31 protein-coding genes and 1 pseudogene are annotated in these 41591 nt (G+C 71.7%); 13 read left to right on the forward strand and 19 right to left on the reverse strand.

Annotated elements, in window-relative coordinates; all coding sequences use genetic code 11:
* The 4 genes from ACWCQK_RS37120 to ACWCQK_RS37135 all read right to left on the reverse strand — a co-directional run.
* The coding region (locus ACWCQK_RS37120) for a flavodoxin-dependent (E)-4-hydroxy-3-methylbut-2-enyl-diphosphate synthase (protein WP_451162857.1) at positions 1-190 on the reverse strand (190 nt) is incomplete at its 3' end.
* A gap of 169 nt (positions 191-359) precedes the next feature.
* Positions 360-1652, reverse strand: coding sequence for a M50 family metallopeptidase (locus ACWCQK_RS37125; protein WP_451162912.1), 1293 nt, complete (start codon positions 1650-1652; stop codon positions 360-362).
* A gap of 8 nt (positions 1653-1660) precedes the next feature.
* Positions 1661-2944, reverse strand: coding sequence for a 1-deoxy-D-xylulose-5-phosphate reductoisomerase (dxr, locus tag ACWCQK_RS37130; RefSeq protein ID WP_451162858.1), 1284 nt, complete (start codon positions 2942-2944; stop codon positions 1661-1663).
* A gap of 675 nt (positions 2945-3619) precedes the next feature.
* Positions 3620-5551, reverse strand: a complete 1932-nt coding sequence (locus tag ACWCQK_RS37135) for an acyl-CoA dehydrogenase family protein (RefSeq protein WP_451162860.1) — start codon at positions 5549-5551, stop codon at positions 3620-3622.
* A 399-nt stretch (positions 5552-5950) separates the two neighbouring features.
* Between ACWCQK_RS37135 and ACWCQK_RS37140 the strand changes: the two genes are divergently transcribed.
* Positions 5951-6964, forward strand: a complete 1014-nt coding sequence (locus tag ACWCQK_RS37140; protein WP_451162862.1) for a LacI family DNA-binding transcriptional regulator — start codon at positions 5951-5953, stop codon at positions 6962-6964.
* Between the two features lie 199 nt (positions 6965-7163).
* Complete coding sequence (locus ACWCQK_RS37145; RefSeq protein WP_451162864.1) at positions 7164-9230, forward strand: glycoside hydrolase family 31 protein; 2067 nt, start codon at positions 7164-7166, stop codon at positions 9228-9230.
* A gap of 181 nt (positions 9231-9411) precedes the next feature.
* Here the strand turns inward: ACWCQK_RS37145 and ACWCQK_RS37150 are convergent, their stop codons facing one another.
* The 3 genes from ACWCQK_RS37150 to ACWCQK_RS37160 all read right to left on the reverse strand — a co-directional run bounded on the left by ACWCQK_RS37150 (position 9412) and on the right by ACWCQK_RS37160 (position 15401).
* On the reverse strand, positions 9412-10857 hold the full coding sequence (locus ACWCQK_RS37150; RefSeq protein ID WP_451162866.1) for an aldehyde dehydrogenase family protein: 1446 nt from the start codon (positions 10855-10857) through the stop codon (positions 9412-9414).
* A gap of 271 nt (positions 10858-11128) precedes the next feature.
* On the reverse strand, positions 11129-12808 hold the full coding sequence (locus ACWCQK_RS37155; protein WP_451162868.1) for a PucR family transcriptional regulator: 1680 nt from the start codon (positions 12806-12808) through the stop codon (positions 11129-11131).
* A 142-nt stretch (positions 12809-12950) separates the two neighbouring features.
* Positions 12951-15401 carry an ATP/GTP-binding protein gene (locus ACWCQK_RS37160; RefSeq protein WP_451162870.1) on the reverse strand — a complete coding sequence of 817 codons (2451 nt, stop codon included), beginning with the start codon at positions 15399-15401 and terminating at the stop codon, positions 12951-12953.
* Positions 15402-15669: 268 nt separating this feature from the next.
* On the opposite strand from ACWCQK_RS37160, the gene gabT reads away from it, so the two are divergent.
* Together gabT and ACWCQK_RS37170 are read left to right on the forward strand one after the other, a co-directional pair.
* Complete coding sequence (gabT, locus tag ACWCQK_RS37165; RefSeq protein WP_451162872.1) at positions 15670-17004, forward strand: 4-aminobutyrate--2-oxoglutarate transaminase; 1335 nt, start codon at positions 15670-15672, stop codon at positions 17002-17004.
* Positions 17005-17369: 365 nt separating this feature from the next.
* Positions 17370-18095 (forward strand): phosphatase PAP2 family protein, encoded by a 726-nt coding sequence (locus ACWCQK_RS37170; protein ID WP_451162874.1) that lies wholly within the window; start codon positions 17370-17372, stop codon positions 18093-18095.
* Here ACWCQK_RS37170 and ACWCQK_RS37175 read toward each other — a convergent pair.
* The 8 genes from ACWCQK_RS37175 to ACWCQK_RS37210 form a co-directional block, all read right to left on the reverse strand.
* A complete protein-coding gene (locus tag ACWCQK_RS37175; protein WP_451162876.1) occupies positions 18034-19863 on the reverse strand; it encodes a chitinase in 1830 nt (609 codons plus the stop codon). The genes ACWCQK_RS37170 and ACWCQK_RS37175 overlap by 62 nt on opposite strands.
* A gap of 284 nt (positions 19864-20147) precedes the next feature.
* Positions 20148-20600, reverse strand: coding sequence for a hypothetical protein (locus tag ACWCQK_RS37180; protein WP_451162878.1), 453 nt, complete (start codon positions 20598-20600; stop codon positions 20148-20150).
* Positions 20601-20732: 132 nt separating this feature from the next.
* Complete coding sequence (locus tag ACWCQK_RS37185) at positions 20733-22151, reverse strand: NAD(P)/FAD-dependent oxidoreductase (RefSeq protein WP_451162880.1); 1419 nt, start codon at positions 22149-22151, stop codon at positions 20733-20735.
* Positions 22152-22175: 24 nt separating this feature from the next.
* On the reverse strand, positions 22176-22976 hold the full coding sequence (locus ACWCQK_RS37190) for an ABC transporter permease (protein ID WP_451162882.1): 801 nt from the start codon (positions 22974-22976) through the stop codon (positions 22176-22178).
* Positions 22977-23906, reverse strand: coding sequence for an ABC transporter permease (locus ACWCQK_RS37195; RefSeq protein ID WP_451162884.1), 930 nt, complete (start codon positions 23904-23906; stop codon positions 22977-22979).
* Positions 23906-25084 carry an ABC transporter ATP-binding protein gene (locus tag ACWCQK_RS37200; RefSeq protein ID WP_451162914.1) on the reverse strand — a complete coding sequence of 393 codons (1179 nt, stop codon included), beginning with the start codon at positions 25082-25084 and terminating at the stop codon, positions 23906-23908. Before ACWCQK_RS37200 ends, ACWCQK_RS37195 begins: the two co-directional genes overlap by 1 nt.
* Before the next feature lie 5 nt (positions 25085-25089).
* Positions 25090-26337 (reverse strand): polyamine ABC transporter substrate-binding protein, encoded by a 1248-nt coding sequence (locus tag ACWCQK_RS37205; protein WP_451162886.1) that lies wholly within the window; start codon positions 26335-26337, stop codon positions 25090-25092.
* 90 nt (positions 26338-26427) lie between these two features.
* On the reverse strand, positions 26428-27972 hold the full coding sequence (locus ACWCQK_RS37210) for a gamma-aminobutyraldehyde dehydrogenase (protein ID WP_451162888.1): 1545 nt from the start codon (positions 27970-27972) through the stop codon (positions 26428-26430).
* Between the two features lie 211 nt (positions 27973-28183).
* Here ACWCQK_RS37210 and ACWCQK_RS37215 point away from each other — a divergent pair, with 211 nt between their 5' ends.
* On the forward strand, positions 28184-28747 hold the full coding sequence (locus ACWCQK_RS37215) for an NADAR family protein (RefSeq protein ID WP_451162890.1): 564 nt from the start codon (positions 28184-28186) through the stop codon (positions 28745-28747).
* Positions 28748-28830: 83 nt separating this feature from the next.
* Here ACWCQK_RS37215 and ACWCQK_RS37220 read toward each other — a convergent pair whose 3' ends face one another.
* Positions 28831-29799, reverse strand: a complete 969-nt coding sequence (locus ACWCQK_RS37220; protein WP_451162892.1) for a hypothetical protein — start codon at positions 29797-29799, stop codon at positions 28831-28833.
* A 97-nt stretch (positions 29800-29896) separates the two neighbouring features.
* Between ACWCQK_RS37220 and ACWCQK_RS37225 the strand changes: the two genes are divergently transcribed.
* Together ACWCQK_RS37225 and ACWCQK_RS37230 are read left to right on the forward strand one after the other, a co-directional pair.
* Positions 29897-31027: an adenosine deaminase gene (locus tag ACWCQK_RS37225; protein WP_451162916.1), complete on the forward strand. Its 1131-nt coding sequence runs from the start codon at positions 29897-29899 to the stop codon at positions 31025-31027.
* A gap of 19 nt (positions 31028-31046) precedes the next feature.
* Positions 31047-31739 carry a glycerophosphodiester phosphodiesterase gene (locus ACWCQK_RS37230; protein WP_451162894.1) on the forward strand — a complete coding sequence of 231 codons (693 nt, stop codon included), beginning with the start codon at positions 31047-31049 and terminating at the stop codon, positions 31737-31739.
* Between the two features lie 14 nt (positions 31740-31753).
* Here the strand turns inward: ACWCQK_RS37230 and ACWCQK_RS37235 are convergent, their stop codons facing one another.
* A complete protein-coding gene (locus tag ACWCQK_RS37235; RefSeq protein WP_451162896.1) occupies positions 31754-32257 on the reverse strand; it encodes a hypothetical protein in 504 nt (167 codons plus the stop codon).
* Between the two features lie 185 nt (positions 32258-32442).
* Here ACWCQK_RS37235 and ACWCQK_RS37240 point away from each other — a divergent pair, with 185 nt between their 5' ends.
* Genes ACWCQK_RS37240 through ACWCQK_RS37260 form a run of 5 tightly spaced genes read left to right on the forward strand, consistent with a single transcriptional unit; the run spans position 32443 to position 37916 of the window.
* Positions 32443-33705 (forward strand): exo-beta-N-acetylmuramidase NamZ family protein, encoded by a 1263-nt coding sequence (locus tag ACWCQK_RS37240; RefSeq protein WP_451162898.1) that lies wholly within the window; start codon positions 32443-32445, stop codon positions 33703-33705.
* Entirely contained in the window at positions 33702-34682 is a 981-nt protein-coding gene (locus ACWCQK_RS37245; protein WP_451162900.1) for a GNAT family N-acetyltransferase, read from the forward strand. Before ACWCQK_RS37240 ends, ACWCQK_RS37245 begins: the two co-directional genes overlap by 4 nt.
* The gene (locus ACWCQK_RS37250) at positions 34679-36097 is read left to right on the forward strand and encodes an extracellular solute-binding protein (RefSeq protein ID WP_451162902.1); all 1419 of its coding nucleotides are present in this window, start codon (positions 34679-34681) and stop codon (positions 36095-36097) included. The genes ACWCQK_RS37245 and ACWCQK_RS37250 overlap by 4 nt, the downstream gene beginning before the upstream one ends.
* Positions 36091-37050, forward strand: coding sequence for a carbohydrate ABC transporter permease (locus ACWCQK_RS37255; protein ID WP_451162904.1), 960 nt, complete (start codon positions 36091-36093; stop codon positions 37048-37050). Before ACWCQK_RS37250 ends, ACWCQK_RS37255 begins: the two co-directional genes overlap by 7 nt.
* On the forward strand, positions 37047-37916 hold the full coding sequence (locus tag ACWCQK_RS37260) for a carbohydrate ABC transporter permease (RefSeq protein WP_451162906.1): 870 nt from the start codon (positions 37047-37049) through the stop codon (positions 37914-37916). Before ACWCQK_RS37255 ends, ACWCQK_RS37260 begins: the two co-directional genes overlap by 4 nt.
* A 139-nt stretch (positions 37917-38055) precedes the next feature.
* Here ACWCQK_RS37260 and ACWCQK_RS37265 read toward each other — a convergent pair.
* Positions 38056-39245, reverse strand: a pseudogene (locus ACWCQK_RS37265) (ABC transporter substrate-binding protein).
* A 331-nt stretch (positions 39246-39576) separates the two neighbouring features.
* Positions 39577-41016, reverse strand: a complete 1440-nt coding sequence (locus ACWCQK_RS37270; protein WP_451162908.1) for a gamma-aminobutyraldehyde dehydrogenase — start codon at positions 41014-41016, stop codon at positions 39577-39579.
* A gap of 168 nt (positions 41017-41184) precedes the next feature.
* Between ACWCQK_RS37270 and ACWCQK_RS37275 the strand changes: the two genes are divergently transcribed.
* Positions 41185-41591, forward strand: a 407-nt coding sequence (locus ACWCQK_RS37275) for an Lrp/AsnC family transcriptional regulator (RefSeq protein WP_451162910.1), incomplete at its 3' end; no start/stop codon positions are given.

Raw genomic sequence — 41591 nt, forward strand, 5'->3', positions numbered from 1 at the left:
CCGACGCCGTCAGCTCCGCGATCTGCTGCAACGTCGCACCGATGTCCGACGTACGCGTCGTCGTCATCGACTGCACCGAGACCGGCGCGTCCCCGCCGACCGCGACGGACCCGACCTGGATCTGCCGGCTCTTGCGGCGCTCGGCGAGCCTGGTCGGAACGGACGGCATGCCGAGAGAAATCGCAGTCATCTGCTGTGCAACCCCAAGTCGTGGATCAAGGTCTGGTCCCGTGAGCAGCGGGCTCCGAACTCCGAGATTACGGCACCGGCCTTGACCGGAGCACATCGCGCCGGTCAAACCCACTCAACGGATGACGGCCGGGAACCAAGGGTTCCCGGCCGTCACGAACGCCACATGGCTATGAGATTCGTACGGGGTTAACCACGTCTGCGATCAAGACCAGGATGGTGAAGCAGATGAAGATTCCGGCCACCACGTAGGCCACCGGCATCAGCTTCGCCACGTCGAACGGGCCCGGGTCCGGGCGGCGCAGGAGCTTGGCCGCCCGGCGGCGCAGGGACTCCCACAGGGCGCCCGCGATGTGCCCGCCGTCGAGCGGGAGCAGCGGGAGCATGTTGAAGAGGAACAGGGACAGGTTGAAGCCCGCGACCAGCATCAGCGCCATGGCGAGCTGCTGGGTCGGCGGGATGTCCAGCGTGAAGATCTCGCCGCCGACGCGAGCCGCGCCAACCACGCCCATCGGGGAGTCCGCCGCGCGGGGAGCGCCGTCGAAGGCCGCGTTCCACAGGGCCGGGATCTTGCCGGGCAGGCCCGCGATCGAGTCGACGGCCTCGCCGAGCCGGTCGCCCATCCAGGTCACGGAGTCGCCGAAGTCCTGGCGTACGACGCCGGTGGCGGCGCTGAAGCCGAGGAAGCCGGCGCTGACGTACTGGCCCTGGACGATCTGGCCGCTGGAGTCCTTCTTGGCGACCTGGTTGGTGGCGATCTTCGCGTGCAGGGTGACTTCCTGGCCCTTGCGGTCGACGACGATCGGCACCTCCTTGCCGGGGGTGGCGCGGATCAGGTCGGAGAGCTGGTTCCAGTCGTCCGTCTTCACGCCGTCGAAGGAGACGATCTTGTCGCCGGCCTTGAGGCCCGCCGCCGCGGCCGGGGAGGGCGCGTCGGAGTCCTTGCAGGTGTCGCGGTTCTGGCTCTGCGCGATGACGCACTGCGAGACCGAGCTCACGCTGGTGGTCTGCTGGGAGATGCCGAAGCCCATCAGGACGGTGAGGAACAGCGCCACCGCCAGGATCAGGTTCATGAAGGGGCCCGCGAACATCACGATGACCCGCTTCCACGGCTTGCGCGTGTAGAAGAGGCGGGACTCGTCGCCCGGTTCGAGTTCTTCGAAGGCGGCGGAGCGGGCGTCCTCGATCATGCCGCGCCACGGTGAGGTGGAGCGGGCCGAGATCCGGCCGTCGTCGCCCGGCGGGAACATCCCGATCATGCGGATGTAGCCGCCGAAGGGGACGGCCTTGACGCCGTACTCGGTCTCGCCCTTCTTCCGCGACCAGATGGTCGGGCCGAAGCCGACCATGTACTGCGGCACCCGGATGCCGAAGAGCTTGGCCGTGGAGAGATGCCCCAGCTCGTGCCAGGCGATCGAGACCAGCAGGCCCACCGCGAACACGACTATGCCGAGGATCATCATCAGGGTCGTCATGCACGGGCCTCCGCGGTCGCCGTCGTCTGTGCTGTCAGTTCCCCGGCCCGGGCACGCGCCCAGGCCTCCGCTGCGAGGACGTCCGACACGGTCAGGGAAGTTCCCGAGCGCGGGGTGCCGTGCTCCTCCACCACCCGTGTCACCGTCTCCATGATCGCGTTGAACGGCAGCGCGCCGCTGCGGAACGCCTCGACGCACTCCTCGTTTGCGGCATTGAACACCGCCGGAGCCGTGCCCGCGAGCTGTCCGACGTGCCGGGCGAGCCCGACGGAGGGGAAGGCCTCGTTGTCGAGCGGGAAGAACTCCCACGTCGAGGCCTTGCTCCAGTCGAAGGCGGGCGCCGCGTCCGGGACGCGTTCGGGCCAGCCCAGGCCGATGGCGATCGGCCCCCGCATGTCGGGGGGCGTCGCCTGGGCGAGAGTGGATCCGTCCGTGAACTCAACCATCGAGTGAACATACGACTGGGGATGCACGACGACCTCAATGCGGTCGAAGGGAATGTCGTACAGCAGGTGCGCCTCGATGACTTCGAGTCCCTTGTTGACGAGGGTCGCGGAGTTGATCGTGATCACCGGGCCCATGGCCCAGGTGGGGTGCGCGAGGGCGTCCTCGACGGTGACGTTCGCCAGTTCCGCCTTGGTCCGGCCGCGGAAGGGGCCCCCGGAGGCGGTGACGACCAGTTTACGGACGTCGGCCCGGGTGCCGGCCGCCAGCGCCTGGAAGAGGGCGGCGTGCTCGGAGTCCACGGGGATGATCTGTCCGGGCTTGGCGAGCGCCTTGACCAGCGGGCCGCCGACGATAAGCGACTCCTTGTTGGCCAGCGCGAGGGTGCGGCCCGCTTCGAGGGCGGCGAGTGTGGGGGCGAGGCCGATGGAGCCGGTGATGCCGTTGAGGACGGTGTGGCAGGCGGAGGCGGCGACCTGGGTGGCCGCCTCCGGTCCGGCGAGGATCTCGGGAAGCGGCTCCCCCGCCCCGTACTGCGCGGCGAGTGCCTCGCGCAGTGCCGGTACGACGTCCTCGCGGGCCACGGCGACCGTGCGCACCCGCAGCCGGTAGGCCTGCTCGGCCAGCAGTCCGACCCGGCCGCCCGCGGCGGACAGGGCGGTGACGCGGAAGCGGTCCGGGTTGCGCAGGACGAGGTCGATGGCCTGGGTGCCGATCGAGCCGGTGGACCCGAGGATCACCACGTCCTTGGGGCCGTCCCCCGCGACGGGGTCGAAGACGAGGTGCGGGTCGGCGAGCGGTGCCGGGCTGACGCGGCCGGCGGGGCGTTCGGTCATTCCCCCATTGTGGCGCGACCGGAGGCCGCCGCCGACAACGCGTCCGCGGGCGGGATGGTCCACGGTGTCGGTTCGTCCCTCCTGTCCCGGAGGTCGCGGCCAGATCGCGCCCAGGTCGCGGCCTCCGAGCCGCCTGCGCCGCACCCGGCCGTCGGGGCGGGGTGGGACAGGTTCTGGCGGTGGTCGGGCATGGGCCCTGGTGGTGGTCGGGCATGGGTTCTGGTGCTGTTCGGGCACGGGTTATGGCGGTGGTCGGGCACGGCCGACGGTACGGATTCGACGGCAGCCGGGGGCACCGGCGTTCCGGAGGAAGCGGCACGGGTGTCCGGCCGGGAGTGTCAGCGCTCCGGAAGTCAACGGATGGCGGGGGCGTCAGTCCTCGGGAAGCCAACAGTTGGTTGGGTGGCGGCGGCGGTCGGTCGGTCCGAGACCTTCAGCGGCCCGGGGATGCGGCCCCCGGGTCCATCAGCGGCCCGGACCCTCAGCGGTCCGGACCGCCAGTGGTCCGGACCCTCAGCGGTTCCAGGCCGTCAGCGACCCAGGCCGTCAGCGGTCAGGTCCGCCCGCTGACCGGACCGGGCGGCGGACGGGCCGGTCGATGGCGGGGCCGTCGGCGGGCCGGGCCGGTCAGCGGGCGTGATCGTGAGCGGATGAGGTCGTCAGCGGGGCGGGTCGTCAGCGGATGGGGCGGTGGACGTTGTCCCGCTTGCTCGGTCCGGGTGTCGCGTCGGCGATCCACGGTCCGTCGCCCGAGGGGTCGACGATGCCCTGTTCGAGCCACTCGTAGGTGCCCGCGAGGACGCCCTTGACGACCTTGCGGTCGAGGTCGTCGGTGTTGGACCACAGGCGGCCGAAGAGTTCCTCGACGCGGATGCGGGACTGGCGGCAGAACGCGTCGGCCAGTTGGTAGGCCTCGCGCCCGTGGTCGCCCTGGCTGCGCAGCAGTTCGGCGCGGACGCAGGCCGCGCTCATCGCGAACAGCTCCGCGCCGATGTCGACGACGCGGCCCAGGAAGCCCTGCTTGGTCTCCATGCGGCCCTGCCAGCGGGACATGGCGTAGAACGTGGAGCGGGCGAGCTTGCGGGCGTGTCGCTCGACGTAGCGCAGGTGTACGGAGAGGTCGACCTCGCGCTTGAACTCCGTGTAGGAGGTGGGGAGTTGGCCAGCCCCGGCGACCAGTTTCGGGAGCCACCTGGCGTAGAAGACACCGGCGTTGGCGCCCGCCTTGGCCTTGTCGGAGAGGGACTTCTCGGGGTCGATGAGGTCGCCCGCCACCGAGAGGTGGGCGTCGACGGCCTCGCGTGCGATCAGCAGGTGCATGATCTCCGTCGAGCCCTCGAAGATGCGGTTGATCCGCAGGTCGCGCAGGATCTGCTCGGCGGGCACGGCCCGCTCGCCGCGGGCCGCGAGGGAAGCGGCCGTCTCGAATCCGCGGCCGCCGCGGATCTGGACCAGTTCGTCGGCCATGAGGCAGGCCATCTCCGAGCCGTAGAGCTTGGCGAGGGCGGCCTCGATGCGGATGTCGTTACGGTCCTCGTCGGCCATCTGGGAGGAGAGGTCGACCACGGCTTCCAGCGCGAAGGTCGTGGCGGCGATGAAGCTGATCTTCGAGCCGACGGCCTCGTGCAGCGCGACCGGCTTGCCCCACTGCTCACGTACGCCCGTCCACTCACGGGCGATCTTCAGGCACCACTTGCCGGCGCCCACGCACATGGCGGGCAGGGACAGCCGTCCGGTGTTCAGCGTGGTCAGCGCGATCTTGAGACCCGCGCCCTCGGGGCCGATGCGGTTCGCGGCCGGGACGCGCACCTGGTGGAAGCGGGTGACGCCGTTCTCCAGGCCGCGCAGGCCCATGAAGGCGTTGCGGTTCTCGACGGTGACGCCGTCGGAGGCGGACTCCACGACGAAGGCGGTGATGCCGCCCTTGTGGCCCTCGGACTTCGGCACCCGGGCCATGACCACGAGGAGATCGGCGACGACCCCGTTGGTGGTCCACAGCTTGACCCCGTCGAGGACGTAGTCGTCGCCGTCCGGGACCGCGGTCGTCGCCAGCCGGGCCGGGTCCGAGCCGACGTCCGGTTCGGTCAGCAGGAAGGCGGAGATGTCGGTCCGGGCGCAGCGCGGCAGGAAGGTGTCCTTCTGCTCCTGGGTGCCGAAGAGCTTCAGCGGCTGCGGTACGCCGATCGACTGATGGGCGGAGAGCAGCGCGCCGATCGCCGGGTTCGCGGAGCCGACCAGGGCGAGGGCCTTGTTGTAGTAGACCTGGGTGAGGCCGAGGCCGCCGTACTTGGTGTCGATCTTCATGCCGAGGGCGCCGAGCTCCTTGAGCCCGTCGATCACCTCGTCCGGGATCTGCGCCTCGCGCTCGATGCGGGCCGAGTCGATCCGCGTCTCGCAGAAGTCGCGCAGTTTGGCGAGGAACTCCTCGCCGCGCTGGGCGTGCTCGTCGGTGGGCAGGGGGTGGGGGTGGATGAGGTCGAGCCGGAAGCGGCCGAGGAACAGTTCCTTGGCGAAGCTGGGCTTGCGCCAGTCCTGTTCCCGGGCCGCTTCCGCCACCTGACGTGCCTCACGCTCAGTGACGGTTGGTTTGTTGGTTGGTGCGGGCATGAGGCTCACCTCGCCGCGAATAGGGATCTTGGGGGCTTTCGTTACCGACCGGTGCTACTGGATCGTTCGTACCCGAATCCGGACGCGGCCACCAGTCCCCGTGCGCCGTTCAGATGACGTCGGGCCGGAACCGGGTCCGTGGAGTTGCGCCGGGGGCGCTTGCGGGGGACGGTTCGCCCTGCCCGCTCCCGGCGGCCGGCCCCGGAGGCGCGTACCGGGATACCTGCGACCGGCCCCGAACCCTGGAGTCCCGTACCGGGATCCGACGGTCGAAGCGCTTCGACAATCTATGGACACCCACCTCCACTGCGGCTACCGTCGAACCACCCCCACCCCCCTTCGCCCGCCCTCGTTCGCCCTGCGCACTGTCGAAGCGCTTCACACCACTGGGAGAGCTGGATGGTCACCCTCGCCGAGGTCGCCCAGCACGCCGGAGTCTCGGCGAGCACGGTGAGCTATGTCCTCAGCGGCAAGCGGTCCATCTCCGCGACCACCCGGCAGCGGGTCGAGCAGAGCATCCGGGATCTCGGCTACCACCCCAACGCCGGTGCCCGCGCCCTGGCCAGCAGCAGGTCGAACATCATCGCGCTGATGGTCCCGCTGCGCACGGACATGTACGTGCCGGTGATGATGGAGATCGCCATCGCGGTGGCCACCACGGCCCGCACGCACGGGTACGACGTCCTGCTGCTCACCGGCGAGGAGGGGCCCGACGCCGTCCGCCGCGTCACCGGCAGCGGTCTCGCCGACGCGATGATCCTGATGGACGTCCAACTCGACGACGAGCGACTGCCGTTGCTGCGCGGCACCGGCCAGCCGTCCGTCCTGATCGGTCTGCCCGCCGACGCCTCCGGACTGACCTGCGTCGACCTGGACTGGAGCGCGACCGGCGCGCTGTGCGTGGAGCATCTGGCGAAGCTGGGACACCACGACCTCGCCGTCATCGGTGAGGCGCCCGCGGTCTACGAACGCCACACCGGCTTCGCCGAGCGCACCCTCGACGGACTGCGCTCCCGGGCCCGGGAGTTGGACCTGCGGCTGCTGCACCGGCCGTGCGAGGGCGGGTACGACGCGCTGGCCGTGACGCTGGCCCGGATCCTCGACGAACGCCCGGGGACCACGGGGTTCGTCGTACAGAACGAGTCGGCGGTCGAACCGCTGCTGGCCCTGCTGCGCCAGCAGGGCCGCGCCGTGCCGGAGGACGTCTCGGTGGTCGCGATCTGCCCGGACCAAGTGGCCGTCCAGGCCTCGGTGCGGCTGACCTCCGTCGCCATCCCCGCGCAGGAGATGGGCCGGAGTGCCGTGGAGCACCTGGTCGCCAAGCTGGCCGGCCGAGGTGGCGAGGAAGTGGTGCTGCTCGCGCCGGAGTTGACGGTCAGGGCGAGCTCGGGACCGGTACCCGCCGCGTCCTGAACCCCCACCCACCCGCTGCCCGGCAAGGCCTGTACCCCGCCGGGGCACCCGCCCGCCCCACCTCTCCGCGCGCCCTCCTCCGCCCCCCCCACCTTCCTGACCGCCCCTCACCGCCCCTCCCCTCAGCTTCCTCATCGCTCGTCCCCTCCCCCGCACTCCTCGCTGTCCGCACTCCTCCAGGAGCACAGGAGCACGCCACGTGAATCAGCCTGCCGAAATCCAGCCCGAGGCCGTGACACAGCCCCAGGTCGGCCTCGCGCGGTCCGCCCCCACCGTCGGCACGTTCCGGGAGCGGGACGGGGCGCTGGAGTGGAGCGGCCGCCAGGAGACCGTGCGCGTCGAGCCGTGGGGGCCGGACGCCGTCCGGGTGCGCGCCCGGCTCGGCGGTCCGGTGCTGGAGGGTCTGCCGGGGGCGCTGCTCGACGAGCCGCCGGGCACCGGGAGCACGATCAAGATCGCTGACGGGGAGGCCCGCCTGACGGTCGGCTCGCTGACGGTGGAGGTCGACGCCGAGGGCCTGGTCCGCTTCCTGCGCACCGACGACTGCACCGAGCTTCTCGCCGAGGCGCGCGCCCACTTCTGGTGGCCGGGCCCGCGTCTCTACACCCCCGTGGGCAACGGCCACCACCGCCTGGAACAGCGTTTCGCCGCCTACGACGACGAGAAGCTCTACGGCCTGGGGCAGCACCAGCACGGCCGGCTGGACCAGAAGGGCCTGGTCCTGGACTTGGTCCAGCGCAATGCCGAGGTCGCCGTCCCGGTGCTCACCTCCAGCCGCGGCTACACGCTGTTGTGGAACAACCCGGCGATCGGCCGCGTGGAGCTGGCCGGCAACGGCACCCGCTGGGTGGCGGACTCCGCCCGTCAGATCGACTACTGGATCACCGCGGGCGACCCGGCCGACGCCCAGCGCCGCTACAGCGCGGTGAGCGGCCGTACGCCGATGCTGCCCGAGTGGGCGGCGGGCTTCTGGCAGTGCAAGCTGCGCTACCGCGACCAGGCCGAACTCCTCGCCGTGGCGCGGGAGTACAAGCGACGCGGGCTGCCCGTCTCGGCGATCGTCTGCGACTTCTTCCACTGGACGCACCTGGGCGAGTGGAAGTTCGACCCGGCGCAGTGGCCGGACCCGGGGGCCATGGTGCGCGAGCTGCGGGAGCTCGGCATCGAGCTGGTGGTGAGTGTCTGGCCGTCGGTCTCGCCGCTCTCCGAGAACCACCCGCTCATGGAACAGCGCGGCTACTTCATCGGCACCCAGTACGGTCCGATGGCGCACGCCGACTGGCCGGACAAGGGGGTCGACTCCACCGTCCAGGTCGCCTTCTACGACGCCACGAACCCCGAGGCCCGGGAGTTCGTCTGGTCGCGGGTGCGGGAGAACTACCTCGACCCGTACGGCATCACGGCGTTCTGGCTGGACGCCTGCGAGCCGGAACTGAAGCCGGGTTTCCCGGAGAACCTGCGCTACTGGGCGGGCCCCGGCCTGGAGGTCGGCAACAGCTATCCGGCCGAGAACTCCCGCACCTTCTACGAGGGCCTGCGGGCGTGCGGTGCCGGTGACGACGAGATCATCACCCTCAACCGCTCGGCGTGGGCGGGCAGTCAGCGCTACGGCGCCGCCCTGTGGTCCGGCGACATCGGCACCGACTTCCCGACCCTGCGCCGGCAGATCGCGGCCGGTCTCAACACCGGGCTGTCGGGCCTGCCGTGGTGGAACACCGACATCGGCGGCTTCCACGGCGGCGACCCGGACGACCCGGCGTACCGGGAGGTGATGGTCCGCTGGTTCCAGTTCGGCGCGCTGTCCCCGCTGATGCGTCTGCACGGCTTCCGCGACCCGGGCATGGCGCTGGGCCCGGACATGACGGGCGGCCCGAACGAGGTGTGGTCGTACGGCGTGGAGGCGGGCGCGATCCTGGAGAAGTACCTGCGGCTGCGCGAGCGTCTGAAGCCGTACGTTCTCTCGGTCATGCGGGAGGCCCACGAGGAGGGTCTGCCGGTGCTGCGGCCGTTGTTCCTGGAGTTCCCGAGGGACCGGGCGGCCTGGTCGGTGGACGACGCCTACCTGTTCGGCCGGGACCTGCTCGTCGCCCCGGTGCTGACCGCGGGCACGACGGCGCGTACGGCGTACCTGCCGGCGGGAGCGGACTGGACGGACGCGTGGACGGGTGAGACGTACCGGGGTGGTACGTCCGTGACGGTCGACGCGCCGCTGGACCGGATTCCGCTGTTCCTGCGGGACGGGGCGAAGCTCCCGGTCGTGGAGTGAGCGCGGCGGCGGCGCGGTCGCCGGGCCTGCCACGCCGTGGCGGCGGCAGCGGGGGCGGCCCGGTGCGGCTCGTGCGGGTCGGCTTCTCCGGCTGAGGGTCCGGACGGGGCCGGCCACGGAGAAGGGGCCCGGCACCTGGGTGATCGGCGCCGGGCCCCTTCGGGGTGCGGGGTGGGACGGCTCAGAGGGCGAGGCCCGTGAGCACCAGCACACGCTCGTACGTGTAGTCGTCCATCGCGAACTTCACGCCCTCGCGGCCCACACCGGACTGCTTGGCACCGCCGTACGGCATCTGGTCGGCGCGGTAGGAGGGCACGTCGCCGATGACGACTCCGCCGACCTCCAGGGCGCGGTGGGCGCGGAAGGCGGCCTGGAGGTCGTGCGTGAACACGCCCGCCTGGAGCCCGTACTTGGAGGAGTTGACCGCGGCGAACGCCTCGGCCTCGCCGTCCACCTTCTGCACGGTCAGGACCGGTCCGAAGACCTCCTCGCGGGCGAGGGTGGCGTCGGAGGGCACGCCGGTGAGGACGGTCGGCGCGTACGAGGCGCCGTCCCGCTTGCCGCCGGCCAGCAGAGCGGCGCCCGCGGCGACGGCCTCGTCGACCCAGGACTCGACGCGCTGCGCGGCGGCCTCGCTGACCAGCGGGCCGACGTCCGTGCCGTCGTCGTCCGGGTCGCCGGTGACCTGGGCCTCGACGGCCGCGACGATGCGCGGCAGCAGCCGGTCGTACACGGAGGCGTCCGCGATGACCCGCTGCACCGAGATGCAGGACTGGCCGCCCTGGTAGTTGGAGAAGGTGGCGATGCGGGTCGCGGCCCAGTCGAGGTCCGCGTCGCTCGCGAAGTCGCCGAGGACGACGGCCGCGCCGTTGCCGCCCAGCTCCAGGGTGCAGTGCTTGCGCGGCACCGAGTCCATGATCGCGTAGCCGACCGTCTCGGAACCGGTGAAGGAGATCACCGGCAGGCGCTCGTCCTGGACGAGGGTGGGCATGCGCTCGTTGGAGACCGTGAGGATGCTCCAGGAGCCGGCCGGCAGCTCGGTCTCGGCCAGCAGGTCGCCGAGGATCAGGCCGGACAGCGGGGTGGCGGGCGCCGGCTTGAGGATGATGGGCACCCCGGCCGCGATCGCCGGGGCGATCTTGTGGGCGCACAGGTTCAGCGGGAAGTTGAAGGGCGCGATACCGAGGACGACGCCCTTGGGGAAGCGGCGGGTCAGCGCCAGGCGGCCCTGGCCGCCGGCGTCGGTGTCGAGGCGCTGGGCCTCGCCGCCGTTGAAGCGGCGGGCCTCCTCGGCGGCGAAGCGGAACACGGAGACGGCCCGGCCGACCTCGCCGCGGGCCCACTTGATCGGCTTGCCGTTCTCCGCGGAGATGAGCCGCGCGATCTCCTCGGTGCGCTCGGCCAGGCGCCGGCTGACGTGGTCGAGGGCGGCGGCGCGCACATGGGCCGGGGTGGCGGCGAACTCGTCCCGTACGGCGTACGCGGCGGCGACGGCCTCCTCGACCTGGGCGTCCGTCGGCACGCCGACCTTGCCGACGACCCGGCCGTCCCACGGGGAGGTGACGTCGAAGCTGTCCTCGCCGGTGACCTGGCGGCCTGCGAGCCAGAAGGCGTGGGTGGAAGTCATGTGCGAGTCCCGGCCCTTCCGCGTAGGAGATGTTCTTGGCTTTCGTCGTCCACGGTAGGGCCGGGACCACGGCGGGACGTTTGTCCGGCGCGGAGTGGTGGGAGGCCGGGATGCTCCGATTCGGCACAGTCCCGTCATCGGGGACGCGTCCCGGCCGGTCTCAGCCCGGTCCGGCGTTCGAGGGCGAGGCCGTCACGGCCGAAGCGGGGCCGGGGAACACTGCCCCCTGGGGGACGGGCGTGGCCCGGGGAGCACTACCCGGGGATGGGCCTCACTCGGCCGTTCCCGCCGCCACCTTCAGCGCCAGCCACAGTTCCATCCGGGCGTCCGGGTCGTCCAGCGAGCGGCCGAGGATCTCCTCCACCCGCCGCATCCGGTAGCGCAGCGTGTGCCGGTGCACCCCCAGGTCCGCCGCCGCCGCGTCCCACTGTCCGTGCCGGGACAGCCACGCCCGCAGCGAGGCGACGAGGTCCCCCCGCCCGGTGGCGTCGTGCTCGTACAGCGGCCGCAGCAGTCCGTCGGCGAACGCCTTCACCGCGTCGTCGGCGAGCAGCGGGACCATGGACCCGGCGGCCAGCTGCTCGTGCTCGACGAACACCCGTCCGCGTCGCCGGGCCACGGACAGCGCCTGCTCGGCCTGCTTGTAAGCGGCCGCGGCCGCGATCGGGCCGGCCGGCGCCGACAGACCCACGACGAGCTCGTCCTCCTCGCCGCCCGCCGGCTGCTCCCGGGTGCCCGCGGCCCGCGCCGCCTCCAGCGCCGTCGCGTACTCCCCGCACGCCGCCACGGCCGCGCCCCCGTCCACGGCCAGGACGACCAGCCGCTCCCCCTCCGGGACGATCAGCACGGCCTCCCCGGACCGCGCCGCGGCGGACTCGACGGTCTCGGCCAGCCCGCCGAGCGGATCACCGCCCGCCTCGGCGGCGAGCAGCGCGGCCGCGGACGGCTTGGCGGCGGTCACGGGCGCGGGCGCGTCGGCGTGCGTGCGCGCGGCCGCGGCGGACGCGGACGCCGACTCGGCGACGACGACCCGGAAGGGCGCGTCGAGCAGCCCGCCGTAGAGGTCCCCGGCGACGGTCCGGGCGTGGTCCGGTTCCCCGGCGAGGAGCATGCGCAGCACGGCGGCGCCCACGCGCTGCTCGGCCGCGTGCAGCGAGCGGGACCGTTCCGTGGTCAGGGTGAGCAGCGCGATGGCCGAGTGGACGGCGTAGCGCTCGGCGGTGCCGAGGGCGGCCGCCGTGCCCACGGCGAGCGCCGCCCGCGGGCGCCTGCCGGTGCCGAGGGAGTGGAGTTCGACCCGGTCCTCGTTGCCGGGGCCGCCGACGACCGACGAGGCCGGGGCGGGCCGCTCGCGCAGCCGCTCCACGTCCGCCGTGAGCCGGGCGGCCCGGCGCAGCGCCCAGTCGGGCGCCGTGGCGACGACGGCGCCCGAGGCGTCGTAGAGCGCGGCCCAGCCGTCGACCTGGGCGGCCAGCGCGGCGAGCAGGCCCTCGGGGCCGGAGTTCAGCGTCTGCCGGGTCAGTTCGCGCTGGGCGGCGAAGCCCGCGGTGACGGCGCGGTACTGGTCGGCGGCGATCGCGGCGGACACGGCCTTGCTGATGGCGAGGAACGGCGTGCGGCGCGGCACCTCGAGCAGCGGAAGCCCCTCCTGCCCCGCGGCGTCGACGAGGGCGGCCGGGATGTCCTCGTAGTTGACGCCGACGGCGAAGCCGAGCCCCACCACGCCCGCGCCCACCAGCCGCTTCACGTACCGCCGCATCGCCTGCGGATCCTCCGCGTCCAGCGTCAGCGCGGTGATCAGCAGCAGTTCCCCGCCCTCCATGTAGGGGACGGGGTCGGCGAGCTCGCTGACGTGCGCCCACCGGACGGGCACGTCCAGGCGGTCCTCCCCCGCCCGCACGGTCAGCTTGAGCGCGGAGTGGTGGACGAGTGAGGCGAGCGTGGGGGGCATGAGGCCTTCAGGTCTGTGTGTTCGGCGTGGTCCGTGTGGTCCGTGTGATCATCGCGATCTTTTGGCCGCTACGTATGAACAACCTATGCCGATTCTGCCTCACCGTACGGTCACCGGGTGACCGTACGGTGACACACGCAGCTCAGCGGTCCCGGGCCGCCCGCCCGTCGCCCAGGTCCACCAGCAGGGGCGGCGTGTGGTCGCCTCCGACCGTGGTCAGCGACAGCACCGCGTGCCCCGGGGGCACCCCGTGCGCGAGCTCGGACGCCGACCAGCGTTCCCGCTCGACCTGGCGCACCGTGACCGCCTCCGTGGTCACCGCCTTGCCCGTGACCAGCTTGCGCAGCGCGTGGATGGCACGGGTCATCGGCTGGTCCGCGAAAACCGTGTGCTCGGCCACGTCCCGGGTCTCCACCCATTCGGTGCCCCAGGCGGCCGCGAACCGGCTGCCGTCCCAGGTCGTGACCCCGGACAGGGCCATGCGGCAGCCGACCGCCCCGTACAGCGGCCCGTGCAGGGCCTCGGGGACGTCGGCGACCGTACGCAGCGCCAGCACCACGCCCGCGTTGCGCGAGCGCAGCCGCTGCGTCCGGCGCACCGACTCGATGGTGACCGTGCCGGTGGCGTCGTCGAGGACGAGCCCGGCGAAGTGTGTCCGGTCACCGTCGCGGACGACGGCGGCGAACTGGGCCAGGACGAGCCGGCTGATCAGCCGCGAGGCTTCCTCGTGGCCCTGCTCGGGGACGTCGATACGGACCCGGAGGGGATGGTGCGCCACCGCGCGCAGCGAGAACGGGCGGCTCGCGGAGGCCGCCGCGCCGCCCGCGCCGCCCGCGCCGCCCGCGCCGAAGAAGTCGGCGAAGGCCGGCCGGTCCAGCAGGGCGAGCCGGTCGGCGAGGGCCGGGGCGGGGTCGGCGGGCGTGCCGGCCTGCCGCGCCCGGGCGTCCAGCTCCCGGCGCATCGGGGCGTGCCCTTCGTGCGCCAGCGCCTCGCGCAGCGCCGCCAGGGCCCCCGCGTCCCCCTCCAGGAGCTCCCGCAGGACGGGCAGCGAGGGGAACGCGCCGTACGCGGCCCGGTACGGGCCGAGCAGCTGGGCGAGCGCCGTCGCGGCCCGCTGGGTGCCCACGGTGTCGAGGTCGCCGGCCAGCGCCTCGGCGAGCAGGGCGGCGGCCTCGTCGGGGTCCTCGGACTCGGCGTAGGGGTCGAGGTCGTGGACGGACCCGGGGTCGCCGACACGCACGACGACGTCGAACGCCGAGTCCGGGCCGAGCGCCGTCCCGGCGGCGCAGACGGCGACGACGGCGCACCGCCCGGTCAGCGCCTGGAGGGCGAGGGACTCGACGACGGGGGCGATCACGTGCCGGGTCTTGCCGGCCCCGGACGGCCCGACGACGAGCAGCGACGTGCCGAGTGTCTCCGGCCCGAGGGCCGCGCCGACCCCGCCGTAGGCGAGCGGCGTACGGTCTACGTCCGCCCAGCGTCCGATGCGCACCTGGCCCGCGAGCAGGTCGTGCCGGGCACGGCGGCCGGGCAGGTCGCGGGCGCCGGAGGGGTGGGTGAGCGCGGCGGCGCCCTGGCGCAGCACGGCGTCGGAGAAGGCGGCGAGTCGCGCCCGGCTCCTGGCCTGCGTCCAGGCGTGCCCGATCCGGGCGCAGTCCACGTCGTTCATCCGGCCGGCGAGCACCTCGGCGGTGAGGAGGTCCGCCGCCTCGTGCTGCCCGGCCTCGCGCAGCTCGGGCCAGCGGGTGCGGGGCTCGTCGGGCGCGGGCTGCGGGGTCCGGTCGGCCGCCGCGGGGCGGCGCGCGGCGCGCCAGGCGCGGGCCAGGGACCACCAGCCGCCGATCCTGGCGAACGGCCACAGGACGAGCAGGGTGATCAGGGCGTAGAGGGCGTCCGTGGTCAGGGCCGAGGTGAAGACGTCGTAGCCGCCGGTGATCAGGACGACGAGGGAGAACAGCGGGTCCACCACGGGCAGGGCGTCCCAGCCGACGCCGGGGAAGGCGCTCGGGAAGACGAGGCTCAGCGTGGCCAGGGCGCCGAGGCCCGCGATCAGGGCACGGGCGGGCTGCGCGCGCCGGGTGACCACGTGCCGGACGATGTCGCCCCAGCTGCCGAGCCGGCCCATGGCGTACACCAGCACCGCGAAGAAGACACCGTCGTAGACCACCCTGGCCTCGGCGCCCTGCATGCCCTTGGGGGACGCCAGGGTCCCGCCCCACCACCAGTCGTCCGGGGTGAACAGGCGCAGCAGGGCCCACTGGTACGGCAGGCTGCCGCGCCGCCACAGGGACCACAGGACCAGCGCGACCACCAGCGGGACGAGCACGCCGACGATCGTGACCGGGGCCAGCCGTTGCGCGGCCCGGGCGGCCTTGGGCAGGCGGTATCCGAAACGCCAGATGCCGGGCCCTGCCTCCGGCCGGGGCGCGTCCAGCCAGTCGGCGACGGCCGGCCGGCTGCGCGCGACCCGCTCCGGGGAGCGCGCGGGCGGCGGCGGGACCTTCGGCCGCGCCGGCACGTTCGGCGGCCCCGCCGGGCGCGGCACAGGATTCGCGTGCGTACCCCGTGCGTCCTGCGTCCCGTCGCTGTCCATCGCCGTCGCCCCCTGACCAGCCGCTCCGTCCACCATCAGCGAGCCAATCTAACGCCCCCGCAAGGGGAGTTCACCGCATACGCGGCCGGGCCCTCGGTGATGCTCCGACGGCCCTCTATGTCCACGGCGGACAACCGCGGTGGCCGAAAACGCCCACATGGAGCATGCCCACCCCTCGCTCCCCGCCCTAGCCTGCGAGAAAAGAAAGCAAGCGTCCGAAAAACGCCGCCCGGATTCTCCGGTTTCGCAAGATCATCAGGGAGCCCCCATGACCGCAGTCCCGCAGGAGCGCCGCGTCGTCACCGCCATCCCCGGCCCGAAGTCGCAGGAGCTGCAGGCCCGCCGGGTCGCCGCGGTCGCGGCCGGCGTGGGGTCCACGCTCCCGGTCTTCACGGCCCGTGCGGGCGGCGGCATCATCGAGGACGTCGACGGCAACCGTCTGATCGACTTCGGCTCCGGCATCGCCGTGACCTCCGTCGGCGCCTCCGCCGAGGCCGTCGTGCGCCGCGCCTCCGCGCAGCTCGCCGACTTCACCCACACCTGTTTCATGGTCACCCCGTACGAGGGCTACGTGGCGGTCGCCGAGGCCCTCGCCGAGCTCACCCCGGGTGACCACGCCAAGAAGTCCGCGCTGTTCAACAGCGGCGCCGAGGCCGTCGAGAACGCCGTCAAGATCGCGCGGGCGTACACCAAGCGCCAGGCGGTCGTCGTGTTCGACCACGGCTACCACGGCCGGACGAACCTCACGATGGCCCTGACGGCGAAGAACATGCCGTACAAGCACGGCTTCGGCCCGTTCGCGCCCGAGGTCTACCGGGTGCCGGTGGCCTACGGCTACCGCTGGCTCACCGGCGCCGAGAACGCCGGCGCCGAGGCCTCCGCCCAGGCCATCGACATCATCAGCAAGCAGATCGGCGCGGACAACGTCGCCGCGATCATCATCGAGCCGGTGCTCGGCGAGGGCGGCTTCATCGAGCCCGCGAAGGGCTTCCTGCCGGCCATCAGCCAGTTCGCCAAGGACAACGGCATCGTCTTCGTCGCGGACGAGATCCAGTCCGGCTTCTGCCGCACCGGCCAGTGGTTCGCGTGCGAGGACGAGGGCATCGTCCCGGACCTGATCACCACCGCCAAGGGCATCGCGGGCGGTCTGCCGCTCGCCGCCGTGACCGGCCGCGCCGAGATCATGGACGCCGCGCACGCGGGCGGCCTGGGCGGCACCTACGGCGGCAACCCGGTGGCCTGCGCCGGCGCGCTCGGCGCGATCGAGACGATGAAGGAGCTCGACCTCAACGCCAAGGCCAGGAACATCGAGGCGATCATGAAGCCGCGCCTCACCGCCATGGCCGAGAAGTTCGACATCATCGGCGACATCCGCGGCCGTGGCGCGATGATCGCCATCGAGCTGGTCAAGGACCGCGCCACCAAGGAGCCGAACCCGGAGGCGACCGCCGCCCTGGCCAAGGCCTGCCACCAGGAGGGCCTGCTGGTCCTGACCTGTGGCACCTACGGCAACGTGCTCCGCTTCCTGCCCCCGCTGGTCATCGGCGAGGACCTCCTCACCGAGGGCCTCGACATCATCGAGCAGGCCTTCGCGCGCATCTGAGCCACCCTCCCGCACGTCTGACGCCGGTGCGGGGGCGGGTGTGAAGAACGTGTGCGGGGTAGGTGGCAGGACTCGATTCCGGCTGCCGAACGGGGATCCCCTGCCGTAGGTTCTCTCCAGATGAGAGATACACCCGCGGGGGACCGCGGGTGACCTCAGGCCGGGGCCTCCCCAAGCTTCGACCTGGTCGTGCCCTCGCGCACACAACCGGGGCCTTCGGCTTCGGATTTCCTCACCGATCGGACAGTCGCCCGCCCCAAACCCCCCGGGGCGCGCGGCGTCCCGATCCGGCCGGCCGCCCCGGAACGCCCCCCCTGTTCCCGGGCGGCCGACCCATGTCCGGCCCGCATGACAGGCTGGCCCCCATGCCGACCCGCCCGGACCCGCCGACCGAGGCGCCTCCCGCGCCGCCGACCGCCGGACGCCCGGTCTCCCCGCCGCTGCTCCTGCCCGGGGTGTCCGCGCTGCTGTTCGCGCTGATCACCTGGCAGGTCGTGGCCGACGGTCCGCTGCTGCGCGTCGACGAACGGCTCAGCGGTCTCCTGGTCCGTCCGGGCCGCCTCTGGGAACTGCTCGCCGACCTGGGCGGTGTCCCGGTCGCGGTGCCCGTCCTGGCCGTCGTCCTCGGCCAGGTGGCCCTGTCCGCCCGCTCGGCCGGACAGGACCGCTGGTGGGTGCCGTCCGCCGCCGCGGCGGTGCTGATGGCGGCCGTGGCGGTGGTGATCGTGCCCCTGAAAGAGCTGGTCGCCCGCCCGGGCCCACCGGTCATGGGCCCGGGAACGGGCTTCTACCCCTCGGGGCACACCGCGACGGCCGCCGTCGCCTACGGCGCGGCGACCCTGCTCCTCCTGCCGCGGCTGCGCACCGCCCGAGCCCGCCGCGGGCTCGTCGCGCTGTGCGTCGCCCTGAACCTCGCGGTCGCCTGCGGCCTGGTCCGCCGCGGGTACCACTGGCCGCTGGACGTGCTGGCGAGCTGGTGCCTGTCCGCGGTGCTGCTCACGGCGCTGGCCCTGTTCCTCGGCCGGGAGGTCAGCCGAAGTAGCCGTCGAAGTTGCGCTGGAACTCCCAGCCCGCGAAGCGGTCCCAGTTGACCGACCACGTCATCAGGCCGCGCAGTGCGGGCCAGGTGCCGTGCGGGGCGTACGAGCCGCAGTTCGTCCTCTTCGTCAGGCAGTCCAGCGCCTTGTTCACCTCCGTCGGGGAGACGTAGCCGTTGCCCGCGTTCGTCGAGGCCGGCATGCCGATGGCGATCTGGTCGGGGCGCAGCGGCGGGAAGACGTTGCCGGTGTCGCCCGCCACCGGGAAGCCGGTCAGCAGCATGTCGGTCATGGCGATGTGGAAGTCCGCCCCGCCCATGGAGTGGTACTGGTTGTCGAGGCCCATGATCGAGCCCGAGTTGTAGTCCTGGACGTGCAGCAGCGTGAGGTCGTCGCGCAGCGCGTGGATCACCGGGAGGTAGGCGCCGGCCCGCGGGTCCTGGCCGCCCCACTTTCCCGTGCCGTAGTACTGGTAGCCGAGCTGGACGAAGAAGGTCTCCGGGGCCATCGTGAGGACGAAGCCGGCGCCGTACCTCGCCTTCAGGGTCTTCAGCGCGGAGATCAGGTTCACGATCACCGGTGTCGTCGGGCTCTTGAAGTTCGTGTCGCTCGCGTCCAGCGAGAGCGAGTGACCCTCGAAGTCGATGTCCAGTCCGTCGAGTCCGTAGGTGTCGATGATCTTCGAGACCGAGGAGACGAAGGTGTCGCGGGCGGCCGCGGTGGTCAGCTGCACCTGGCCGTTCTGGCCGCCGATCGATATCAGCACCTTCTTGCCCGCGGCCTGCTTGGCCTTGATCGCCGCCTTGAAGTCGGCGTCGCTCTCGACCGTGGGGCACTCGGTGACCGGGCAGCGGGTGAAGCGGATGTCGCCGGACGTGGTCGAGGTCGGTTCACCGAAGGCCAGGTCGATGACGTCCCAGCTGTCCGGGACGTCGGCCATCCGGGTGTAGCCGGCGCCGTTGGCGAAGCTCGCGTGGAGGTAGCCCACCAGGGCGTGCGGCGGAAGGCCGCCCGAGCCGCCGGAGCCCGCGGAGGTGGTCGCCGTCACCGTGGCCGACTTCGCCGACTCCCCCGCGTCGTTGGTCGCGGCGACCTGGAAGGCGTACGCCGTCGAGGGCGTGAGTCCGCCCACCGTGGCCGAGGTCCCGGTGGCCGTCTGGACCCTGACGCCGTCGCGGTAGAGCGCGTAACCCGTCGCGCCGGTCACCGCCGACCAGGACAGCGCGACGGTCGAGGAGGTGACCGTGCCGGCCTTCAGCCCGGTGGGGGCGGCCGGGGGCTGGCCCACGTCGACCCCGGGACCGACGAGGGAGAGGTCGTCGGCGTAGTAGGCACCGGTGCCGTACCAGCCGTGGGTGTAGATCGTGACCCTGGTGGTGGACGGGCCGGTGCGGAAGGTCGTGGAGAGCCGCTGCCAGTCGGGCGCGGACGGGGTCCAGGTGGAGACGTCGGTGGTGCCGGTGCCGCTCGCGCCGAGGTAGACGTAGTTGCCCCGGACGTACCCGGCGAGGGTGTACTGCGCGTCGGGTCTCACGGTCACCGTCTGCGAGCACTGCGCGTTGTCGCTGCCGGCCGGGGTCGCCCGCAGCGCCGAGCCGCCGCTTCTCACCGGCGAGTTCACGGCGGCGCCCGCCGTACAGGACCAGCCGTCGAGGCCGGTCTCGAAGCCGCCGTTCCTGACCAGGTCCGCGTCGGCCGCACGGGCGGCCGACGAGAGCGCGGCGAGGCCGGGTACGGCCAGTGCCGTGGCCGTGCAGACGGCCAGCAGCCTGCGCCGGAGCGGGAGTGAGCGGCCGGGGCCCTTGCGTTCGGTGCGTTCCACAACTGCCTCCAGGCATGGGGGAATTCAGGAGGGAGGAGCGCGCCCAACCTGGTCCAGACCAATCCGGTTGTCAAGACCTCTGCCGGTCGGCGTCCGTTCGTCGCCCCGCCGGCGTCGCGTCGGCACCCGGTCCGCGTTCCGTCCGCGTCCCGTCGGCGCCCGGTGCGCGTCCCGCCCGCGTCCCGTCGGCATCCCGTCGGCATCCGGTCCGCGTCCCGTCGGCGGCACGGACCGGGCGGCCCACGGACATCGCGGCGACCGGTCCGAGGGGGACGCCGCCGCGGCTACCGGTCCTCCTGCCCGGCCAGACCCGCCGCCGCCTCGTGCATGGCCAGTTCGAGGAGGGCGGGATCGGTGAGGGTGCCGGAGCCGTCCGGCGGGACCAGCCAGCGGACCCCGCCGGTCGACCGGCCCGGGTACGGCACCACGATCCAGGTGCCGGCGCCGGCCGTGCGGATCCCGGTGCCGAGCCAGCGGGTCGCGGTGCCGGGAGGTACGAGGAAGCCCATCCGCGCGTCACCGAAGTCGACCAGCACGGGCCCGGGCTGGTCGAGGATGCGGGTGAGCACGTCGAGCGTGGGATAGCCGAGCTCCCCCGGCAGGATCAGCACGTCCCAGGCCTTGCCGGCCGGCAGCAGCGCGATCCCGAGGGGGTTGCGCTCCCACTCCCAGCGGCAGGCCTCGGGATCCGGTGCGACGGATGCCAGCCAGTCGACCGCCGTCTTCGCCCCTGTCATGAGAGGACCTCCCTGTCTCTCGTCGACGCTGTCGCGTCACGAGGGAGAGGGAGGTCGTCCCGCCGCATTACGCGGGTTCCGGCCCCTCGAACGAGTGAACCGGGTCACACCCCACGTCGAGGGGCCGGCCGGTCAGCTGTCGAAGCCGAGGCCCAGCCGGTCCATGGTCTTCAGCCACAGGTTGCGCCGGCCGCCGTGGGCGTCGGCCCGGGCCAGCGACCACTTGGTGAGCGCGATCCCCGTCCAGGCGAACGGCTCGGGCGGGAAGGGCAGCGGCTTCTTGCGCACCATCTCCAGCTCGGTGCGCTCGGTCGGCTCCCCCGCCAGCAGGTCCAGCATCACGTCCGCGCCGAAGCGCGTCGCGCCGACGCCCAGCCCGGTGAAACCGGCCGCGTAGGCGACCTTCCCCTGGTGGGCCGTGCCGAAGAACGCCGAGAAGCGCGAGCAGGTGTCGATCGCCCCGCCCCACGCGTGGGTGAAGCGGACGCCCTCCAGCTGCGGGAAGCAGGTGAAGAAGTGCCCGGCGAGCTTGGCGTACGTCTCCGGGCGGTCGTCGTACTCGGCGCGCACCCGGCCGCCGTACGGGTAGATCGCGTCGTAGCCGCCCCACAGGATCCGGTTGTCCGCCGACAGCCGGAAGTAGTGGAACTGGTTCGCCGAGTCGCCGAGGCCCTGACGGTTCTTCCAGCCGACCGACGCCAGCTGCCCGTCGCTCAGCGGCTCGGTCATCAGCGCGTAGTCGTAGACCGGGACTGTGTACGCCCGTACGCGCTTGACCAGGCTGGGGAAGATGTTCGTGCCGAGCGCGACCCGGCGGGCGCGGACCTCGCCGTACGGGGTGCCGACGGTCATCCCGGCGCCGTACGGCTTGAGCGTCAGCGCGGGGGTGTGCTCGTGGACGCGGACGCCGAGCGCGAGGCACGCCTTCTTCAGGCCCCAGGCCAGCTTCGCCGGGTCGACCATGGCCACGCCCCGCCGGTCCCACAGACCCGCCTGGAAGGTCGGCGAGGCGACCTGCTCGCGCACCGCTTCGGCGTCCAGGAAGTCGATGTCCTCGGCGAGCCCCTTCTCCTCCAACTCCGTGTACCAGTCGCGCAGTTCCCACGCCTGGTACGTCTCGGTGGCCACGTCGATCTCGCCGGTGCGCTCGAAGTCGCAGTCGAGGGAGTAGCGGGCGACCGCCTTCTCGATCTCGTCGAGGTTGCGGACGCCCAGCTCCTGGAGTTTGTGGATCTCGTCCGGCCAGCGGGCCAGGCCGTTGGGCAGACCGTGTGTGAGGGAGGCGGCGCAGAAGCCTCCGTTGCGGCCCGAGGCGGCCCAGCCCACCTCGCGGCCTTCCAGCAGCACCACGTCGCGGTGCGGATCGCGTTCCTTGGCGATCAGCGCGGTCCACAGTCCGCTGTAGCCGCCGCCCACGACCAGCAGGTCGCAGGTCTCGGCGCCGGTGAGCGCGGGCTCGGGGTGGGGCTTGCCGGGATCTTCGAGCCAGTACGGGACCGGCTGCGCTTCGGAAAGAGAGGTGGTCCACCGGGTCATGGCGCTTGGGGCCATGATTTTCAACTCCCTACGGTGCGTTCACGCCTTTTGCTTGGTGCGGCGATTGGTGATGACCATCGAGACCAGGACGAACAGTACGGCGACGAGGAACATGGCCGTACCGATGACATTGATCTGAACCGGCGTTCCGCGTTGTGCCGAGCCCCACACGAACATGGGGAAGGTGACGGTCGAGCCCGCGTTGAAATTGGTGATGATGAAATCGTCGAAGGAGAGCGCGAAGGACAGCAGCGCGCCCGCGGCGATCCCGGGGGCCGCGATGGGCAGGGTGACACGCAGGAAGGTCTGCGCCGGTCCGGCGTAGAGGTCCTGTGCGGCCTGCTCCAGGCGCGGGTCCATCGACATCACGCGCGCCTTGACCGCGGTGACGACGAAGCTGAGGCAGAACATGATGTGGGCGATCAGGATCGTCCAGAAGCCGAGCTGGGCGCCCATGTTGAGGAACAGCGTGAGCAGCGAGGCGGCCATGACGACCTCGGGCATCGCCATCGGCAGGAAGATCAGCGAGTTCACGGCGCCGCGGGCGCGGAACCGGTAGCGGACCAGCGCGAAGGCGATCATCGTGCCGAGGAGCGTGGCGCCGACCGTCGCCCAGAACGCGATCTGGAGGCTGATCGAGAGCGAGCCGCACAGGTCGGCGACACCGCACGGGTCCTTCCAGGCGTCCGTGGAGAACCGCTGCCACGCGTAGTTGAAGCGCCCCTTCGGCTTGTTGAAGGAGAACACCGTGACAACGACGTTCGGCAGCAGCAGATAAGCGAGGGTCAGCAGTCCCGCGATGACCACGAAATGGCGCTTGAGCCAGTTGACGAAGGGCATTTAGACCAGATCCTCCGTCCCGGACCTGCGGATGTAGAGGGTGACCATGAGAAGAATGGCGGCCATGAGGATGAAGGAGAGCGCCGCGGCGGTCGGATAGTCGAGGATGCGCAGGAACTGCGTCTGGATGACGTTTCCGATCATGCGGGTGTCGGTGGAGCCGAGGAGTTCGGCGTTCACGTAGTCGCCGGCCGCCGGGATGAAGGTCAGCAGCGTGCCGGAGACCACGCCCGGCATCGACAGCGGGAAGGTGACCTTGCGGAAGGTCGTGAACGGCTTGGCGTACAGGTCGCCCGCCGCCTCGTGGAGCCGTCCGTCGATGCGCTCCAGCGAGGTGTAGAGCGGCAGGATCATGAACGGCAGGAAGTTGTACGTCAGACCGCACACCACCGCCAGCGGCGTGGCCAGCACGCGGTCGCCCGAGGTCCAGCCGAGCCAGCTGGTGGCGTCCAGGACGTGCAGCGTGTTGAGGGCGCCGACGACCGGGCCGCCGTCCGCGAGGATCGTCTTCCAGGCGAGGGTGCGGATCAGGAAGCTGGTGAAGAACGGCGCGATCACCAGGACCATGATCAGGTTGCGCCAGCGGCCCGCGCGGAAGGCGATCAGGTACGCCAGCGGGTACCCCAGCACCAGGCACAGCACGGTGGCGGCGCCCGCGTAGAGGACCGAGCGCAGGAACTGCGGCCAGTACTCGCTCAGCGCGTCCCAGTAGGTCGCGAAGTGCCAGGTGACCTTGTAGCCCTGCTCCAGCGAGCCCGTCTGCACGGACGTGGAGGCCTGGTAGATCATCGGCAGCGCGAAGAAGACGACCAGCCAGAGGATGCCGGGCAGCAGCAGCCAGTACGGGGTCCAGCGGCCGCGTCTGCGCGCGGGCTTCGTCACGGTCGCCTCCGGCGTGAGCGGCGGGGGCGCCTCGGTCAGCGTCGACATCAGACGGCCGCTCCCTCTTCCGACCCGGCCGTCTCGGCACCGGCGGAGCCCACCGTCCCGGCGAGCGGGGACTGAGCCGCGTCCAGGCCGAAGGTGTGCGCCGGGTTCCAGTGCAGGACGACCTCCGCGCCGGGCACCAGCCGGGCGTCGCGGTCGATGTTCTGGGCGTAGACCTCGAACTCGGGGCAGACCGGGCTGTCGATGACGTACTGCGTGGAGACCCCGATGAAGCTGGAGTCGGCGATCCGGCCGGTGATGCGGTTGCGGCCCTCGGGTATCTCGCCGGCCTGGTCGGCGTGGGTGAGGGAGATCTTCTCCGGGCGGACGCCGACCAGCACTTTGCCGCCGGTCTCCGTGGGCGCGGAACAGCGCGCCTGGGGCAGGACGAGCTTGCCGCCGCCCGCCTTCAGGACGAGGTCGTCGCCGCTCCTGGTGTCGACCTCGGCCTCGATGAGGTTGGAGGTGCCGAGGAAGTTGGCGACGAAGGTGGTGTTCGGGTTCTCGTAGAGGTCGGCGGGCGAGCCGAGTTGCTCGACCCGGCCCGCGTTCATCACGGCGACCGTGTCGGCCATGGTCATGGCCTCCTCCTGGTCGTGCGTGACGTGCACGAAGGTGATGCCGACCTCGGTCTGGATGCGCTTGAGCTCCAGCTGCATCTGGCGGCGCAGCTTGAGGTCGAGGGCGCCGAGCGGCTCGTCGAGGAGCAGCACCTTGGGGTGGTTGATCAGCGCGCGGGCGACGGCGACGCGCTGCTGTTGGCCGCCGGAGAGCTGGTGCGGCTTCTTACGTGCCTGCTCGCCCAGTTGGACGAGTTCGAGCATGTCCTCGACCTGCTTCTTCACCGACTTGATGCCGCGTCGGCGCAGACCGAAGGCGACGTTCTCGAAGATGTCGAGGTGCGGGAAGAGCGCGTACGACTGGAAGACCGTGTTCACCGGCCGCTTGTACGGGGGCAGACGCGTCACCTCTTGGTCGCCGAGGAAGACCGTGCCGGAGGAGGGCTCCTCCAGGCCGGCGATCATGCGCAGGGTGGTGGTCTTGCCGCAGCCGGAGGCGCCGAGCAGGGCGAAGAAGGAGCCCTGCGGCACGGTCAGGTCGAGCGGGTGCACGGCCGTGAAGGAGCCGTAGGTCTTGCTGATCCCGGAGAGGCGGACGTCGCCGCTGTTGTCGTTCTTCATCATGGTCACGCCCCTGTGAGCTTCGCGAACTTACCTTCGTAGGCCGTCTCTTCCTTGCCGCTCAGCGAGCGGAAGGCGTGGGACTTGGCGGCCATGGCCTTGTCGGGAATGATCAGTGGATTGTTCGCCGCGTCCTCGTCGATCTTCGCGAGGTAGGGCTTCACCCCGTCGACGGGACACACGTAGTTGATGTACGCGGCGAGTTCCGCGGCCGGTTCGGGCTCGTAGTAGTAGTCGATGAGCCGCTCGGCGTTCGTCTTGTGGCGTGCCTTGTTCGGGACCAGCATGTTGTCGGTCGACGTCATGTAGCCGCTGTCCGGGATGATGAAGTCGATGTCCGGGCTGTCCGCCTTGAGCTGGACGACGTCACCGGCCCAGGCGACACAGGCGGCGAAGTCGCCGGACGTGAGGTCGGACGTGTAGTCGTTGCCCGTGAAGCGGCGTATCTGGCCCTTGTCGACCGCCTTCTGGAGGCGGGCGATCACCGCGTCGAAGTCGTCGTCGGTGAACTTCGCCGGGTCCTTGCCCATGTCCAGCAGCGTCATGCCGATGCTGTCGCGCATCTCCGACAGGAAACCGACGCGCCCCTTGAGCCCGGGGTTGTCGAGCAGGTCCGAGACCGACCTCACCTCGATGCCGTCGAGTGCCTTCTTGTTGTAGGCGATGACGGTCGAAATGCCCTGCCAGGGATAGGAGTAGGCGCGGCCCGGGTCCCAGTCGGGGTCGCGGAACTGCGCCGACAGGTTGGTGTAGGCGTGCGGCAGGTTGGACGCGTCCAGTTTCTGGACCCACCCCAGGCGGATCAGGCGGGCGGCCAGCCAGTCGGTGAGGACGATGAGGTCGCGGCCGGTGTCCTGGCCCGCGGCGAGCTGCGGCTTGATCTTGCCGAAGAACTCGTTGTTGTCGTTGATGTCCTCGGTGTACTTGACCTTGATGCCGGTCCGCTCGGCGAAGGCGTCGAGCGTGGGGTGGTGCTTGCCGCTGTCGTCGACGTCCATGTACTCGGTCCAGTTGGAGAAGCCGATGGTCTTCTCCTTCGCCGAGTGGTCCTCGGTGGCGGTGCCGCCCTGCGTCTTGCCGGCCGCGGGGATCCCGCAGCCGCTCAGCGCGCCGAGTCCGCCGACCGCGAGCGCACCGCCCGCGGAGGCGCGCAGCAGCGACCGGCGTGTCATGGCCGCCCTGCCGTTGCGGAGACTGCGCCGCACGGCGGCCGTCTGGGCCGGGGTCAGGCGGTCGGGCTCGTACTGCTCCATGCGCGTGGTGCCCTTTCGGGAGGGTGGGCGGCCGCGGGTCGGGCGGCCTGGATTCTCGCCCGGCGGTGGTCGGCTGTACCAGCTCTCCGACTACGGCCGGTCCCCGAAGACCGTGCGGTGCCAGTCCTTGCGGGCCACCGCGGTGTTGTCGAACATGACGTGCTTGATCTGGGTGTACTCCTCGAACGAGTACGCGGACATGTCCTTGCCGAAGCCGGACTGCCCGTAGCCGCCGTGCGGCATCTCGCTGATGATCGGGATGTGGTCGTTGATCCACACACACCCGGCCTTGATCTCGCGGGTCGCGCGGTTGGCCCGGTACACGTCCCGGCTCCAGGCGGAGGCGGCGAGGCCGTAGGGGGTGTCATTGGCCAGCCGGATCCCCTCCTCGTCACCGTCGAACGGCAGGACCACCAGCACCGGACCGAAGATCTCCGACTGGACGATCTCACTGTCCTGCGCGGCGTCCGCGACGAGGGTGGGGAGATAGTACGCGCCGTTCTTGAGATCTCCCTGAGGAGCCTCGCCGCCGGTCACCACGCGCGCGTAGGCCCGCGCCCGGTCGACGAAGGCGGCGACCCGGTCACGCTGGACGTGTGAGATCAGCGGCCCGAGATCGGTACCGGAGGCGAAGGGGTCGCCGAGCCGGACCGTCTCCATGAGCTCGGCCGTGCGGGCCACGAACGCCTCGTACAGCGGGCGTTGCACGTACGCGCGCGTGGCGGCCGTGCAGTCCTGGCCGGTGTTGATGAGGGCGCCCGCGACGGCGCCGTTGGCCGCGGCCTCCAGGTCGGCGTCGTCGAAGACGACGAACGGGGCCTTGCCGCCCAGCTCCAGGTGGATCCGCTTGACGGTGGCGGTCGCGATCTCGGCGACGCGCTTGCCGACGGCGGTGGAGCCGGTGAACGAGGTCATGGCCACGTCGGGGTGACCGACCAGGCGCTCGCCGGCCTCCCTGCCGGTACCGGTGACGATGTTGACGACCCCGTCCGGGATTCCGGCGTCGGTCGCGGCCAGGGCGAAGAGCAGGGAGGTGAGCGGGGTGAGTTCGGCGGGCTTCAGCACGATCGTGTTGCCCGCGGCGATCGCCGGCAGGATCTTCCAGGCGGCCATCTGGAGGGGGTAGTTCCAGGGCGCGATGGAGCCGACCACGCCGATGGCCTCGCGGCGGACGTACGAGGTGTGGTCACCCGAGTACTCGCCCGCGGACTGACCCTGGAGGTGCCGGGCGGCCCCCGCGAAGTAGGAGATGTTGTCGATGGTCCCCGGTACGTCGAACTCCCGGCTCAGCTTGAGGGGTTTGCCGCACTGGAGGGACTCGGCGCGGGCGAAGTCCTCCGCGCGCTCGGCGACCACGGCGGCGAACCGGTGGAGCGCGTCGGAGCGTTCGCCGGGCGTGGCACCCGACCAGTCGGGGAACGCGGCGCGGGCGGCGGCGACGGCCGCGTCCACGTCGTCGGGACCGGCCAGTTCGTAGGTGAAGACCTCCTCGCCGGTGGCGGGGTCCACGACCGCGTGCGTACGACCGGAAGTGCCCTTCGTGAGACGCCCCGCGATGAACTGCGCGCCCTGCGCGAAACGCTCCTGGGCGGCAAACCGGTCCGGGGTGGCGTTGGCTGTGCCCGGGTTCTGCATGTCGCTCTCCTCCGCCGTCGCCCCGCCTGCGTAGGGGGCGGGTGGCGTAGCTCCAGCTCGATTTGAGTGCCGATCCTGACAGAGCAGAGGGACTCCAACAAGTGATTCCGTTGTTGCCTTTTGGTTACGCGACGGAATCTGTCGACCAGGTGTCGAGTCGGCCTGAAAAAGGCGGGACGGAGTGTCAGTGGTGCGTGCCAGACTCGCGTGCATGGGGAAGATCGATTCTTGGGAAGCCCTGGTCAGGGAGGTCCGTGCGGGCGCGAGAGTCAAGTACCTGCACTTCTGGGGGCACCGTCCGTCACCCGACGGCCGGATCGGGACGAGCTGTCTGAGCCAGTGGTGGCCCGCGCCGTTCACGGTCGACGACGTCGTCTACGCGACCGCGGAGCACTGGATGATGGCGGGCAAGGCCCGGCTGTTCGGCGACGCGGAGGCGGAGCGGCGGGCGCTGACCGCGGCCCATCCCTCGCAGGCGAAGAACGCCGGGCGGCTGGTGCGCGACTTCGACGAGACCCGGTGGGAACGCGAGCGGTTCCGGATCGTGGTCGAGGGCAGCGTCCACAAGTTCAGCGCCGATCCCGCGCTGCGGGACTACCTGCTCGGCACGGGCGAGCGGGTCCTCGTGGAGGCGAGTCCCGTCGACCGTGTGTGGGGCATAGGCCTCGCCGCGGCCGACGAGGCGGCGGCGGATCCGGAGCGGTGGCGGGGGCCGAACCTGCTGGGGTTCGCGCTGATGGAGGCGCGGGAGCGACTGCGGGCCCAGACGGGCTGACCTGGTGATCGGCTGACGGGCCGACCGGCCGCGCGGACGAGCCCTCGCGGCTCGTCCCGCCTCCGTCCGCCCTCCGTCCGGCCTCAGGAAGCGACGAACAGCAGGAAGATCATTCCGATGCCCAGGGCGATGCCCACTCCGCCGCAGATGGCGCCCGCCAGGGCCTGGCCCCCGTTCGAGGCCTCGCCCCGGTTGCCCCGCTTGCGGCCGATCACGCCGAAGATCACGGCGAGGACGCCCAGGACGATCGCGATCGGCCAGAGACAGAACACGATGGCCGACAGGATGCCGAGCACGAGCCCGGCCGTACCCAACCCGTTGTTCATCAGCGGCTGCATACCCGGCCAGCCGTAGTAGCCGGGCGCACCGGCTCCCGGGGCGTGGGCGCCGCCGTAGCCCGGCTGTGCCGGATAGGGGTAGCCGCCGGGGTAGCCGTACGGCATCTGTCCGGGACCGCCCGGAGCGATCGGCGGCGGCGGGACGGGCTCGCCGCCGGCGTGCACCGGGGGTGCGAAGGGGTTGCCGGGCGCACCGGCCGGACCGCCTGCCGCTGTCATGGGGTGCGGCGGCGGGAAGGCGCCGGCCTGACCGCCGGGGTTCGGCGTGGCGAACGGGCTGGCCCACGGCTGGGCCGCCGCGCCGGAGGGGTACGCGCCGTTGTGCGGGGCGCCGTAGGGGGTGCCTCCCGTGCCGTTGTCCGTGCCGGGCACGGCCATGACCGTCCGCTGGTCGTGGACGGACGGGGGCGCGGGGTCCGACGCGACACCCGCGGCGATGGTGTGGCCGGGACCGTCCGCCGGCGCGGCCCAGGGGTTCACTTCCTGAGGCGCGGCAGCCGCGGGAACCCCGCCGGTACCGGGGGCCTCGGGGATCGCGTCCCGCACGGGCGGTGTCCGCTCGGCCGCCCCCTTGTCGAAGGAGATCCGGTCCGCCGGCTCGGCGTCCGCCGGCTCCTTGCCGAAGGACACCCGGGCACCCGCGTCGCCGGTCGGAGCCGGGCCCTGCGGGGCCGCGTTCTCCGGTGCCTTCGGCGTCGGCGCGTCGTCGGACATGCGCGGATCCCCTCTGTTGTACGTACCGTCATGCTAAGGCCCGGGCCAGCGCGTCGCGGGCCGGGCCTACGATGATCCCTGAACCACCGATCAGCCGATCACCCGCGTCCCGCTCGGCCGCCACAGCGCCCGGGACGCCCGTCCCGGGGAGGCCCCCTTGACCGCTCACGCCGACACCGAACGCGACCCGCTCAGCCCGCGTGACCTGCACGCCTTCATCGCCGGGCTGCCCAAGGCCGAACTGCACGTGCACCACGTCGGCTCCGCCTCCCCGCGCATCGTCTCCGAACTGGCCGCCCGCCACCCCGACTCCAGGGTCCCCACCGACCCCGAGGCCCTGGCCGACTACTTCACGTTCACGGACTTCGCGCACTTCATCGACGTGTACCTGTCCGTCGTCGACCTGATCCGCACCCCGGAGGACGTACGGCTGCTCACCTACGAGGTGGCCCGGGACCTGGCCCGGCAGCAGGTGCGCTACGCCGAGCTGACCATCACCCCGTTCTCCTCGACCCGGCGCGGCATCGACGAGGTCGCCTTCATGGCCGCGATCGAGGACGCCCGCAAGGCCGCCGAGGCCGAGTTCGGGACCGTACTGCGCTGGTGCTTCGACATCCCCGGCGAGGCGGGCCTGGAGTCGGCCGAGGAGACGGTACGGCTGGCCACCACCGACCGGCTGCGGCCCGAGGGCCTGGTCTCCTTCGGGCTCGGCGGCCCCGAGATCGGTGTCCCCCGGCCGCAGTTCAAGCCGTACTTCGACCGGGCGATCGCCGCCGGGCTGCACTCGGTGCCGCACGCCGGCGAGACCACCGGCCCCGAGACGGTGTGGGACGCCCTGCGCCACCTGGGCGCCGAGCGCATCGGGCACGGCACCAGTTCCGCCCAGGACCCCCGGCTGCTCGCCCACCTCGCCGAGCACCGCATCGCGCTGGAGGTGTGCCCGACCTCCAACATCGCCACCCGCGCGGTCCGCACCCTGGACGAGCACCCCATCAAGGAGTTCGTCCAGGCCGGCGTCCTCGTCACGATCAACTCCGACGACCCGCCGATGTTCGGCACCGACCTCAACAACGAGTACGCGGTCGCCGCCCGGCTGCTGGACCTCGACGAGCGGGGCCTGGCGGCGCTGGCCAAGAACGCGGTCGAGGCGTCCTTCCTGGACGAGCCGGGCAAGGCGAGGCTGACGGCCGAGATCGACACGTACACCTCGGGGTGGCTCGCCCCCTGACGCCCCGCACAATGGGCCCATGCAGACCGTGACTGCCGTGGCCCATCGCGGCGACCCCTACCGCTTCCGTGAGAACACGACCGACTCGCTGCGTTCCGCGCTCGAACAGGGCGCGGACGCGGTCGAGATCGACGTCCGGCTCACCAGGGACGGTGTGCCCGTGCTGCTGCACGACGAGACGCTGAACCGGCTGTGGGGGCACGACCGCCCGCTGCGGTCCCTGTCCGCCCAGGAGGTGCGCGGGCTCACGGCGGGCGGGGTGCCGACCCTGGCCGAGGCGCTGGCGGCGACCGCCGACAGCCGGGTGATGATCGACCTGCCGGGCGAGCCGGACGTGCGGGCGGTACGGCGGGTCGTCGACGTCGTACGGGAGAGCGAGGCCCAGGACCGGGTCTACTACTGCGCGGGCGCCGCCGCCATGCTCGCCGTGCGGGCCACCGACCCGGCCGCCGAGATCGCCCTGACCTGGACGACACTGGCCCCGCCGCGCCCAGCGCTGCTCGCGGCCGTCACCCCCCGCTGGCTCAACTACCGCTTCGGGCTGGTCGACCGCGACCTCGCCGTCCGCGTCCACCACGGTGGCCACCTGCTGTCCGTCTGGACCCCCGACACCCGGCGCTCGATGCGCCGCCTGCTCGACCTGGGCGTCGACTCGATCACGACCAACCGCGTCGACGTCCTGCGCGTCGTGCGCCATCGCCAGGAGAGCTGACCGGCCGGACCGGACTACCGGGTCGCGCTCAGCGTCTCCAGGAGCTTGATCCGCTTCCGTACGACGTACAGCGGGATCACCCCGAAGACCCCGAACGACAGGTCGACGACCGTCCACCAGAAGGGGATTCCGCGCACCGGCCCGCAGATCAGGGCGAGCGGGACGATCCCGGCGCAGGCGATCATCCCGAACTCGACGACCCAGATGTTGCGCACCGGATCGCGGTAGGGGCCGTAGAAGGCGACCGCGATGACGAGGTGCGCGAAGGCGAGCCAGTCCGTGCCGTACAGCACGAACGGGTACTCGGCGTCGACGGTGTCGAGGCCGGTGCGTACGCGCACGATCCAGTCCATGAGGGCGGGCAGGTGCTCCGGCACGGCCAGGGCCCGCAACAGGTCCTCCGTCCAGCGGAGTTCGTGCACCAGCGGGAAGGCCGTGGCGCCACTGAGCACCAGGCACACGACAAAGATGACCAGCCACACGCGAATGCCCCTCAACAGGGCGGCTCTGTCGCTCATGACCCGAGCGTACGCCCATAGTTGAACGCGTTCAAAACTGCCTCGCCCCCTCCGGAACCCCCTCCGGAATCCCACCCGGAGGCGGTCCCGACGCTCTCCGCACCGCCGGTGCGCCGAAAATCCGCGACATAGCAGTAAATTTCCGAGCACTACTTCGCGGTGCCACCGGCGGACGGGACATCAGGATGAGCACGGACGACCGGTTCGCGGTGACGACCGGGATCGCACGACTGCACGCGTCACCCGGACTCGCCGGGCCCGGCCGGCTCGGGCTGGTGACCAACCACACCGGTGTCCTGCCCGACCTGCGCCCGGCCGCGCCCGCGCTGCTGGAAGCGGGCGCGCGGCTGGTCGCCCTGTTCGGCCCCGAGCACGGACTGCACGGAACCGGCCAGGCCGGTGAGAGCGAGGCCGGCCGGACGGACCCCGCCACCGGCCTGCCCGTCCACGACACCTACCGGTGCGGCGGCGATCAGCTCGACGGACTGCTGCTCGACAGCGGTGTCGACGCCCTGGTGTACGACCTCCAGGACATCGGGGCCAGGTTCTACACCTATGTGTCGACCATGTTCGACCTGATGGTCTCGGCGGCCCGTACGGGGGTCCGGTTCGTGGTCGCCGACCGGCCGAATCCCCTCGGTGGGCTCGTCAGCGAGGGCCCGCTGCTCGACCCCGCGTGGGCCAGTTTCGTCGGGCGCGCCCCGACACCCGTCCGGCACGGCCTCACCTGCGGCGAGCTCGCCCGGTACCTCAACGCCTCGCTCGTTCCCGACGCCGCGGGTGAGAGCGCCGACCTGACGGTGATCGAGGCGGCCGGCTGGCAGCGCGCCATGGACGCGCGGGCCACCGGCCTGCCGTGGGTCGCACCCTCACCGAACATGCCGACGCCCGCCACGGCCACCGTCTACCCGGGCACCTGCCTGTTCGAGGGGACGAACCTCTCCGAGGGGCGTGGCACGACGCAGCCCTTCGAGTTCGTCGGAGCCCCGTACATCGACGCGCGGTTCGCGCCCGCGCTCGCCGAACTCGCCCTGCCCGGGGTGCGCTTCCGTGACCTCAGATTCGTGCCGACCTTCCACAAACACGCCGGACGGCCGCTGCGCGGGGTCCAGTTGCACCTCACGGACCGCACGCAATTCGCGCCCGTACGGACGGCCGTGGCGATGCTCGCCACGCTGCGCCGGCTGTACCCGGACGACTTCGCCTGGCTCACGGCGGACGATGGCGCGGAACGTACCGGCCACCGGCACTTCATCGACCTGCTGTGGGGATCCGACCGGTTGCGGCGCACCGTCGACGCGGGCGGCGACCCGCTGCCGCTGTGCGATCCGCCGGCGCCACCGGGCCGGTGGGCCGGCGACGACGTACTGCTCTACCCCGAGGCGGCGCCGCGGGGCACGTTCGACACCGTCCGGGCCCCGCGTACGGAAGGACAACCCTGCCGATGACCGAGAGCGCGACGCGAACCCGGGCCGAGACCCGTGGCTTTCGCGCGGGCGACGGCCCGCGGCTGCTGGCGGCGTGGCGCCGGAGTCTGCCGGCCGACCCGATCAGCCCGGACCGCTTCCGCTCCCTGGTGCTGCTCGACGCCAACTTCGACCCGGAGGGACTGCGCATCGCCTTCGAGGGCGGCCGTGTCGTCGGCGCCGCCTACGCGGTGCGCCGGCTGACGCCGATGACCGGCACCGACCTGGAGCCGGAACAGGGCTGGATCCCGTTCTTCTTCGTCGACCCGGCCGCCCGGGGGCGCGGCCTCGGCCGGCTGCTGCTGACCGAGGCTCTCGACTGGCTGCACGGCCACGGCCGCACCCGGGTGGACTTCTCCTCGTACACCCCGCACTACATCCTGCCGGGCCTGGACGCCGAGGCGTACCCGGAAGCGGCCGGACTCCTACATTCCCTGGGCTTTCGCACACGGTACGAGGCGGCGGCGATGGACCGCTGCCTGGTCGGCCACCGCCTCCCGGCTGAGGTCGCGCTGCGCCGGGACGAACTGACCGCGCGAGGCCACCGGTTCGCCACCCCGGACGACGACGACCTGGTCGAACTCCTCGCGCTCGCCGGGAACCACTTCAACCCGGACTGGGCCCGCGCGATCCGGCAGTGCCTGGCCGCGGGCACCCCGCTCGACCGGATCGTCGTCGTCCGCGACCCGTCCGGCCGCCTGGTCGGCTGGGCGATGCACGGCGCGTACGAGTCGGTGGACGAACGGTTCGGTCCGTTCGGCGTGCTGGAGGAGACGCGCGGCACCGGACTCGGCAAGGTCCTGCTGCACCTGGTCCTGGAGCGGATGCGGGCGAGCGGCGCGCACTCGGCGTGGTTCCTGTGGACCGGGGAGCGGTCCGCCGCGGGCCACCTGTACCGCAGGGCCGGCTTCACCACGACCCGGGTGTTCCGCGTGCTGCGCCGGGAGGCCACCCGATGACGCCGTCGCCGCGGCCCCGCACCGCCGGACCGAGCCGCCGTCACATCGCGCTCGCGCTCCCCTCGGCGCTGCTCGCCTCCGGCTGCGCCGCGCCGCACCAGGGCACCGGACGGCCCGGGGATCCGATCGTCCTCACCCTGCTCTCCCACTACGCGAGCGGAGAGCTCAAGCAGGCGCTCCAGGGCCCGGTCGACGAGTGGAACGCCACGCACGACCGGGTCAAGGTGCGGACGACGGCCGTCGAGTTCTCCGACCTGCTGACCACGTTCATGGTTCGGCAGGCCGCGGGCCAGGGCGCCGACATCCTCCACCCGTACTGCCTGTGGAACGGCCAGCTCGTCCGGGCCGGCGTCCTGCGGCCCGCACCGGCCGAGCACGCCGGGGACATCAGGAGCGGCTACGGCGCGGCCGCGGTCGCCGCCTCCTCGGTGGGCGGCACGGTCTACGGCTACCCCACCGAGGTCCAGACGTACGCCCTCTACTACAACCGGCGGCTGCTGCGCGAGGCCGGGCTCGACGGCCCTCCGCGCACCTGGCGGGAGCTGGAGGAGGCGGCGCTGCGCACCACCAGACGGGACCGCTACGGCAACACCCTGGTCCAGGGGTTCGGGCTCTCGACCTACGACGACTCCACCACCGTCGGCCAGACCCTCGCGCTGCTCAACGCCGCCGGCGGCAGGTTCGTCGCCGCGGACGGCAGGACCACCGCCATCGACTCGCCGGCCGGCCGGGCCGTGTTCGACCTGGAACACCGCCTGGTCGTGGAGGGCGCGAGCGCCCCCGGCGTCAACGTCTACCGGGCCTTCCCCTCCGGGCAGGTGGCCATGGTGGTCAGCGCCGGCTGGTGGACCGGGAACCTGAAGTCCCTGATGGGCGCCGACTACCGCGATGTCGGTGTCGCGCCCGTGCCCGTGCCGGAAGCGGGCGACCGGCGCGCCACGCTCTCCACCGGCTTCATGCTCGGGGTCAACACGGCCAGCGCGCACCCGGGCGAGGCCTGGGAGTTCCTGCGCTGGCTCAACACCGAGAAGGTGGGCGCGCGCAACGCCGGGAAGAGGGCGACGGCGACCCGGATGAGCCGGTTGCAGGTCTCGGTCGGCTCCCTGACCGGCCGGGCCGACGACATGCGGACGCTCCTGGGCGGGGGCGAGGGAGGCGGCGGAGTCGGGGGCGGAAAGGTCGACGGGGCCGGGAGCGCGGGCAGCGCGGCCGCCAAGGACGGTGACCCGAACCTGCTCCCGTTCCTGGACGCGCTGGCGTACGCGGTGCCGGAGCCGAACGTGCCGGGCGCGCAGCAGGCCAAGTCGCTGTTGCGCAAGAACATCGAGGCGTTGTGGACCGGTCAGCAATCCGTCGACCAGGCCCTGCGCACCACCCGCCGCCAGGTCGACCAGGAGGTGTCGCGCTCATGGTGAACGTGCTGGTGCCGGAGACGACCGAGCGGGCGCACCTCGCGCGGCCGGCCGAGCCCGCCGTCGATCCCCGCCGCCGGGGCCGGCGCCGCCAGGTCGTCGTCGCCTATCTCTTCCTGACCCCGGCCCTGCTGTTCTTCGCGGTCTTCCTGCTCCTGCCGCTCGGCTTCGCGTTGCTGCTGTCGATGTCCCGCTGGGCCGGGTTCGCGCTCGGCGACATCGATCCGGTGGGCCTGGACAACTTCACCGGTCTGTTCGCGGACGGATCGACGTTCCTGACGCCGATCCTCACCAACACCCTGCTGTTCGCCCTCGGTACGGTGACCCTCGCGCTCGCGGGCTCCGTGCTCGTCGCCACCTGCATCGACAGACTGCGGTACCAGGGGCTGTGGCGCACGCTGTACTTCCTGCCGATCGTGACGACCGTCGTCGCCGTCGGCAACGTATGGAAGTACATGTACGAGCCGGGCGGCTTGGTGAACGGCGTGCTCAACGCCCTCGGGCTCGGATCGGTGGCGTTCCTCCAGGACGCCGACACCGCGCTGCCCGCGGTGGTGGTCGTCCAGGCCTGGGCCTCGCTCGGCTCGGCGATCCTCGTCCTGACCGCCGGGCTCAAGTCCATCCCCGAGTCGTACTACGAGGCCGCCGCGCTCGACGGCGCCGGACCCGGAACGGTCTTCTGGAAGGTCACCCTGCCGTTGCTGAGGCCGTCCCTGCTGCTCGTGTGCGTCACCCAGTTCATCACCGGCCTCCAGTCGTTCGCGCTGATCATCGTGATGACCAAGGGCGGCCCGGGTGACGCGACCAACGTCGCCGCGCTGGAGATGTACCGGCAGGCCTTCTCGTACGGCGACTGGGGCGCCGCGAGCGCCGCCGCCTTCGTGCTGTTCGTGGTGGTCCTCGCGGTCACCCTGGTGCAGTTGTGGATCTTCCGGCGCAAGGGGGAGGACGCGTGATCCGCCAACGCTTCCCGTGGTTGTCGTACCTGCTGGTGGTGACCGGGGCCGTGCTCACGGTGGTGCCGTTCCTGGACATGGTGATGACGTCCTTCAAGGGGCCCGGCGAGTCCGGCACGCTGCCGTACCGGTTCCTGCCCGAAGCCTTCGACCTCTCCAACTACCGGGCGGCGGTGGACCAGCTCGATCTTCCGGTGCTGTTCCGCAACAGCGTCGTCGCGACCGCGCTGATCACCGGCTCGGTGCTGCTCACGTCGTCGCTCGCCGGCTACGCGCTCGCCAAACTCCGCTTCCCCGGACGGGACTTCATCTTCCGTCTGGTGCTGTCGACGATGATGTTCCCTCCGTTCCTCTTCTTCATCCCGCACTTCCTGATCCTGGTGCACTGGCCGCTGGCGGGCGGCAACGACCTGTTCGGGCGCGGCGGCGCGGGCCTGACCGTCAGCATCGCGGCACTCGCGATGCCGTTCCTGGTCAACGGCTTCGGGATCTTCCTGACCCGTCAGTTCATGGTCGCGATCCCGGACGAGGTCCTGGAGGCCGCGCGCATCGACGGGGCGGGCGAGTTCGCCGTGTGGTGGCGGATCGTGCTGCCGCAGACCAGGCCGGTCCTGGTGACGCTGGGGTTGCTGACCTTCGTGAACGCCTGGAACGAGTACATCTGGGCGCTGCTGATCTCGACCGCCGACCCGGACGTGATGACCCTGCCCGTCGGCATCCAGCTCCTCCAGGACCATGTCGACCCGACCCGCACGATGCCCATCGTCATGGCGGGCCTCGTCCTGAGCGTCCTCCCGGTCCTGATCCTCTTCCTGCTGCTCCAGAAGCACTACATCCGCGGGGTCATGCTCAGCGGGCTGAAGTAACACCCGAGGGTCGCCGCCCTGAGCCGGCATCCTTCGTCCGGCAGCTCTCGTCCGGCGGCTCTCGTCCGGCAGCTCTCGTCCGAAGCCAGTACCCCTGGTCCGGAGCCGGCGTCCCTCGTCCTGGCTGCCGAACCCGTCCTCACAACCCCACGATCGCGTTCCACCGCTCGGCGAACTCGACGCGTTCACCGGCGGTGATGTCCCGCGCGATCGCGAGCCGCTCGCGCATCCCCGCGTCGGGGAAGATCAGCGGGTTCTCGGCGAGGGCGGCGGTGTCCTCGTCGTCGGAGGCGGCCAGGATGTCCCGCGCCGCCGGAACCGGGCAGACGTAGTTCACCCAGGCCGCGAGTTCGGCGGCGACCTCGGGCCGGTAGTAGTGGTCGATCAGCCGCTCGGCGTTCGCCTTGTGCCGGGCCAGGTTGGGGATCATCAGCGAGTCCGCCCACAACTCGGCGCCCTCCTCGGGCACGACGAAGCGGATGTCGGGGTTGTCCGCCTGGAGCTGGATGACGTCGCCCGAGTACGCCTGGCAGGCCAGGACGTCACCGCTGACCAGGTCCTTGGCGTAGTCGTTGCCGGTGAAGCGGCGGATGTGGCCCTGGCCGACGTACTTCTCCACCTGGTCGCACACGGTGTGGAAGTCGTCCCGCGTCCACCGGGTGACGTCGACGCCGTCGCCCTGCATCAGCAGCGCGAACGACTCGTCGAGACCGGACAGCAGCGTGACCCGGCCCTTCAGGTCCTTCGCCCACAGGTCGGAGACCTGGCGTATCTCCCGGCCCAGCTTGCGGCGGTCGTACGCGATGCCGGTGATGCCGGACTGCCACGGCACCGTGAACCTGCGGCCGGGTCGAACCCGGGTGAGCGCAGCAACGGGTCGAGGTTCCGCGTCACATGGGCCTGGCGGGCCCGGTCCATCTCCTGCACCCAGCCGAGCCGTACGAACCGCGCGCACATCCAGTCGCTGATGACGATCAGGTCGCGGCCCGTCGGCTGACGGTTCATCAGCGCGGGGCTGATCTTGCCGAAGAACTCGTCGTTGTCGTTGATCTCCTCGGCATAGTCGACGGAGATGCCCGTGCGCTCACGGAACGCCTCCAGCGTGGGCCGCCGATCGGGGTCGTCGTCGTCCGTGTCGATGTACAACGGCCAGTTCGCCCACGTCAACCGCTTGTCGTGGGAGGAGAGATCGGCGGCCGCACGGTCGCCGGGCCCTACGTAGGCGGCGGGTACCCCGCAGCCCGCGAGGGCGCCGAGGGCGGCGGTGCCGCCGAGCGCGCGCAACAGGGAACGGCGGGAGAGGGCGGCGGTCCTCGGAGTCTGGGGCACCACCGCAGCATGCCGTCCGCCGCCGCGGCCGGACAATCGACGGTGCGTCGAGCGGACCGGGCCGGACCCGACACCTTGTCGATCAGCGGCGCGGGGCGTAACGGGACGGAGGACGCGCGCGGCCCCCGGACGGTCGTCCTCCGTCCGGGGCCGGGCACACGGCGATGGCCGCTCGGTACGTCACCCGCCGACAGACCTCGTGCGCCGCGCGACGTCGAGCGCCGACAAACGTCGAGCGCCGCGCGGCCCTCACGCGCCGAACGGCGCCACACGCCCCGCGGCCTCACCCGACGAGCGCCTCACGCAACAAGCGCCCCGCTCGACGAGCGCCTCACGCGTCGAGCGACGTCATCACGTGCTTGATGCGGGTGTAGTCGTCGAAGCCGTACGCCGACAGGTCCTTGCCGTAGCCGGACTTCTTGAAGCCGCCGTGCGGCATCTCGGCGACCAGCGGGATGTGGGTGTTGATCCACACGCAGCCGAAGTCGAGCTTCTTGGACATCCGCATGGCGCGGGAGTGGTCCTTGGTCCACACCGAGGACGCGAGGGCGAACTCGACGCCGTTGGCCCACTCCACCGCCTGGTCCTCGTCCGTGAAGGACTGGACGGTGATGACCGGACCGAAGACCTCGTTCTGGATGATCTCGTCGTCCTGCTTCAGACCGGAGACGACGGTCGGGGCGTAGAAGTAGCCCTTGTCGCCGACCTGGTGGCCGCCCGCCTCGACCTTGGCGTGGGCGGGCAGCCGCTCGACGAACCCGGAGACCTGCTTGAGCTGGCTGGGGTTGTTGAGCGGGCCGTACAGCACGTCCTCGTCGTCCGGCAGGCCGGTCTTGGTCTCGGCGGCGGCCTTGGCCAGCGCGGCCACGAACTCGTCGTGGATGCCCGCCTGGACGAGGACGCGGGTGGCGGCCGTACAGTCCTGGCCCGCGTTGAAGAAGCCCGCCACGGAGATGTCCTCGACGGCCTTGGCGATGTCGGTGTCCTCGAACACCACGACCGGCGCCTTGCCGCCCAGCTCCAGGTGGACCCGCTTGACGTCCTTGGCGGCCGACTCGGCGACCGACATGCCGGCCCGCACGGAGCCGGTGATGGAGGCCATCGCCGGGGTCGGGTGCTCGACCATCGCGCGGCCGGTGTCGCGGTCGCCGCAGATGACGTTGAAGACGCCCTTGGGCAGGATCGTGCCGAGGATGTCGGCGATCAGGACGGTGGACGCGGGCGTGGTGTCCGAGGGCTTCAGGACGACCGTGTTGCCCGCCGCGATCGCCGGGGCGAACTTCCACACGGCCATCATCATCGGGTAGTTCCACGGCGCGACCTGGGCGCACACGCCGACCGGCTCGCGCCGGACGATCGAGGTCATGCCCTCCATGTACTCACCGGCCGAGCGGCCTTCGAGCATCCGCGCGGCGCCCGCGAAGAAGCGGATCTGGTCGACCATCGGCGGGATCTCCTCGGACCGGGTGAGTCCGACGGGCTTGCCCGTGTTCTCCACCTCGGCCGCGATGAGCTCCTCGGCCCGCTCCTCGAACGCGTCCGCGATCTTCAGGAGGGCCCTCTGGCGCTCGGCGGGGGTCGTGTCGCGCCAGGCGGGGAAGGCCGCCGCGGCGGCCGCCATCGCGGCGTCGACGTCCGCCTGTCCGGACAGCGGCGCGGTCGCGTACGCCTCGCCTGTCGCGGGGTTGACCACCTCGGTGGTCCGTCCGTCGGTGGCGTCCCGGAACTCACCATCGATGTAGTTGCGCAGACGACGCAGCTCGGTGCTCACTGCCGGCCTCCTGTCGGGTCGAACTGTCCAATCACTGAGACACCCACCCTAATCGGCCGCTCCACGTTTTCAACACCCCCGATCGCATCACGGCTGCGAAATCCGCAGGTCTAGTAGGTCTAAACAACGAATTTCATCGCTACGGCCTTGCGGAACCGTCGAGACGTCGTGCACAGTGAGGCCGTGGCCAGTCGAAGCGCAGACCAGAGGGACTCGCCCCGCGAGCCCAGGAACGGCACCCCCCACCTGGATGCCGTCTCCCTCGCGATCATCCAGCAGCTCCAGGAGGACGGCCGCCGTCCGTACGCCGCGATCGGCAAGGCCGTCGGCCTCTCCGAGGCGGCCGTGCGCCAGCGCGTCCAGAAGCTGCTCGACCAGGGCGTGATGCAGATCGTCGCCGTGACGGACCCGCTCACCGTGGGCTTCCGCCGGCAGGCGATGGTCGGGGTCAACGTCGAGGGCGAACTGGACCCCGTGGCCGACGCGCTGACCGGCATGTCGGAAGTCGAGTACGTGGTGATGACCGCGGGCTCGTTCGACATCCTCGCCGAGATCGTCTGCGAGGACGACGACCA

The organism is Streptomyces sp. NPDC002306 (genome assembly GCF_053593435.1).

Excerpts from the sequence above, each read along its gene's own strand:
- ACWCQK_RS37125 (WP_451162912.1), bottom strand. The coding sequence starts at position 1,652 with ATGATGATCCTCGGCATAGTCGTGTTCGCGGTGGGCCTGCTGGTCTCG.
- dxr (WP_451162858.1), bottom strand. The coding sequence starts at position 2,944 with ATGACCGAACGCCCCGCCGGCCGCGTCAGCCCGGCACCGCTCGCCGAC.
- ACWCQK_RS37135 (WP_451162860.1), bottom strand. The coding sequence starts at position 5,551 with ATGCCCGCACCAACCAACAAACCAACCGTCACTGAGCGTGAGGCACGT.
- ACWCQK_RS37140 (WP_451162862.1), top strand. The coding sequence starts at position 5,951 with ATGGTCACCCTCGCCGAGGTCGCCCAGCACGCCGGAGTCTCGGCGAGC.
- ACWCQK_RS37150 (WP_451162866.1), bottom strand. The coding sequence starts at position 10,857 with ATGACTTCCACCCACGCCTTCTGGCTCGCAGGCCGCCAGGTCACCGGC.
- ACWCQK_RS37155 (WP_451162868.1), bottom strand. The coding sequence starts at position 12,808 with ATGCCCCCCACGCTCGCCTCACTCGTCCACCACTCCGCGCTCAAGCTG.
- ACWCQK_RS37160 (WP_451162870.1), bottom strand. The coding sequence starts at position 15,401 with ATGGACAGCGACGGGACGCAGGACGCACGGGGTACGCACGCGAATCCT.
- gabT (WP_451162872.1), top strand. The coding sequence starts at position 15,670 with ATGACCGCAGTCCCGCAGGAGCGCCGCGTCGTCACCGCCATCCCCGGC.
- ACWCQK_RS37170 (WP_451162874.1), top strand. The coding sequence starts at position 17,370 with ATGCCGACCCGCCCGGACCCGCCGACCGAGGCGCCTCCCGCGCCGCCG.
- ACWCQK_RS37180 (WP_451162878.1), bottom strand. The coding sequence starts at position 20,600 with ATGACAGGGGCGAAGACGGCGGTCGACTGGCTGGCATCCGTCGCACCG.
- ACWCQK_RS37185 (WP_451162880.1), bottom strand. The coding sequence starts at position 22,151 with ATGGCCCCAAGCGCCATGACCCGGTGGACCACCTCTCTTTCCGAAGCG.
- ACWCQK_RS37190 (WP_451162882.1), bottom strand. The coding sequence starts at position 22,976 with ATGCCCTTCGTCAACTGGCTCAAGCGCCATTTCGTGGTCATCGCGGGA.
- ACWCQK_RS37195 (WP_451162884.1), bottom strand. The coding sequence starts at position 23,906 with ATGTCGACGCTGACCGAGGCGCCCCCGCCGCTCACGCCGGAGGCGACC.
- ACWCQK_RS37200 (WP_451162914.1), bottom strand. The coding sequence starts at position 25,084 with ATGAAGAACGACAACAGCGGCGACGTCCGCCTCTCCGGGATCAGCAAG.
- ACWCQK_RS37205 (WP_451162886.1), bottom strand. The coding sequence starts at position 26,337 with ATGGAGCAGTACGAGCCCGACCGCCTGACCCCGGCCCAGACGGCCGCC.
- ACWCQK_RS37210 (WP_451162888.1), bottom strand. The coding sequence starts at position 27,972 with ATGCAGAACCCGGGCACAGCCAACGCCACCCCGGACCGGTTTGCCGCC.
- ACWCQK_RS37215 (WP_451162890.1), top strand. The coding sequence starts at position 28,184 with ATGGGGAAGATCGATTCTTGGGAAGCCCTGGTCAGGGAGGTCCGTGCG.
- ACWCQK_RS37220 (WP_451162892.1), bottom strand. The coding sequence starts at position 29,799 with ATGTCCGACGACGCGCCGACGCCGAAGGCACCGGAGAACGCGGCCCCG.
- ACWCQK_RS37230 (WP_451162894.1), top strand. The coding sequence starts at position 31,047 with ATGCAGACCGTGACTGCCGTGGCCCATCGCGGCGACCCCTACCGCTTC.
- ACWCQK_RS37235 (WP_451162896.1), bottom strand. The coding sequence starts at position 32,257 with ATGAGCGACAGAGCCGCCCTGTTGAGGGGCATTCGCGTGTGGCTGGTC.
- ACWCQK_RS37240 (WP_451162898.1), top strand. The coding sequence starts at position 32,443 with ATGAGCACGGACGACCGGTTCGCGGTGACGACCGGGATCGCACGACTG.
- ACWCQK_RS37245 (WP_451162900.1), top strand. The coding sequence starts at position 33,702 with ATGACCGAGAGCGCGACGCGAACCCGGGCCGAGACCCGTGGCTTTCGC.
- ACWCQK_RS37250 (WP_451162902.1), top strand. The coding sequence starts at position 34,679 with ATGACGCCGTCGCCGCGGCCCCGCACCGCCGGACCGAGCCGCCGTCAC.
- ACWCQK_RS37255 (WP_451162904.1), top strand. The coding sequence starts at position 36,091 with ATGGTGAACGTGCTGGTGCCGGAGACGACCGAGCGGGCGCACCTCGCG.